Origin of the sequence: Lederbergia citri (genome assembly GCF_018343625.1) — a bacterium.
In the GTDB taxonomy this organism is placed as follows: Bacteria; Bacillota; Bacilli; order Bacillales; family Bacillaceae_C; genus Lederbergia; species Lederbergia citri.
This window is the reverse complement of sequence record NZ_JAGYPG010000001.1, coordinates 1,520,231-1,577,901: the sequence shown is the minus strand read 5'-3', so window position 1 is coordinate 1,577,901 and position 57,671 is coordinate 1,520,231. Positions and strand designations below refer to the sequence as shown.

Sequence of the window (57,671 nt, the reverse complement as noted above, 5' to 3'; positions counted from 1 at the left end):
TTATAAGCCGTGCTTCCTGTCGGTGTTGCAATCACCATTCCATCTCCCCTGAATGTTTCGAAATGTAAGCCGTCAATAAAAACATCCATGACTAATGTTTTAATGATTCCTGATCGAATTGTAAACTCATTTAAACAATAAAATGAACCTTCATTGTCAACATCTACCTTAATAACTGGATAGCGTCTTACTTCAATTTTTTCCGAAGTCATGGCGTCAATCATATCGTGTATGTTATCAATATGAAAATCGGTATACAGGCCTTGCATTCCATCGTCTTGAATTCCTGCATAAAGGCAATCTTGTCTAAAGCCTGTTTTTCGAACAGCCTGTAAAAATGTGCCGTCTCCGCCGATACTAGCTATTAGATTTGCTTCTTGCGAATTGTTTACAATTTTAAATCCGTACCTTTCCGCAAGTTCTTTAAGGACTGAAATTTTTTCAAAGCTGTCTGGACTATTTTTATGGAAAAAGAAAATTTTATTGCGTTGTTCCATTGTAAATATCCCCCTTGAAGTATTTGCCACTCATATGTAAAGAATTTTCGAGTTTAGTGCATCTTATGTATTTATTTTATCATTAGTTTGAAACTATTTAAAAGAAAGAGACGTATATAAATATGGGAACGCACTAAAAGGAGGAAAAACAGATGAATGGAAAACGTTGGGCGGCCCTAGGAATCGCTGCCGCAGTTCTTTTTGTATCTAGTATAGTCAACATGGCAAGCGCCTTTATTTTTTCGGATTTTTCTAAGGTGTTTGGAGAGAATTTTTCTGCAAATAAAGCATTTACAGAAGAGATTGTTGAAACAGGTAATCCTGCTAATAAAATTGCGGTGCTTGAAGTGGATGGTGTCATTCAAGATACGGGAGACTCTGCATCTATATTTTCAACAAATGGCTATTTACATAGGGAATTTATGAAGCAATTAAATACGGTAAAGGATGATAAAAGTATAAAAGCGATCGTTCTTCGTGTTAATTCACCAGGCGGTGGAACGAATGAGTCAGCCGAGATCCATCATAAGCTCGTTCAAATTAAGGAAGAAACAAAAAAGCCAATTTACGTTTCGATGGGATCGATGGCTGCATCCGGAGGCTATTATATTTCTGCACCAGCCGATAAAATTTTTGCAAGTCCCGAAACTTTGACAGGTTCCCTCGGGGTTATTATGCAAGGTGTTAATATTAGCGATCTCGCCGAAAAATATGGAGTCGACTTTATGACGATTAAGAGCGGTCCATACAAAGATATTATGAGCTCATATCGTCATATGACAAAGGAAGAGGAAGATATTTTGCAATCAATGTTAAAAAATTCCTATAATCAATTTGTAAAAATCATCGCCGATGGCCGTGGAATGACAGAAGATCAAGTTCGCAAACTTGCAGATGGAAGAATATATGACGGAAGACAAGCGAAAGAAGTTGGGTTGATTGATGATTTCGGTTACCAAGAAGATGTGATTGAGCAAATGAAAAAAGATCATAAATTAGCCGGCGCTCAAGTGGTCCGCTATACATCTAATGCAGGGCTTGGCTCGCTATTTAGTATGGCCGCTCAAAAAGTTGGTGGAAAACAGGCTGAAATGACAGGGATTGTCAATCTTTTATCTAAACCAAATTCACCTAGACTAATGTACTTATACTCTGAATAGTAAGGGGGAAAAACAAAATGGAAAATCAAATAGTTGAAGAAGTTAAACCTCCATTTGTGTCCTATCACTATGCAGGATTTTGGGTGAGGTTTTGGGCTTATTTGCTTGATAGTGTTATTATTTTCAGCATAAATGGAATACTCGTAAAACCCATTTTTCGGGGTATTGGTATTTCCCTTTCTGATTCAGGCATCATCTCCCCCTACGGGATAACAGCGGGAGTCATCTTCTATTTGTATTTTATTTTAATGACAAAGTTTTTCAGTCAAACTCTCGGAAAAATGGTTTTTGGACTAAAAGTGATACCACTTAAAGAGGAAAAATTAACATGGGGAACCGTGATTTTTAGAGAAGGGATTGGACGCTATATTTCTGCTACTTTTAATTTTTTATATGCAGTAGTAGCATTCACTCCGAAAAAACAAGGTTTACATGACATTTTTGCTGATACTACAGTCATACATGAAAGAACGAAAATTATAGAACCCGCTTATTCATAAGCGGGTTTATTTTATTTTCAGATGGAAATAATGATGGCCGGAGGGATGATATGACTCTTCCTGTTACTTACGGCCTTTTACTGCTTTTGTTGCTTTTAACTTTAGTGATAATTTTTATGAAAATCAAAATTGAATTGTTTATTTTATTCAGCAAGTCGGAAAGGTACACGACTATTACTATTACGACTTTTTTTGGACTTGTCCGCATAAAAAAGAAGTTTTCTATGGATGAATTATGGTCAAAGGAAGCAAAAGAGGAAATAAATGATCATATCGATGACCTTACATCTATGAAATCAATGTTAAAAGATGCTAAACCTTTTTTACACATACTTTATTCTTTTTTGCAAAAAATGAGAATTCGGAAGTTTGAATGGCACACGAAAATTGGTACGGGGGATGCTGCATTTTCCGGCACAGTAGCTGGTGCGATTTGGGGAATTAAAGGGGCAATATTGTCATTAATAAGAAGTGTTTTTTTATTTAAAACTAGACCCATCATATCAGTTGTGCCAGAGTTTCAAGGATTTGCAGCTGAGACGAATATGCGATGTATGGTAGATATAAAAACAGGAAAAGCTATGGTAGCTGGATATAAATTGTATAAAGAATGGAAAAAACACCAAAAATCCTCTTTTCTCGAGAGGCAAAATCAAAGATTGAACAGGAGGTCCATTAATGGATGAGCATCCAATTCAAGGGGTCATGTCAACAGCAATGGAAAATCTGAAAGAAATGATTGATGTCAATACAATTATTGGCGATCCAGTAGAAACACCTGATGGAGGAGTCATTTTAACAGTTTCAAAAGTAGGTTTTGGTTTTGCTATGGGTGGAAGTGAGTTTAAATCAGGTGGAAGCTCAGATGGCGGCGGCTCTTCTAGTGAAGATGAAGGAGGGCAAAGCTCATACTTACCGTTTGGTGGAGGAAGTGGTGGCGGTGTATCAATTACGCCAATTGCATTCTTAATCGTAAATAAACACGGTGTAAATATGCTTCATTTAGAACAAAACACACACTTATTAGAAAAAATGATTGATTTAGCTCCAACAGCTTTTGAAAAAATACAGAAAATGACGAGTAACTTTTCAAATAAAAAACACCAACAGCAAGGACATTCAGAAAATAAGGAAAGCTTAGATTTTGATTTGTAAAAAGTATAACTCGCTTTGCAATAGCGAGTTATTTTATTTTTGTTTGGCTGAACTTATTCCTTGCAGTAGTGGAAATTTTAAGCAATGATATAAGTACATAATTTTAAGGAGGAATGAAATATGGCAGCAGTAACGTTTAAAGGGAATCCAATAACACTTGTTGGAAACGAGGTAAAAGTAGGCGATAAAGCACCAGATTTCACTGTGTTAGCGAATGATTTATCTGAAGTTAAACTTAGTGATTACAAAGGTTCCATTCGTTTAATCAGCGTAGTTCCTTCAGTTGATACTGGAGTTTGTGCAGCACAAACTAAACGTTTTAATGAAGAAATAGCAAACTTAGGCAATGTTCAAGTACTGACGATTTCGGCCGATTTACCATTTGCACAAGCACGTTGGGCAAATGAAAATGGTCTAAATGACGCGAAAATCTTCTCTGACTATCGCGATCTTTCCTTTGGTGAAGCGTATGGTGTTGTAATGAAAGAACTCCGACTTTTAGCTCGCAGTGTGTTTGTGATTGATAGTGAAGATAATGTGGTTTATGTAGAATATGTGAGCGAAGGGACGAACCATCCTGATTATGATTCCGCTTTGGCAGCAGCGAAACAAGCAAAATAATAACTAACTAGTAATAAGAGAGATTGGATAATTTTCCAATCTCTCTCAATTTGATGTGGATGAAATCGTGATAAGTAACAAAGCTATAAAAAGCTGTCCATTATTTTTTGTAGTCTATTTGCTACCCATTCAATGTCATATCCGACTTCGTTTAGAATAACAGTGTTATAGATTTCGTCTAGACCAATCCGAAGTATATAACAATAAATTTTTTCCTTTGTTTCAGGAGAATCAATATATTTACTTGTTATTTGTTGGATAAGTGGTCGAAGCTTATCTTCATTCCAAAATAAAATATTTGCTTTGTCATATAAGTGATCTCCGTACAGCGAAAGGCTCCAATCGATTATACCTGAAATTTGTCCACCCTTAGCCAATAGATTATACGATCCTAAATCACCGTGAATGATATATTTTTTGTTTAAAGTAACACTGCTAATATGAGATTTCAATTCTTGTAAAGCATTAGTCACTACACTTGAATCTAAGCCATTTCGTTCGAGGGCCGACCAATTATATATATTCTCGTTGAAGACTGCTTTAATAAAATCTTCCCATGTTGGATAAGCACCCTGTCCGTTATTGTCATATCTGCCATAACCATTTTGTTCCGTTACTTCTATTGACTCCAATACTTTTAGGGTTTTCATTATTGATGGGCAAGTATCAAGTAATTCCTGACTATTTAAATCGAACAGTTTACTTCCTTCAATATAATTTGATATGGAATAAGTAACACCATCGTCCACCCCCACCTTTAATACGTTTCTCACGGGAAGTAGGTTATTAAAATTGTTGTAAACCCATCTTTCTTTTTCATACACTTCAGTACGATTTCCCGCTTGAAAAACATATTTACCTTCATCTGCAATAAATTTGTATGTTTGTGAAACAAGTCCACCACCAAGTTCCTTAAAATCAGTTGCATTAGAATAATGTTTCTTTATTAGACGCTCAATCTCGATTTCTGTTAACTTTTTTGCCATAGGAAACGCTCCTTTAAAATATATTTTACCTAATAACAATTCGTCTAAGGAGAGTTGATATATACGGCTTAATTCAATAATGGAGTCTATGTCTGGATAATACTTGCCGACTTCCCAATTGGACAGTGTTTGTCTGGTGATATTCATTTTTTCAGCAACTTGTTCTTGAGTATATCCTGCTTTTTTTCTCCTTAACTTAAGTTTTTCACCAATATGCATATCCTTCCCTCCTTTACTTAAATTTTCCAATAATAATTAGAAAGGCCAGCAAGTCTTTGGATTTCACCAATATGCATATTTTTCTCTCCTTGTTTTAAATTTTCCCACAATAATTGGAAAAAGCTAGCAAGCCTTCCTTGCTTTTATCTTTTATATGCAAAAAATGGAGCGTAATTATAGAGTTTTATACTTATTTCTTGTTTGTAGAGTTAACGAAAGATAAACTATAAGTATAAAGGGTGACGGGGGGAAGAAATTTGAAATTGACTCCAGTAGAAAGGCTGTTTAAGTTGTTTGATGAAACAGCTCTCATTTTACAAGAAGAATTGGATTGTACATATATAGAGGCTCTCGCTGAGACGGGCGAAAACCTTTTTCATGATGATATTTTGCAAGAATCGCTTAGCGAAGTAACAAGAAAACGGCTTAAGCGAAAATATTCTGATATTATTATAGCGTCAATTGGAGCAGAAGATATACGTAAAGCGTTTCAATTGGCAATTTTAAAAGGCATGAAAGGTCATATTCAACCAAACCATCAAATGACCCCAGATACGATTGGATTTATCATTAGCTATTTAACTGAAAAATTCATAGGAGCCAAAACAGATTTATCAATCCTGGATCCTGCAGTCGGTACTGGGAATTTACTCTCAACCATTTTGAACAGGCAAGGAAATATCAGCCAAATCCGTTCATATGGGGTGGAAGTAGATGAACTTTTAATTAAGCTTGCGTATGTAGGAGCGAATCTTCAAAAGCAGCAAACTGAATTTTTTCATCAAGATGCGTTAGAACCGCTCTTCATAGACCCGGTTGATTTAGTTGTTTGCGATTTGCCGGTCGGTTATTATCCAAATGATATTCAAGCTGGACAATATGAACTAAACGCTTCAAAAGGTCATGCTTATGCCCATCATTTATTTATAGAACAAAGTGTAAATCATACAAGACCTGGTGGCTATTTGTTTTTTCTGATACCTAATGGATTATTTGAATCAGCTGAGGCTTCCAAGCTCCATAACTATTTAAAAAGAACCGTATATATACAAGGTGTATTACAGCTTCCCATGTCATTGTTTAAAGATAAAAATGCAGGGAAAAGCATTCTAATTCTTCAAAAGAAAAAGCCTGGAATCGAAGCACCAAAAGAAGTATTGCTTGCTACGCTGCCAAAGCTATCTAATAAAGAAGCACTTGATAAAATGATGCTAGGCGTGGAAAAATGGTTCAAAGAAAATAAATAAGGATTGCTACACATTTTAATTACTACAAAGAAAGGTGATTCTTTTGCCAAAAATTTTTGCAGTAAATGCAGGAAGCTCATCATTGAAATTTCAACTTTTTAACATGCCTGAGGAAAAGGTCATCACAAAAGGAATGATTGAACGAATAGGGTTAAAAGATTCTGTTTTTACGATGAGTGTGGAAGGTAAGAGTATTAAAGAAACAATTGACATACCAAATCACAAAACGGCAGTTGAATTATTATTGGATCGTATTATTAAAAATGAAGTCATTTCTTCTCTTGGTGAAATTGAAGGAGTCGGTCATCGCGTCGTACATGGAGGCGAGGTATTCAACGATTCAGCATTGATTACACCGGAAGTTTTGCAAAAAATTGAAGACCTTTCGGAATTAGCCCCACTACATAATCCAGCGAATATTACAGGGATAAAGGAATTTCAGAAAGCATTGCCAGGGGTTCCTGCAGTAGCGGTTTTTGATACGGCTTTTCATCAAACTATGCCGGAAAGCTCGTACTTGTACAGTCTTCCATACGATTATTATACAAACTATGGTATAAGAAAATATGGCTTTCATGGAACATCGCATAAATATGTATCGCAAAGAGCTGCACAATTATTAGAGCGACCCTTATCACAGTTACGGCTTATTTCCTGCCATCTAGGGAATGGTGCCAGTATAGCCGCTATTAAAGGTGGAAAGTCGATAGATACTTCCATGGGCTTTACACCGCTTGCAGGAGTGACGATGGGTACTAGATCAGGAAATATTGATCCGGCTCTTATTCCATTTTTAATGGAGAAGACAGGGAAGACAGCTGAAGAAGTACTTGATATATTAAATAAGAAATCCGGTATGTTAGGAGTATCCGGCTTTTCAAGCGATTTACGGGACATAGAAATTGAAGCTACTGGTGGAAATCATCGAGCTGAATTGGCTCTCGATATATTTGCAGATAGAATTCATAAATATTTAGGATCTTATGCTGCTAGGATGTCTGGAGTGGATGCCATTATCTTTACGGCCGGAATTGGTGAAAATAGCAGTACAATCCGTGCTAAGGTATTGAATGGACTACAATTTATGGGTGTATACTGGGATGAGGATTTAAATAAGATTAGAGGCCAAGAGATTTTTCTCAATTATCCTCATTCGCCTGTGAAAGTGATTGTCATTCCGACAAATGAGGAAATTATGATTGCTAGAGATGTTGTCAAACTTACAAAAACTAGTAGTAATTTAATTTAGCCTTAAATAAAGGAGTGGTATCAATGAACTTAACTCATCGAGAAGAAGTACTGTTGGAGGAACTGCACACATGGCGCCAATCCTTTTTGGAGTACGAAGCTACCGATTTGGAAAATTCCTATGATAAATGGGTAGATCAAGCATTTTCACTTCTCCCAGAGTCGTTGCAGAAACAATTTTTTGAGAGGCTGGATGATTGGCTTTTTCAACTTAATTCCCTTTTACGGGGAACAAAGCTTCAAAATGAAGCAAGCGAAAGAATATTAAATGCAGCTAGATCAATGAATGAAGAAGTAGAATCTTTTTCAGACATGAGGAGCAAGATGTCGGTTGCACAATTAACTTTTATAGCCGAACAACAGGCCTCACGACATAGAATATATTCATTAGTTCAGGGAGGAATGGTTGGATCAGGACAACCTTTATTTATTACAAGTGATTTTATCGCCATGCTTGTTATAAATTTACGTGCAGTCCAACTTACAGCCATGTCATTTGGATACGATGTCCAGTCTCCAGCAGGCTTGCTTGAAACGCTAAAAGTATTTAATGTTGCGACAATGCCTGAACGAATGAAAATGTTTGGCTGGGAAGATTTAATGGAAGATTTGCAAAAGGACGATGAGCAATTTTATTTTGATATTCATGAACGGATCACAGACTATTCATGGGTTGACGAACCGTTAAAGGAACTTTTAAAAATAAGCCTTATAATGTTATTTTCTAGAAAAACGATTTCTGGTATTCCCCTTATATCAGTAGCAATTGGTGCGGGAATGAACTATCGTACGACTAGAAAGGTCACTCATTTTGCGGTGAAATATTATCAATATAAGTATTTGCTCGAAAAAAGCGGAGAGCTGAAATGAGCGTATTAGTGCATAAAAGCGAATCGCCTCATTCGGTGAATTGTGCCGTAATTACAGTTAGCGATTCTAGAACGGTTGATACTGATAAAAGCGGTAATCTTATTACAAAGCTTTTAAAGGAAGATCGACATCATGTTACCTTTTATAAAATTGTAAAAGATGATAAAACTTCAATCGAAGCGATGGTTGAAAAGGCAGCCGGTATGGATGAGGTACAAGTGATATTGTTGACAGGCGGAACGGGAATTGCCAAACGCGATGTTACAATCGAGACGGTTTCAGCATTATTTGAAAAAGAAATTGTCGGGTTTGGAGAAATTTTTCGGATGTTAAGTTACACGGAAGACATCGGATCCGCTGCGATTATGTCCAGAGCATGCGCTGGAACTTTTCGTAATAAAGCCATTTTTGTCATGCCAGGTTCTTCAGGAGCCGTTAAGTTGGCGATGGAGAAATTGATTTTAATAGAAATCGGACATGTTGTAAGAGAATTGAATAAATAAACCATTGTGAAGGCAGACCATAAACTCCAATTTTGGATTTTTAGGTCGCCTTCTTTTTTGGTGGTGAAATATTTAATACTTTGATTCGTCTAATCTATAAATAATGATTTCTGAAAAGGGGATGAAGATGGAGAATCATACGATGGTGGAAGAGTGGTTTCGACAATATGGGGATGAAGTATATAACTTTCTCGTTTACTACACTCGTTCATATGATGTCGAGGATATTGTCCAAGAGGTTTTTCTTAGAGCTCTTAAATCAGTGGAATATTTCGAGGGTCGTTCGAATCCCAAAACGTGGTTGCTTTCAATTGCCAGGAGGCTCGTAATCGATCGATACCGGAAAGAAAAACGATATAAATTACTTCCATTTGATCTTATAAGAAACAATGCTAAATCAAAAGAATCAATAGAAGATCTTGTCATCGTCGATGAAACACTTAGCGAGATTTATAGATATATAAATAGGATGAAGGAATCATATCGAAATGTTATCATTTGCCGTTTAATTTTAGAATACACAGTTGAAGAAACATCTGAAATTCTTGGATGGCCAAAATCAAAGGTCAGTTTGACATATCATCGTGCCTTAACTCATTTAAAACAAAATATGGTACATGTTCGCGAAGGAGGGATAGTTAATGAGTAACCAACTATTAAACGGTAAGAAATTTCCCCGTTTTGAACTAAACAGCGATCAACGAAATAGAATACTGCAGCAATTGAATACTTTTTCATCGCCAAGAAAACATCGTTTTGCTCGAAACCGTTTCATGCCAGTCATAAGTGGCCTCGCTTTATTCATTATGTTCAGCGTGATTAGTGTTTATTCATATTCCATTATAACAGGAGAGAATCTATTTGGATTTGGTTCAGCTAATGACCCATTTGAAAATTTTACGATCAACCTTCCTTCAAATGTTAAGATGGAGAAGCAAGAGGATGGAACAATATGGTTTATACGAGATGGAGAATATGTGGGCGGTATAAAAGTAGTTACTGATAAAGAGATTAACATGAATCTAGATTCTGTATTTGAAACTATGGAGATGAAGGGGATGCACCACCCAACTATACGAAAATTAAATCATGTGAAAACGGAAAACATAATACAAATTAATCATTTTTATGTAACGATAGATGGGAAAGACGAAAGATATGATGTATATTTTCACTGGCCAGCATTTGAATTGAAGGACGCCATATTGATTATGAGAACGTTTGAAATTCATCAATAAACTCTCTAATCTTTGTTCACTTTCTTTATGTATATACATTTTTTTGAATAAGTATTGATAATAGTAATCTATTATGTTAATATCCTATATATTGAATGATTAAAAATAAAACTTTATGTATAAGTATACATTTGACGTTCAGGAGGAATTAACATGAAAAAGAAAGTTGTTCTTGCCTATTCTGGAGGTTTGGACACATCAGTTGCGATAAAATGGTTTATTGATCAAGGCTATGAGGTTGTAGCTTGCTGCCTAGATGTAGGTGAAGGCAAAGACCTAGCATTTATACAATCAAAAGCATTGGATATGGGAGCATCAAAGAGTTATGTGATTGATGCGAAAGAGGAATTCGCGAATGAATATGCATTAATCGCCCTTCAAGCCCACACAATGTATGAAGATAAATATCCACTCGTTTCTGCCTTATCGAGACCACTTATTTCAAAAAAATTAGTTGAAGTCGCTGAAAAAGAAAAAGCAGATGCCGTGGCACACGGTTGTACTGGAAAAGGAAATGACCAAGTTCGTTTTGAAGTATCAATTAAAGCATTGAATCCAGATCTAGAAGTACTGGCACCTGTACGTGAATGGAGCTGGTCACGTGAAGAAGAGATTGCTTATGCAAAAGAAAAAGGAATTCCGATTCCGATCGATTTAGATAGTCCTTTCTCAGTTGATCAAAACTTATGGGGTAGAGCAAATGAATGTGGGATTTTAGAAGATCCTTGGGCTGCTCCTCCTGAAAATGCATATGAATTAACGGCTGCATTGGAAGATACGCCTAATACTCCTGATGTGATTGAAATTGAATTTGTTAAAGGCGTTCCCGTATCTATCGATGGAAAAAAATATCCTTTAAGTGAATTGATTCTAAAATTAAATGCACTTGCCGGTAAACATGGAGTTGGAAGAATCGATCATGTTGAAAACAGATTAGTTGGTATTAAATCTCGTGAAGTATACGAGTGTCCGGGAGCTATGACTCTTTTAACTGCGCATAAAGAATTAGAGGATTTGACTCTTGTTAAAGAATTAGCTCATTTTAAACCAGTTATATCAAAAAAATTAACAGAACTAATTTATGATGGGTTATGGTTTTCAGCTTTAAAGCCAGCGCTTATCGCGTTTTTAAAAGAATCACAACAGTACGTAAATGGCACAGTTAGAGTGAAGCTATTTAAAGGTCATGCGATTGTTGAAGGAAGAAAATCACCGAATTCTTTATACAATGAAAAACTTGCAACTTATACAGCGGATGATGAATTCGATCAATCAGCATCAGTTGGCTTTATTAAACTATGGGGTCTCCCAACTGAAGTTCACAGCATGATTCACAAAAAGGATGGGGTTAAAGCATGAAAAAAGCATGGGGAGGGCGCTTTTCAAAGTCATCCGAACAATGGATTGAAGAATTCGGCGCCTCCATCTCCTTTGATCAGGAGCTAGTACTGGAAGATATTGAAGGCAGCATTGCCCATGTTAAAATGCTCGGGAAATCAAATATTATTCCACTTGATGAGAGTGAGCAAATCGCAGCAGGCTTACATAAGCTGAAGCAAAAAGCCGAAGCCGGAGAATTGCAATACTCGATTTCAGAGGAAGATATTCATTTAAACCTCGAAAAAATGCTAATTAATGAAATCGGTCCTGTTGGAGGGAAGCTTCATACAGGAAGAAGTAGAAATGACCAAGTTGCAACTGATATGCATTTGTATTTAAAAAAGCAAGTTTTAGTCATTATGGAACACATTAAAGAATTGCAATCAGCTCTTCTTAATCAGGCAGAGAAAAACGTCGAAACGGTGTTTCCGGGCTATACCCATTTGCAACGTGCACAGCCGGTTTCATTTGCTCATCATATGCTCGCGTATTTTTGGATGTTGGAGCGCGACTATGGACGCTTTGAAGATAGCATGAAACGAATTGATATTTCTCCTCTCGGAGCAAGCGCCCTGGCAGGAACAACTTTCCCCATCGATCGTTTTTATACTGCAGAGCAATTAGGTTTTTCTAGTGTATATGAAAATAGTATGGATGCTGTAAGTGATCGTGATTTTGTTGTCGAGTTTCTTAGCAATTCTGCTTTGACGATTACACATCTTTCCAGACTTGCAGAAGAAATTATTCTTTGGACAAGCAAAGAATTCAGCTTTATTGAATTGGATGATGCATATGCAACCGGAAGCAGTATTATGCCTCAAAAGAAAAATCCGGATATGGCTGAGTTAATTAGAGGGAAGAGTGGTCGCGTCATAGGGAATCTCGTTGGTATGCTGACAGTGCTGAAAGGACTGCCGCTTACTTATAATAAAGACATGCAAGAAGATAAAGAGGGCATGTTTGATACGGTTCATACGATGATTGGATCTTTAAAAATTTTCACTGGTATGATTAAAACAATGACCGTGAAAAATAAAGAAATGGAATCTGCAGTAAACCAAGATTTTTCTAATGCGACGGAACTTGCCGATTATTTGGCTGCAAAAGGAATCCCATTCCGTGAAGCGCATGAAATAGTTGGGAAGCTCGTATTAACTTGCATACAGCAAAATTGCTACTTACTTGACTTACCACTAGATCAACTTCAAGAAGCCTGTTCAAAAATTGAAGAAGACGTGTTCGTCATTCTATCTCCAAGAGAAGCGGTTAAACGAAGAAATTCATACGGCGGAACAGGTTTTGACCAAGTGAAGATTCAATTGGAAAAAGCGAAACAATTGATATAGACAGATGCATGGGACTTTGCTGGTATTGTTAAGTGTTTGCCAGTTAATTCGTGGTAGTAAAATCGTGAATGCGGCTAGTAAACTCATCAGAATTGCTAGTAAAGTGGTGACACTTGGCCACAAACTCAAAAAGATTGTTAGGAAAAATGAGGACATTTGAAAATTCATAACGAAAACCATTAAAAAAGAGCATATCCCTGGTAAAACAGGAATAATGCTCTTTATTTTTATAGTTTTTCTTCTTCTGTTCTGACAATTAAAACATCGCATTCTGCTGAACGCATAATATGTTCGGATACGCTTCCTATCAAAAGTCGTTCAACAGCGTTAAGACCTGTTGCTCCGCATATGATTAAATCAGCTTTTATTTTTTTGGCGATTTGTTTTGGAATTACCGTTTTTGGAGAGCCATATTCGACTAATCCTTCAAAATTAGTAAATTGCTGTGCTTCAGCTTCTTGTGTGTATTGTTCCAGTAATTCTTTTGCATACGTTTTGGCTCTTTCCGACATCGTTCCATTGTAGGCGTCAATGGTTGCAAAGGATCTCGTGTCAATGACATGAATAAGAGTTAGCTTGGCGTTATTGCGTTTGGCAATTTGGACGGCTTTTTTGAAGGCACATTCTGCAGACTTAGAACCGTCGACTGCGACTAAAATGTTATGATACATAAGTGTCATTTTTTCCAGCCTCCTAATACTCTTTCCAATATTTTAACATAATTAGGAAGGATTTTCTGTTTTTAAATATCGAATAATAGGTAAAACAGAAAAGGAGATGTCTTATGAAGAAGAAGGACGTTCAACAACAATATCAATATAATGAGGAAAATAATGAAGAAACGATAGAACAAATACGAGATGTTTATAGAAGTGGGGCCATTGATCAAAACGATATAAATGATGAAATACTGGAAGAAAGAATTAATGAATAATTAGGAAGGCTTTTCTAGATGAAAAGCCTTTCCTTTAGCATAAAATCTTTTGAATTTTTACACTAAAAAAGAAAAAAGTGCTGTCATGGTTCTGCCATAATGTTATGATGGAATGTGTAGAATCATCGAACAGGAGGACATGGTAATGCGAATTGGAATTCCAAAAGAGATAATTAATAATGAAAATCGAGTCGCGATGACCCCTGCGGGAGTTGTAACACTAACTACGGCTGGGCACGAAGTTTATATTGAAACAGGTGCCGGTCTCGGTTCGGGATTCACGGACGAAGATTACATACAATCAGGAGCTAAAATTGTTAACACCGCTGAAGAAGCCTGGGCTCAAGAAATGGTTATGAAGGTAAAGGAACCGCTTGAAGAAGAATTTCGATTTTTGCGTGAAGAATTAATTCTATTCACATATTTACATTTGGCAAATGAGCAACAACTTGTGGATGCCATGATCGAAAATAAAGTAACTGGAATTGCATATGAAACAGTTCAGCTTCCGAATAAAACCTTGCCGCTTTTAACACCAATGAGTGAGGTTGCTGGCCGAATGTCTGTCCAAATAGGTGCACAATTCCTTCAGAAAAAAAATGGAGGGCAAGGGATTCTTCTTTCTGGAGTACCCGGAGTACCTAGAGGAAAAGTGACAATAATCGGAGGCGGTGTTGCAGGTACGAATGCTGCAAAAATCGCAGTTGGTATGGGTGCAGATGTAACGATTATCGATTTAGTCCCAGATCGTTTACGTCAGCTTGATGATTTATTCGGGCACGATGTTACGACACTAATATCAAACCCATTCAATATAGCACAAGCTGTTAAAGATTCCGACCTTGTCATCGGTGCGGTATTAATTCCTGGCGCGAAAGCGCCGAAGCTCGTCACGGCTGATATGATCAAGACGATGAAGCAAGGCTCTGTGGTCGTTGATATCGCTATTGATCAAGGAGGAATTTTTGAAACGAGCGATCGTATTACGACTCACGATAATCCAACATATGAGAAATTCGGAGTTGTTCACTATGCGGTAGCTAATATGCCGGGAGCAGTTCCACGTACTTCTACAATAGCGTTAACTAATGTGACCGTGCCATATGCTCTGCAAATTGCAAATAAAGGGTATAAACAAGCATGTCTTGAAAATGAGACATTGCTTCAAGGTGTCAATACCCTCAAGGGTCATATTACGTATAAAGCAGTGGCAGAAGCGTTCCAATATCCTTATCAGGATACGAGAGAGTTATTAGAATAAATATGGAAATAGAAAGGGGCTTGGATATCCAAGCCTCTCTTCAATTAACTCTGAGGTGATCCAATGGAAGTTCTATATAAAACTAATAGATTAATAGTAAAAGTTTTTGAAGCAGATGATTTGAATGCTGCTAAGGATTTTTGGGGGAATGCCGAGGTTATGGCGTATTGTGGAGGATCGATTCCTTATGAAAAGCTAGGGAAAGTAATAGATGCCTATATTCGCTGTCATAAGGAAAAAGGTCTTTCTGTCTATGCTGTTGTTGAAAAAGAAACGGAAAAAGTAATTGGTGCTGCTGGTTTTAATATAAGAGGTTCTTTAGAAAACATTGAACTTCTCTACCACTTTTCCAAGGACTCTTGGGGTAAAGGTTATGCAACTGAAGCTGCTGATGCTTGTGTGAAAATTGCAAAGAAAAATGCCAAAGTAAGAAGTATTTATGCTTCAGCAGACCAAGGTAATGCGAAATCTTTAAAAATATTAGAGAAAATTGGCTTTGAATATAAAGGAATGAAGTGGTTCGAAGATACTCAACAGGAAGAACCTTATTATGAAATGTTAATTTAGCTAAAGTAAAAGACCAAATCTAATGGACTTGGTCTTCTAAAAATAATTATATGACAAGCGTTTTTGGAAACTTTGTCAACACTTCTACACCATTTTCAGTTACTAACACATCGTCTTCGATTCTTACACCAGCCACTCCTGGCACATAAATTCCTGGTTCAATAGTGAAAACCATTCCCGACTTTAGTTCTAGCTCATTCGTTGCAGTCATGGAAGGATATTCATGGACACTGATTCCAAGTCCGTGACCAAGTCGATGTGGAAAATAATCTCCATATCCACCTTGATCGATTATTTCCCGTGCAATAGAATCAAGGTCTTTCGCAAGTACTCCTGGCCTTGTGGCATTCACTGCAGCCTCTTCGGCTTGCAATACAGTACGATAAATTTTTTCTTGCTCTGCATTAATCTCACCATAAGCAACCGTTCTCGTTATATCAGAACAATAACCTTTATAAATAACTCCTAAATCGAATAATACGAAATCACCTTTTTGAATTTTCGTGTTGCCGGGCGTTCCGTGAGGAGAAGCTGCGTTAGCTCCTGTAAGCACCATCGTGTCGAAAGACATACCGGAAACACCTTTTTTCTTCACTTCATATTCGATAGCTGCTATAATATCGAGTTCAGTCTTACCTTCCTTAATCTCATTCACTCCGACTTGGACAGCAAAGTCGGCAAGCTCACATGCTTTTCGAAGTAGTGAAATTTCATTGTCATCTTTTATCATTCGTAATTGATGAAGGATGGCTTCAGCGTTGTGAAAGGTTGCTCCTTTAAAACGAGATAATAGTTCTTCATATCTTTCCACATTTAAATGTTCTTTTTCTATTGCCCATCTTTGCACATTATGTACTCGTGCTTTTACCCTTTCCTCAACAAAATCCCATGGTCTTTCTGTGTCGTCATATCCTATGACTTCAAAGCTCCACCCTGAATTTTTAGCATCATTCACTTCCATTTTTGGACAGATTAAAAAAGGTTCCTGCTCTGGAAATACGGCAAGCCCAAGCAAACGCTCATGAGGGTCACTTGAAAAACCGGATAAGTAAAAAACATTATCGGGTGAAGTTATAAACGCAGCATCGATTTGTTCATTCTTAAGCCAATTTGTCAGATTTGTCAGCCTTTCATTCAAAAGAATTCAGCTCCTTATCAGTAAGAAAATTATCCAGTTCCAGCGCCTATCGACTAGCTAACTTCTCGTACCTTTCTTTTGCGTAAGTCAAAGGCCGAGGAAGGAACGTCGACTAAAAACTGCCACATCCTGTGGGCCAGTACGTCGATGATCAAGCACTTTCGCTTTTCTCCTTATGATAAAAGAGTATCAGTTTTTTTAGATTAAGAAAAGGAATTGAAGGGAAATGACAATAAAGACTCGAAGACATACTAAGAAGAATCTGTGAAGGAGTGTTTTACTATGAAAGTTTCTTATCATGGTCATTCAGTTGTAAAAATTCAAACAGAAAGAAAAACAATTTTGTTTGATCCCTTTATAACTGGTAACGCACTTACCGATTTACATGCGGAGAAAGAGGAAGCGGATGTCATTATTTTAACTCACGGTCATGGGGATCATGTGGGGGATACCGAAGCAATTGCAAAGCGCTCCGATTCTCTTGTCATTGCTCCGAACGAGCTTGCGGTCTATTTGGGTTGGAAAGGGTTAAATACACATGGGATGAATATTGGAGGGGCCTATGAATTTTATTTTGGAAAAGTAAAATATACACAGGCTTTTCATAGTTCAGCAGTTGTAACAGAGGATAAGCAAATTATTTATATGGGAATGCCGACAGGGGTTCTTCTCACAGTTGAAGGAAAAACAATTTACCATGCAGGGGATACCGCTCTATTTTCTGATATGAAATTAATTGGAGAACGGCATCCCATTGATCTCGCTTTCTTGCCTATTGGTGATAATTTTACGATGGGTCCCGAGGATGCAGCTGAAGCAGCGAAGCTTACTGGTGCAAAATTAGTTATACCGGTTCATTACAATACATTTCCTTCTATTAGACAGAACCCACAAAGATTTATTGATTTGCTGGAAGATCCTTCAAAAGGAAAAATCATGGAAGTAGGAGAGACTATAGAACTTTAATATCGATATTGGTTTTTTACTACTGTCTCCTTGCATACAATAACAAAAAGTATGCAAGGAGGCTTTACCATGAAAAATCGCTATTTGCTTTGTTTACTTCTATGCGCAGCATTATTATATTTTGCTGTACCTCGTCTAACAATAAGTGCATCAGGATTAGAAGGGATGTTTGCCATTTCGTGGCTCATTTTTGCTTTTATTGTTATCGCAGGCAATTTATCGGCACTTCTGTTTTTACCAAAAAGAAAAGATTCAGTAGGAAAAAAACAAGTCTCACCTTCTGAAGTTAAGCGTTTACGAGCACGATAAGTTCCCGCAAATTGCTGATAGTGCCTTTTCTCGATATAATAATGGTAATTGAATGGTAGGAGAAAAGGGTGAAAAGTTTGTCGACAAAGCATGAACAAATCATTCGCCATATTGATAGTCTCCCAGTAGGAGAAAAAATATCAGTACGGCAAATTGCCAAAGCGTTAAAAGTAAGTGAAGGAACAGCATATAGAGCAATTAAAGACGCTGAAAATAAAGGATATGTCAGTACAATCGAACGAGTTGGTACAATCCGAATAGAGCGGAAGAAAAAAGATAATATTGAAAAACTGACATTCGCTGAAATTGTAAATATCATCGATGGACAAGTGCTTGGAGGAAAAGCTGGTCTTCACAAGACACTTACGAAATTTGTCATTGGCGCAATGAAAATCGATGCGATAATGAGATATACTGGTGCCGGTAATTTGTTAATAGTAGGGAATCGAACAGAAGTACATGAACACGCATTACGAGCGGGAGCCGCTGTTCTAATTACAGGAGGCTTTGATACGAGCGATGTTGTTAAAAGATTAGCTGATGAGTTAGAACTCCCTATTTTATCGACGAGCTATGATACGTTTACAGTAGCAACGATGATTAACAGAGCTATCTATGATCAATTAATCAAAAAAGAAATCATTTTAGTTGAAGATATTTTAACTCCTCCTTCTGAAGCTGCATGTATGAACGTTAAAGAAACAGTTAGAGATTGGTATAACAAAAAGAAAGAAACGAATCATAGCCGTTTTCCAGTCATTGATTCCAATCAGAAAGTACTTGGAATGGTTACAGGAAAAGATGTTATAGGTCAGGATGAGTCGTTGTCGTTAGAAAAAGTGATGACTAAAAATCCTTTAACCGTTGGATTAAAGACAAGCGTTGCTTCAGTTGCTCATATGATGATTTGGGAAGGAATTGAAGTATTGCCTGTAATAAATGAACAGCAACGGTTTGAAGGAATCATTAGTAGGCAGGATGTTTTAAAAGCCCTACAAATGATTCAACGTCAGCCACATGTAGGGGAGACGATTGATGATACTGTTTCAAAACAACTTTCGTCTTGGGAAAATACAGGGGATACATCATTTTTGTTTGAAGTCACACCGCAAATGACCAACCAGCTTGGGACGATTTCCTATGGAGTTTTTACGTCCATCGTGGTAGAAGCAGCAAGTAGGATTTTTAGGCAACAGAAAAAAGGAGAACTAGCAGTCGAAAATATGACGATCTATTTTCTCAAACCAGCCCAAATGGAAAGTGTACTTTCCGTTCAGCCTAAAATTCTCGAAGCTGGTAGAAAATTCGGTAAGGTAGATGTGGAAGTACTTAATGGTACAGAGATAATTGGAAAAGCCCTTTTAATGTGTAAATTGATCGATAAATAATAAGGAACATGGTAAGCAAGTACGAGACAGAATGATATTTTACAGTTGAATTTGAAGGTGTCGTTCTATTTGCTTGGTAAAACTAGATACTATTTAAAGTAGAGGGCACCAATAAATGTGAAAACTACTGTGATTATGTAGGTCCATAATATGGAAAAAAGAGAGGCTTCTCTATTTAAGAAGCCTCTCCATAAATTATGATTTTGTCATTTCTTCTGCTTCCCTAATAGCATATGGCATATGGTGACGATACACCTTAAAACCAATCCAAGCGCTGAATCCACCCAATACAATAAAAACAGCTGCAATGATATATGTGAGAGTAGTGTCATATAGGAAAAGCTGGTTTATACCAAATAATCCAACAAAAAGACCAAGTGCAACGCTAGATTTTCCATTTAGCATTTTTTTCTCTATCGGTCTCCTACTGCGTACATATTTTATTTTGTAAAAGATATAAAAAGAAAATGATAATATAATAAAGAAAACCAAAATTGGCATTGAATAAATAGCCTCCATTTCATCTAAACGTTTATTCTTTAATTGTAACGATAATGGGACTAAAATTCTACTTAAGAGAAATGAATATTGAATGACATTATGTCTAATTACAAAAACTGAAGCACTGCGATAGATGTCTACTTATGATAACAAGAACGAGCATTTTTGTTCGTCAATAGACTCTGGGACATGTTACACAATATATAAACTTATAAAAACCTAACTTTCTTTTACTTTTTAGAAAAGGGGCACGTTATGAAGAAGAAAATATTAGAAGTAATCAAACAGTATGACACTATTATTATTCACCGGCATGTAAGGCCAGATCCTGATGCATATGGATCTCAAGGTGGACTAGCTGAAATATTAAAAGCTTCTTTTCCGAAAAAGAAAATACATGTTGTTGGCAAGCGGGATCATACTCTTGATTATTTATTCGTCCCTGATATTATCCCTGATGGTTGCTATGAAGGAGCTCTTGTGATTGTTTGCGATACAGCAAATCAAGAACGAGTCTGTGATGAGCGCTATGCTTTAGGGGACATGCTAATTAAAATTGACCATCACCCGAATGAAGATCAATATGGAGATTTACTATGGGTGGACACTTCCGCATCTTCTACGAGCGAAATGATTTATGATTTTTATCTAGATGGTAAAAACGAAGGATTAAAAATGACGGATGAAGCGGCAAGATTAATTTTCTCTGGAATTGTCGGGGATACAGGTCGATTTATATATCCTAGTACGACAAAAAAGACGTTTAAGTACGCAGGTGAATTAATTGAATACCAGTTTGATCGAACTTCATTGTTTAATGAAATGTACGAGATGGAGCCTAAATTAATTAATCTACAAGGATATGTATATGAAAATTTTAAAATGAATGAAGATGGGGCAGCTACCATTGTGCTGACAAAAGATACACTTAATTCATTTGATGTAACTGCATCTGAAGCTTCGATCCTCGTCAGCTCGCTAAGTAGTATAAAAGGAATTAAAGCATGGTGCTTTTTCATTGAAGAAGAAAATGAAATTCGTGTTAGATTGCGTTCGAAAGGACCTATTGTGAATACAATTGCGATGCAATACCATGGCGGTGGACACCCACTTGCTGCTGGTGCGTCAGTGTATACTTGGGAAGAAGCAGAAAGAGTAAAGAGAGCGATTGCAGAGGTATGTAAATAGTAGATTGGCCGGGCGTTATCCGGCCAATCTCAGCTCAACTGTAATATTAATTGTCGTATAAAAGTACATTTCCTTGACGATAAATTTATATTTTTTTCCGTTTATATTCTCATTCTTGTTTTCAATTGTTTTTTTTACTATATCTTTATTTTTATAAACCGTACTAAGATCTTTTGCCAGTAAAGACTTTAAATCTTCTTTAATCGATTCTTCAACGTTAAATATACTTTGCCTATCTTTAATATTATATTTTTCATAACCAATTAAACGCACATCAATTTTTTGAATCGTTAGCATTTCTTCATTTTTCTTATTAAGTTCCCGGTAGTCTTCTTGCCAAATTATGATTTGGTTTTGTAACGTTTTTATCTCTTTAGCCTGTTTCTCTATTAAATAGCCATTTCTTTCTTGCATGACACCAAACATATATAAAAATATCATCCAACTAATGCAGCCTCCGATGGCAGCCCCAGCAAAAAAACGCTGCCATACAGGGTTTCTGTAAAGTGGAGGAATTCTCATGATATGTATTCCTGCGTTAACCAACTAATAATGAGGGCAGCAGATTTTGCACCGCCCATTGCGGATAAAATCAATAAAAATTGTTTGAAAATATCTTTTGTTCCTCCATCTAGAAATCCTCTTTCAAAGCTATAAACAGTGTCAAATGTACCGCCAATTGCTGCGATAATAGCCCAAATCCTAACTCTGCCACCTATTCTAGATATTTCTGTCAAAAGTGGTTCGCCAGTAATAAATGCAGCTAATCCCCCAATTAATGAACCTCCAAGCATAACACCGAAGGCGATAAAATAGCAGTTGAAAAACGTTGGAAAGAAAGCCTCATCCATAACACCATCTCCGATTTTCTAAAATTACCTTTTATACAATATATGGGACAAAGGGTAATTGTATGAAAAAAGAGAAAGCGAACATATTTTCTTTTTTTACTGGCTGGTCCATAATAGAAGAAGGTTTAAAGATTTTTATTATAATAAAAAAGTTTCAATATATAGATTTTGCAACTTTATTGATTGTAGCCGCAGGCGCGAGACACCTGTGAGAATAACGTATACGGAATGCCAGCAGTAGCGTTAAGCGTAGAGGAGGCTTCCCGTACCTTGTCTAGCTGCAGGGTCTAGGGGCTCGAGGTCAAATAACCTCTACCCCAAGAAGTTAATGAACAACTTCTCGGGTTGGAGAACATTTGCTTGTCGACCCTAATCAAGCGCCAACGGTTTTTCGGTGTCCGCAAAAAAATTAGCGCCTGGAGCGGAAAACAAAAATTAACATATATTTAAGAACTAGGGAAAGGGTGTAGATAATGATTTTTTCCCATTTACAAATATCAACAGCATACAGTCTGTTATCAAGTACAATTTCTATTCAATCGCTTGTAGAAAAGGCAAAGGAATATAATTATTCGGCACTTGCCATGACTGATCATCATGCTTTATATGGTGTGTTGCCATTTTATAAAGCATGTGTAAAAGCGAATATTAAGCCAATCATTGGAATGATAGCTGAAGTAAAAACAGATGGAAGCAACGAAACGCATTCACTTGTATTGTTAGCGAAAACGAATCGAGGTTATCAAAACTTATTAAAAATATCAAGCTATATTAAAACGTCCCATGAAGAGTTTATTTCCTTGAATAAACTTCAATCTTTGACAGGCGGCTTAATTGGTTTGACCTCCGGGCGCAATGGGAAAATTGGACAACTTATTTCAGAGGGGCAAATAAGTGGAGCAGCAGAAATTATTAAATTTTTTGAAGATTTATTTGAAAAAGATTCCTTTTATATCACTCTACAACATTTTGGAATGGCTGAAGATGAATCACTGAATATATCCATTCGTTCAATTGCCGAAAAAATAAACATACCTATTGTGGCAACGAATAATGTTAGATTTTTAGAGAAACAAGATGCATTTGCCTATACATGTTTGAAAGCGATTCGCGATGGAGAAAAACTGTCCAATTATGAAGAACCAACTGGGGAAGTAAGCGAGTATTACTTTAAAAGTCAACAAGAAATGGCGGAGTTATTTTCTAATATGCCTGAAGCATTGGAAAATACGCTGAAAATTGTAGAGCAATGTAACGTTATGATCGAGACAAATCAAGAGCTTCTTCCGAAATATCCGATTTCAGAAGGTGAGAGCGCGGAAGAGCTTCTAAAAAGATTATGCTTCTCCGGTTTGAAAGCAAGAATAGTTCATTCAGATCAACGATATATCGATCGATTAAATTACGAATTAAAAATAATTGGGAAAATGGGATTCAATGATTATTTCTTAATTGTTTGGGATTTTATGAAGTTTTCTAGAGAACAATCCATATTAACGGGACCGGGTCGTGGTTCGGCAGCAGGATCATTAGTCGCATATGTCCTCGGGATAACAGATGTCGATCCGATTGAACATGGGTTGTTATTTGAAAGGTTTCTCAATCCAGAACGTGTAAGTATGCCGGATATCGATATTGATTTTCCTGATCATAGACGCGATGAAGTGATCGAATATGTCATGAATAAATATGGAAAATTGCATGTAGCTCAGATCATTACATTCGGAACTTTCGCGACAAGAGCGGCTATTCGTGATACTGCGAGAGTTTTTGGGATGAACACGAGGGAAATGGATCAGCTATCTAGGCTCATTCCTTCAAGATTCGGATCAAACCTTGAACAAGCTTTTAAAGAGTCTGAAGGATTAAAAGCATTCGTAAATGAATCAGATTTAAATCGAAAACTATACGAGACTGCCTTGAAAATTGAAGGTCTACCGCGTCATACTTCGACTCATGCGGCTGGCATAATTATTTCTGAAAAACCTCTAATTGACATTATTCCGATTCAAGGAGGGGAGACCGGGACCTATTTAACCCAGTTTCCCATGGAGGACTTAGAAGAAATTGGCCTGCTTAAAATGGATTTTTTGGGTCTTCGCAACTTGTCCTTGCTGGAAAGAGTCATAAAAAGTATTGATAGACAGATAGGAAAAAAAATAAATCCTAAAGAGATACCGTTTCATGACGAGAAAACATTTAACATGCTGAAAAAAGGTGATACAACAGGAATATTCCAGTTAGAATCAGAAGGGATGAGAAAGGTTCTCCGTGAACTAGGACCAACTGAATTTGAGGATATCGTGGCAGTCAATGCGCTCTACAGGCCAGGACCAATGGAAAATATTCCTGAATATATTGCCCGCAAACACGGAAAAAAACATGTTCAGTATCTTCACCAGGATTTAAAACCTATTTTGGAACTAACATATGGGGTCATCGTATACCAAGAGCAAATTATGCAGATTGCTTCCGTAATGGCAGGCTTTACACTAGGTGAAGCTGATTTGCTGCGCAGGGCGGTAAGTAAGAAAAAGAAAGAAGTTTTGGACAGGGAACGAAAACATTTTGTAGAAGGAGCTTTAAAGAAAGGCTACGATGAGAAATTGGCAAACGCTACATACGATTTAATTGTTCGCTTTGCCAATTATGGATTTAATAGGAGTCACGCTGTCGCTTATAGTGTCATTTCATGGCAGCTAAGCTATTTAAAAGCAAACTTTCCAAAGGATTTTATGGCGGCATTACTCACTTCTGTCATTGGAAATGAGGATAAGATTGCTGAGTACATTTCTGAAGTAAAGCATATGGGCATTAAGGTGCTCCCACCTTCCGTTAATCAAAGTCATTATCCTTTTATTGCTGAAAAAGGAGGAATAAGATTTAGCCTTGCAGCGATAAAAGGGATAGGTGTCTCTACATTAAAGGAAATTATTAAAGCCCGTAATGTCAAGCCTTTCAAAGATCTTTTTGATTTTTGTCTAAGAGTGCCACAACGAGCGGTAAATCGAAAAAATTTGGAGGCGCTCGTTCATTCTGGTGCATTTGATGAATTTGGCTATGATCGTGCAGTTTTATTGGCTACTTTAGATGTAGCGATGGAGCATGCTGAATTAATGAGACCATCAGAAGATAGTATGGATTTATTTGAAGAAGACGAGATGTTTCATATTAAGCCTAAGTACATTGAGGTTGAACCAATTAGTTCCACAGATAAGCTATTATTAGAAAAACACGCGCTGGGACTATATATTTCTGATCATCCCGTTACGATGTATTCGTCTCGTTTTCTTTCAGCAGGAACTATTCCGCTCATTGAATTAAAACCGAATCAAAGGAAAATAGCAGTGGGAGTTTATATTACAAACGTCAAAACAATTAGAACAAAAAAAGGGGACTTAATGGCTTTTTTAAAGATAAGTGATCCAACGGGGGATATCGAGGCGGTCGTATTTCCTGAAACATATAAACGCTTTACCTTAATTTGCAAAGAAGGAGAAATAGTTCTCGTTTCAGGGAATATAGAAAGTAGGGATGGAAGTCTTCAATTCATCATCCAACAAATGCAGCTTGCAAAAGATTTGAAGGAACCTGCTACACTATATCTTAAAATTAGTGCCGAAATGCACACGAAGGAGACCCTTCATTCTTTGCATGAAATTATCCATAGGCATAAAGGTGAAACGGCCATTGTCCTTTATTATGAAACGACTAGAAAAACAATCAAATTGTCAATGGACGATTGGATTGAGCCAACAACTACTGCATTAAGTGAGATTAAAAATCTGCTTGGAAAAGATTGTGTCATTCTAAAATAATTTTTTCAAATAGACAAAAATATGTTATATTGTTTTAGAAGCTTTTTGTGGTCAGACCACTTTCGACCTATAATTGTTATACAGCTGTTTAATTTAAGACTAGCTCCAACCTAAGTTATCTTGCCCTTAGGGGTGTGCGTTGTAAAGATTGTTGTGATTTCTATGGACAAGTTACTTTCAGTGGATTCAGTAAAAGAAGGAGTGAAACTCTTTGACTTTGCGTGAAGAAGCACTGCACATGCATAAGATTCACAAAGGGAAGCTGGAATCAAAATCAAAGGTTGAAGTCAGAAATGCTAAGGACTTGAGTCTTGCCTATTCTCCAGGTGTAGCGGAGCCTTGCAAGGAAATTTATGAAAAACCTGAAACAGTGTACGAATATACAATGAAAGGTAATATGGTAGCGGTGGTTTCTGACGGTACCGCCGTTCTTGGACTTGGAAATATTGGTCCTGAAGCAGCTCTTCCTGTAATGGAAGGGAAGGCAGTACTTTTTAAAAGCTTTGCAGGTGTGGATGCTTTTCCTATTTGTGTTAATACTCATAATATCGAAGAAATCATCCAAACTGTTAAAATTCTTGAGCCGAATTTTGGGGGCGTGAATCTAGAAGATATAGCTGCTCCTAATTGTTTCGTGATTGAGGAAAGATTGAAGAAAGAGACGAACATTCCTGTTTTTCATGACGACCAGCATGGAACAGCGATAGTAACAGTAGCAGGACTTGTGAATGCACTCAAAATTACCGGGCGAAGTATGTCCAGTATTAGGGTTGTTGCCAATGGCGCAGGTGCTGCAGGTATCGCCATTATTAAACTTTTATATAGTTATGGAGTTAGAGATATCATCATGTGTGATTCAAAGGGTGCAATTTATGAAGGGCGTCCAGAGGGCATGAATGATGTAAAAGCAGCAGTTGCAAAATATACGAATCGGGATAAAGCGAGTGGAAGCTTAAAAGATGTTATTCAAGGTGCAGATGTGTTTATTGGCGTTTCTGTTGCCGGAGCATTGACAAAGGAAATGATCCAAACGATGAATCCGGATCCTATTATTTTTGCTATGGCGAATCCTGTTCCGGAAATTATGCCTGACGAAGCAATGAAAGCAGGCGCAAAAGTAATTGGGACTGGACGTTCAGATTTTCCTAATCAAGTGAATAACGTTCTTGCGTTCCCTGGAATTTTTAGAGGTGCTCTCGATGTCAGAGCCACCCATATTAATGAAAAAATGAAACAGGCAGCCGTTTCAGCGATAGCAGATCTAATTCCTGAAGAAGAATTGACTGCCGATTATGTTATCCCGGGACCATTTGACGCTCGCGTTGCTCCTCATGTGGCGGCAGCGGTAGCAAAAGCTGCAATGGAAACAGGAGTTGCTCGAATAAAAGTGGATCCGGAAGAAGTAAAGAAAAGGACGATGCGGCTCGCAGTGATAGGAAAAGGCGAGTGAGAGAATTGAGCCAATCCAAAGTATATCTAAGTATTGTGAAAGATATAAAGGAAATGATATCAAGCGATGGTTTAAAGCAAGGAGATAAAATTCCATCTGAGCGTGAATTATCTGAGCGACTAAAAGTAGGTCGCTCTTCAGTTCGTGAAGCCCTTAGGTCGTTGGAACTTTTAGGTTTGATTGAGACACGGCGAGGTGAAGGAACTTTTTTAGGAGATTTTAGAAATAATCAACTGATTAAGTTGCTCGGCATGTTTATTTTGGAAGATCCAAATGTAAAAAGTGATATTACGAAGACAAAAGAAATACTAGAGAAAGATATCATTCGAAATATTTGTTTATTAGAGGATAAAGAAGAACTTCAAAATTTACGAAAAAATGTAATTCATGAAAGTGAAACACTTTTTGATAAGATTATGGCGTTAGAAAGAAATTACCTTCTATATAGAATTTGGGAAGTATTGAAAAGTTATTCGGCAGAAATAATGGACAATAAAGTCCAACTAGGGCAAAATGATATAATGTCGTTATTAGATGCTCTCATTGAAGGTAATTCAGACAAAGCTATTGCTATTTATGAGAAAAAGGACTCTAGCCATTCTCTTATCTAGCAGATTAAAATACTAATTAGTTGATAAAGTCGTTTTTAGGGGGACTCAGATTGCTTAAGGACCTTTTTTCTAAACCTAAAAAGAAAAAATATGCAGCTATACCTTCGGAAGCAGCAAAACAAGATGTTCCAGAAGGGATTATGACAAAATGTCCAGAATGTAGAAAAATAATGTATACAAAGGACTTACAAAAAAACTTAAAGGTATGCCTCCAATGTGACCACCATATGAGGATGACAGCATATGAACGTGTCGAGAGTCTTCTTGATGAAGGGTCATTCGTTGAATTTGAAGAACAGATCGCTTCTTCAAACCCACTTGGATTCCCGGGGTATTTAGAGAAGCTTGAAAAAGACAAGAAAAGTACGAATTTGGATGAGGCCGTATTAACGGGCACTGGTAAAATAAATGGGTTAAGCGTCGTTATTGCCATTATGGATTCGCATTTCCGAATGGGAAGTATGGGTTCTGTAGTTGGTGAAAAAATCGCCAGAGCTATTGAAGAAGCAGCTAAGCTAGGGGTTCCATTCTTAATCTTTACAGCATCTGGTGGGGCAAGAATGCAGGAAGGTGTATTGTCACTCATGCAAATGGCTAAGACAAGCGCAGCATTGAAAATGTTTAGCGACAAGGGTGGGTTGATTATCTCATTTATGACACATCCTACTACTGGTGGAGTATCCGCAAGCTTTGCTTCATTGGGAGATTATAATTTTGCCGAGCCAAAAGCTTTGATTGGATTCGCTGGCAGAAGAGTCATTGAGCAAACAATACGTGAAGAGCTTCCAGAAGATTTTCAAACTGCTGAGTTTCTTCTTGAGCATGGTCAGCTTGATGCCGTTATCCATCGTAAGGATATAAAAGACAAATTAACGATCGTACTTGAAACTCATCAGCAAGAAGGTGAACTCACATGGTAAATGGATTGGAATTTGAAAAGCCTGTTCTGGAACTTCGTAATAAAATTGCGGAGCTAAGAGAATTCACGAAAAACTCCGAAGTTGATTTGTCTGAAGAAATTGACAAGCTAGAAGCACGATTAGAAAAACTTGAAAAAGATATATATGAAAATATGGCCCCTTGGGATCGTGTTCAAGTAGCTAGGCACGCTAATAGGCCAACAACATTAGACTATATAGATTTAATTTTTACCGATTTTCTTGAACTTCATGGGGATAGGGTGTTTGGAGATGATTCTGCCCTCGTTGGTGGAATTGCAAAATATAAAGGGATTCCTGTGACGGTTGTCGGACACCAGCGCGGAAGAGATACGAAGGAAAATATCCGCCGTAATTTTGGGATGCCTCACCCTGAAGGATATCGGAAAGCTTTACGACTCATGAAACAAGCAGAAAAATTTAATCGTCCTGTGATTTGTTTTATTGATACAAAAGGTGCTTTTCCTGGAAAAGCTGCTGAAGAACGAGGACAAAGTGAAGCAATCGCGAGAAATCTTTTTGAAATGGCTGGACTCACTGTTCCTATTATTTGCATAGTAATTGGTGAGGGGGGAAGCGGGGGAGCTCTAGGACTAGGTGTAGGTGATCGCATCTTCATGCTTGAGAATTCCACTTACTCTGTTATTTCACCAGAAGGAGCCGCTTCTATATTATGGAAAGATGCTTCTTTAGCTAAAAAGGCTGCGGAAGCAATGAGAATTACAGCTCCCGATTTAAAAGAACTCGGTATTATCGATGAAATCATTCCGGAAATAAAAGGCGGAGCCCATAAAGACGTAGAAGGGCAAGCGAAAGAAATTGATAAAGTTATATTAAAAGCACTTCAGCAACTTCAATCGGTTCCTGTTGATAAGCTCATAGAAGACCGCTATCAAAAGTTTAAACATATGGGTAAATATTCAGAAACAAACCAATTAGAAAATATTCACTCTTAAAGGTATTGCCTATTTAGCGCAATGCCTTCTTTAATGATTTACTAGGAAATTCCAATTAAAAGAGTTATGATATCTTTGATGAAATTATAAATAATAAAACTTCTTGACCTCCCACCAGCTGAGAGACTAAAGGAAGTTGTCTAAAAAACTACTACTTCCTTTTATCTTAGCCAGCGGACCCACAACTATGTGGGCATCCACACTGGCCATTGAAAATCAAGCTGATTCAGCTATTCTTATAGCTTTTAGTATTTCTATGTAATATTTGAGAAACTCCTCGTAAAATGGTATTTTTAAAGTAATAATATCTATTTTATACATAGTAGAAATAATTTTAATTGAACATCGAGGTGGCAAAAGTGAAGAAAATAGGAATTTTAACAAGTGGCGGAGATGCACCAGGTATGAACGCAGCCATCAGAGCCGTAGTAAGAAAGTCTATTTATAATGGTCTTGAAGCATACGGTATCTATCAAGGCTATAGCGGTTTGATTAATGGGAATATTAAACAATTGGAGCTTGGTTCAGTAGGGGACATTATCCATCGTGGTGGAACGATGCTTCGCTCTGCACGCTGTGAGGAGTTTAAGACGAAAGAAGGGCAGCAAAAAGGGATTGAACAACTAAAAAAGTTTGGTATAGATGCGCTTGTAGTCATTGGCGGTGATGGTTCATTTATGGGTGCTAAAGCTTTGACTGAACAAGGATTTCCTTGCATCGGTGTGCCTGCAACTATCGACAATGATATTTCTGGAACTCAATTTACGATTGGGTTTGATACAGCATTGAATACGGTATTAAATGCTATCGATAGAATTCGTGACACAGCATCTTCTCATGAACGAACTTTTATTATAGAAGTAATGGGACGAGATGCAGGAGATATTGCATTATGGTCTGGCCTTGCGGGTGGAGCTGAAACAATACTCGTTCCAGAAGAAAAATATGATATGGAAAATATTGCTGAACGCTTGCATAGTGGACAAAAACGTGGCAAAAAGCATAGTATTATCATTGTTGCCGAAGGAGTAATGAGTGCAACAGAATTTGCAGAAGAACTTAAAAAATCAATCAATATCGAAACGAGAGTATCAGTTTTAGGTCATATTCAAAGGGGAGGAACACCTACTGGATTTGATCGTGTATTGGCAAGTCGACTTGGGGCAAGAGCAGTTGAGTTGCTTATGGAGGGTAAAGGTGGACGAACAGTTGGAATCGAAAAAGACCAAATCGTTGATAATGATATTTTAAGTGTACTTGGACAACCAAGAAAATTCTCAAGTGATATGTATGATTTGTCACAAGTATTATCCATTTAACTTCTTACATAAATAGTAAGCGTCTGAGATTTTAGGAGGAAAAAAACATGAAGAAGACAAAAATTGTTTGTACCATCGGACCGGCAAGTGAAAATCCAGAAACGTTGCTAAAACTAATGAATGCTGGAATGAATGTAGCACGATTAAACTTTTCACATGGTGATCATCAAGAACATTTAAATAGGATCGTAAACATACGAGAAACTGCAAAAAAAGCAGGAAAAAATATTGGGATATTATTAGATACAAAAGGTCCTGAAATAAGAACACATGATATGAAAAATGGAGCCATTGAACTTAAAGAAGGAAATACCATCATTGTTTCTATGGAAGAGGTTGAGGGGACAGAGGAGAAATTTTCTATTTCTTATTCTGGACTAATAAATGACGTTCATAAAGGTTCCAATATATTATTGGATGACGGTTTAATTGCTCTTGAAGTTGTAGAGATAAAGAGAGAGTCAAGTGAAATAGTAACGAAAGTTTTGAATAGCGGGACTCTAAAAAATAAAAAAGGCGTCAATGTTCCTGGTGTATCAGTCAATCTTCCAGGTATGACAGAAAAAGATGCAAAAGATATATTATTTGGAATTGAGCAAGGTGTTGATTTCATTGCGGCTTCATTTGTAAGAAGAGCAACGGACGTGTTAGAAATCAGACAGCTACTAGAAGAAAACGGCGGTTCCTATATCAATATTATTCCTAAGATTGAAAATCAAGAAGGCGTAGACAATATAGATGAAATTTTAGCTGTTTCCGATGGATTAATGGTTGCACGTGGGGATTTAGGAGTTGAAATTCCTACAGAGGCAGTCCCACTCGTTCAAAAGCAGTTAATTAGAAAATGCAACGAAGTTGGTAAACCAGTTATAACCGCAACACAAATGCTAGATTCTATGCAACGCAACCCTAGACCGACTAGAGCAGAAGCGAGTGACGTTGCAAATGCTATTTTCGATGGAACTGATGCTGTCATGTTGTCTGGAGAAACAGCAGCTGGATTATATCCAGTCGAAGCTGTACAAACGATGCATAATATTGCAGTTTCAACAGAAAAAGCACTTAACTATCAAGAAATCCTGACTTATTTAAGAAAAAATAGCGATCCTAATATGACAGATGCGATTTGTCAATCTGTTGCACATACAGCTATTAATTTAGAAGTTAATGCGATAGTTGCACCGACTGAGAGCGGTCATACCGCACGAATGATTTCAAAATATCGCCCTAAAGCTCCAATTATTGCCGTTACGTATAACGAAGCAATTGTACGCCGACTTTCCTTAAAATGGGGAGTGTATCCACGAATGGGACAAAAAGTCTCCTCCACTGACGAAATGCTTGAGCGTGCAGTAGAGGAAAGTTTAAGTACAGGATTGGTTCAGCATGGAGATCTTATTATTATTACTGGTGGTGTCCCTGTTGGTGAAAAAGGGACAACTAATTTAATGAAGGTCCATGTTGTCGGTGATGTATTAGCGAAAGGACAAGGAATAGGACGGAAATCGGCATTCGGAAAGGCGGTAATTGTGAAAGACGCTGCGGAAGCAAAAGAAAAAATTGTCCCAGGGTCTGTCATGGTCGCAATCGGAACGGATAGAGAAATGGTATCTCTATTAGAAAATTGTTCTGCATTAATTACTGAAGAAGGCGGATTAACGAGCCACGCTGCTGTAGTAGGCATCAACTTAGGAATCCCTGTTATCGTTGGTGTTGAAGATGCGACGAAGATCTTTAAAGACGGTCAAGACATTACCGTCGATGCCACACGCGGAATTATATACAGTGGACATGCTAGTGTACTTTAAAGAAAATAAAGATGCCGAACTTTTATAAAGTTCGGCATCTTTTATTTTTATATTAGAGTCAATTTAGTAATTGCTCCTTCGACGCACTAGAGGTTATGCGTAATTGCATGTAATCTCAACTATTTATACTAAAATCACCATATCTTTGACGATAAAGTCTGACCCACATTCCGTGGACCAATACATCGAGGGGCAGGGGCATGCGATTTACTAATTCATGACGAAAAATGTTATAATGATTAAAAATCAACAAGAGATGTGAATTCGTTTGAAATATATTATTTTGGTTTTCATAGTTATTCCAGCCATAGAAATTGGGTTGTTTATTCTTTCAGGAAAGACGATAGGAGTACTTCCAACAGTTGGGGTAATTATCGCAACAGGTATATTAGGTGCATATCTAGCTAAAAAGCAAGGATTGGAAGCGTTGAGAAAAGTTCAGAACGACTTGCGTTCCGGAATTCCCCCGGGAATCGCTATGCTTGATGGGGTATGCATTTTAGTAGGTGCAATCTTATTAGTAACCCCGGGATTTTTGAGTGACGTTATGGGATTATTCCTTCTTCTTCCAGTTACTAGAAAGATTATTAGACCCTTTTTATTAATAATGATAAAAAAATGGATTAGTAGAAAGCATATTTATATCCATAGATGACAAAAGAGCCACTTCATAATCAGTGGCTCTTTATTACTTTATAATTGGAGGCGTTCCGATAATATAATTCCAAATATCCTTAAAGACATTTGCTTTATGGAGAGTTGTGATTAAAACGAGTGTTACTGGACCCAAAATAAGTCCCAAAAATCCAATTAGCTTAAACCCTACAAATAAGGCAACAAGGGTAGCCAATGGGTTCATTCCAATGTTAGAGGAAAGAATTTTTGGTTCCATCACTTGTCTTTGAACGACGACTACTGTGTAAAGGATGCCAAGTCCGAGTGCCAATCCATAGTTTCCTGTGAAAATTTCATAGATGATCCAAGGGATAAAAACAGTTCCTGTTCCTAAATAAGGGAGTAGGTCTACAATTCCTGTTATAAGGGCAATGGTGATAGCATAATCCACACGTAAAATTAATAGACCAATCAATACAATAACAAGAGTTATCGAAATTAATGTCAATTGTGCCTTTACAAATCCGGCTAATGCTTTTTTTAAGTCTGTAAAAACTGTTTTACCGCTTGATTTTGCTTTTTCTGGAATAAAACGACTAGACCAATTCGTAAGTTTTTCCCAATCCTTACTAATAAAAAAGGTTGCTAATAGAGAAAATACAAGTACAGTCGCTGCATTTGGAATCCAAGATACGAGTGCAGGAAGCTTTAAAAAGAAATTTTGCAAAAACACCGTTGCACTTTCCGTAATTTTATTCCCTGTATTTTTTATACTGTCCATTATCGTTTCTTGCTGTCCGCTATCCAGTCCTTTAAACATACTGGCAATATTATTGTAAAAAGGAATGATTTGACCGGCAAAAAAATCTTCAAAGTAATTTATCAGAGTCTTTACATGTTCTGGTACGACTGTAGAAAAATAAGTAGCCCCCGACACGATTTCAGCAATTAATAATGTAATGAGACCAGTAAATATCGCAATTAATAGGAATAATGAAGTTAGAACAGCCAACACTCTTGGAAATTTCCATCTTTTCTCTAAAAAATGAACGGCGGGATTAATCATCATAGCAATTACAATCGCTATGATAAAGGGATAAGTCACTTTTGAAATATAATAAAGTAAGATCAGGGAAATAGTTATAATCCCTACAACAAATAAAAAACGTATTATTTTATCGAAAGTTTCACGCTTCACACAGCCACCTCACATCATATGGTCTTGTAAAACTATTAATTATTATATCATTTTTCTTAGTCGAATGACTAAAGGTAAGAAGCGTTTTCATTTCCAAACGATATAGATTTGGTTATAATGACTAGGGAAGAAGAATACATAAAATGAATTTATAGACAAGATACATGAATTGTCTATAATAGAATATGTATGCATCCACACGATCTTTTTATTAAGATTTTATGAACAGGATTCATTTTGTTAGTAAAGTAAGATAAAGGAGAGATTATTTTTATGACGGCAACACGCGGTTTAGAAGGTATAGTGGCAACGACGTCTTCTATTAGTTCTATCATAGACGACACACTTACATATGTTGGCTATAATATCGATGATTTAGCTGAAAAAGCAAGTTTTGAAGAAATCATTTACTTACTATGGCATTTAGAATTGCCAAATAGTGAACAACTTCAGGAACTTAAGCAACAATTAGCGGATAATATGGAGCTTCCTCAAGAAATTATTGATAGTTTCAATACGTATCCAATTAATAAGGTTCATCCAATGGCTGCCCTTCGAACAGCTGTTTCCGCACTTGGCCTTTACGATGAAGAAGCAGATGTTATGGATAAAGAAGCAAATTTCAGAAAAGCTGTTCGTCTACAAGCAAAAATGCCTACGATCGTAGCAGCGTTTTCGAGAGTTAGAAAAGGGCTGACTCCGATTGCTCCACGTAAAGACCTCAGCTTTGCAGAAAACTTCCTGTATATGCTAAAAGGAAAAGAGCCGGAACCAATCGAAGTAGAGGCTTTCAATAAAGCATTAGTTTTACATGCTGATCATGAATTAAATGCATCAACATTTACTGCGCGCGTATGTGTGGCTACTCTTTCAGATATGTATTCAGGCGTAACAGCTGCTATTGGTGCTTTAAAAGGTCCTCTTCATGGCGGCGCAAATGAGCAAGTTATGAAAATGTTGACTGAAATTGGCAGCCCAGAAAACGCAGAAAAATACGTTCTTGACAAGCTAAGTAAAAAAGAAAAAATTATGGGCTTCGGCCATCGTGTATACCGTAAAGGTGATCCACGTGCGAAACATTTGCAAGAAATGTCAAAGAAACTTACAGAAATTACAGGTGAGCCAGAATGGTACGAAATTTCTGCTAAGGTCCATGAAGTGTTTACATCGCAAAAGCCATTGCCGCCTAATGTAGATTTCTATTCTGCTTCTGTCTATCATAGCTTAGGGATTGACCATGATTTATTTACACCAATCTTTGCTGTATCACGTGTATCCGGATGGATCGCACATATTCTTGAACAATACGAGAATAACCGCTTAATCCGCCCTCGTGCTGAATATACAGGCCCAGGCTTAAGAAAATATGTACCAGTCGATGAGAGAAATTGACTTATATAGAAAATAGTCAGTTTTTCTGATAATATTAGTAGTTGAGATTGTAACTGGAGGGAAAATTTATGTCACAAGGTGAAAAAATTACTGTAGAAAATGGTGTTTTACATACACCTAATAACCCAATCATCCCTTTTATTGAAGGAGATGGGATCGGTCCTGACATTTGGGCTGCAGCTCAAAGAGTAATGGATGCAGCAGTTGAAAAAGCTTATGCAGGCGAAAAGAAAATCGAATGGAAAGAAGTGTATGCAGGAGAGAAAGCCTTCAATAAATTTGGCGAATGGCTTCCTGAAGAAACACTTAATACAATCCGTGAATATTTTATTGCGATTAAAGGACCTCTTACAACACCAATCGGCGGTGGAATCCGTTCGTTGAACGTAGCCCTTCGTCAAGAGCTTGATTTATTTGTATGCTTACGTCCAGTTCGTTACTTCCAAGGTGTTCCTTCACCTATTAAGCGTCCTGAAGATACAGACATGGTTATCTTCCGTGAAAATACAGAAGATATCTATGCAGGTATTGAGTATAAAGAAGGCTCTGAAGAAGTTAAAAAAGTAATCAAATTCCTTCAAGAAGAAATGGGAGTTAACAAAATTCGTTTCCCTGAAACTTCAGGTATCGGTATTAAGCCAGTATCTAAAGAAGGTACAGAGCGTTTAGTACGTGCTGCTATTAATTATGCTATTAAAGAAGGCCGCAAATCCGTAACTCTTGTTCATAAAGGAAACATTATGAAATTTACGGAAGGTGCTTTTAAGAACTGGGGATATGAACTTGCCGAGAAAGAATTCGGCGATAAAGTATTCACTTGGGATCAATATGACAGAATTAAAGAAGAGCAAGGAACAGATGCTGCTAATAAAGCACAAGCTGATGCAGAAGCTGCAGGAAAAATTATCATTAAAGACTCTATCGCTGATATTTTCTTACAACAAATTTTAACTCGTCCGAAAGAGTTTGATGTAGTAGCTACAATGAACTTGAACGGCGACTATATTTCCGACGCACTTGCTGCTCAAGTCGGCGGAATCGGTATTGCTCCAGGAGCAAATATCAACTATGAAACAGGACATGCTATTTTTGAAGCAACTCATGGTACAGCTCCAAAATACGCAGGACTTGATAAAGTAAATCCATCTTCAGTACTTCTTTCCGGTGTACTTATGCTTGAGCACCTTGGATGGAATGAAGCGGCTAACTTAATTATTAAATCAGTTGAAAAAACAATCGAATCAAAAGTTGTTACTTACGACTTTGCACGCCTAATGGAAGGTGCAACAGAGGTTAAAACTTCTGAGTTCGCTACAGCATTGATCGAAAATATGGGCTGATTGGCAAAAGCGACCTTCTAATCAAAGTTCGAACTATAAGGCTAAGACTTGCAATAGAGAAGACACGATGACCAGTAGGTGAATCGACGTTAACTTATCGCAGGAGAGTCTTATTGTTCACCGATCTAAAGGCGCTGGAGCTAGACGAAAAACAGGAAACGAGCGCATACCGTAATATCGGTTGCGCTCGCTTTTCTACATTATCATATTTTTAGAAAGAAGGGACTTTCTCATGACAATGAAACGTAAAAAGATTTCGGTAATTGGCGGCGGTTTTACTGGAGCGACCACTGCATTTTTACTTGCACAAAAGGAACTTGGCGACGTTGTTTTAGTAGATATCCCACAAATGGAAAATCCGACTAAAGGAAAAGCGCTTGACATGCTTGAGGCCGGACCAGTCCAAGGTTTTGATGCTAACATTACAGGTACTTCTAATTATGAAGATACGAAAGATTCCGATGTTGTTGTCATCACAGCTGGAATAGCCCGTAAACCTGGTATGAGCCGTGACGATTTGGTGCAAACAAATCAAAAAGTGATGAAAAGTGTTACGAAAGATATCGTGAAGCATTCACCGAACTGCTATATCATCGTTCTTACAAATCCTGTAGATGCTATGACATATACGGTATTCAAAGAATCTGGTTTTCCTAAAAATCGTGTAATTGGTCAATCCGGAGTTCTTGATACTGCACGTTTCCGTACGTTCGTTGCTCAGGAACTAAATCTATCTGTAAAAGATATAACAGGATTTGTTTTAGGAGGACATGGAGACGACATGGTTCCTCTTGTCCGTTATTCTTACGCTGGTGGAATACCACTAGAAAAACTAATCCCGAAGGAACGCCTTGAGATAATCGTGGAAAGAACTAGAAAAGGCGGCGGAGAAATTGTCAATCTATTGGGTAACGGCAGTGCGTATTATGCTCCAGCTGCTTCTTTAGTAGAAATGGTGGAAGCGATTGTAAAAGATCAACGCCGTGTCCTTCCATCCATTGCTTATCTTGAAGGTGAATATGGTTTTGACGGTATCTATCTAGGAGTGCCAACAATCCTTGGAAAAGATGGCATCGAAAAAATCATCGAACTTGATCTGACGGAAGTTGAAAAAGTAGCTTTAGAAAAATCGGCAAATTCGGTTCGTGAAGTGATGAAAGTACTTGCATAGTTATTTTGATAGCTGTTTCCGAAATGATCGTTATTTTGGACAGCTTTTTTACTTCAATTGAGGTGAATTTCATGATATTATAATGCCAAACCAATTGAAAACGGTTAACTAAATGCAGGAATTTAATAAATGTTGAGAGAGTAAAAAATCTTTACATATAAGGAATCTTAACTTTGGCTGTATTTAGTTAAGCCTCCGGCGGATGCTTCAGATTTTTATCGAGCGAGCACGATAAAAATCTAGGCTCGAATTCAGCCAAGGCGTCATTTATTAAGGATGAGGTGATGTGTTGTTATTGGGTAAAAAACGTAAGCTTGGCAGAAGGCTTGAAGAAATATCGACCGGGGAGAAATTAACGCTGACTGAGAAAATTGAGGATAAGGACTTGTTGCTTTTTTTAGGTTTGACAAATGATGCGAACCCACTGTACATTCAACACGATTATGCTTCGCAGACACAATACAAAAAGCCAATTGTACCATCCATTATGTTAACGGGCATTATTACTTCCGCAATATCAAAATACATGCCTGGGCCAGGCTCACATATTTTAAAACAGGAAATTGAATTTGTAAAACCTGTTTACCACTATGACACTATCCAATTTTTATTTGAAGTCGTAAAAATCAATCGTGATCGACGTTTTGTCACCATTCAAGTTCAAGTAACGGATGATCAGGAAGAAACGGTCATTAATGGCACTCTTGATGTTTGCCCTCCACAGCATATTGAATCAGTTGAAGAGGATTAGAAAATTACAATAAGGATAATGATCATGATCTAGGTTCAATTGAATCTAGATCTATTTTATTGAATTTATAATGAAATTTTTTGGTGAATCATTTGAAGGCGAATCGAGTGACAGTTGTTTTTTTGGAGCATTCCCTCTCTTAATGTGGGATCAGGAGAGAACGGCTGTCCTTTTTTGATTTATTTCTCGATTAATTATGAATCGGGACAGAATGCTAGTCATATTTCGAATTGAGTCTCAATTGGACGTGAATCGGGACAGAATGCATGTCATATTTCGAATTGAGTCTCGAATGGTCGTGAATTGGGACAGAATGCATGTCATATTTCGAATTGAGTCTCGATTGATCGCGAATTGGGACAGAATGCATGTCATATTTCGAATTGAGTCTCGATTGATCGCGAATCGGGACAGAATGCATGTCATTTTTCAAATTGAGTCTCGATTGGACGTGAATCGGGTCAGAATGCTAGTCATACTTCGAATTGAGTCTCGATTGGTCGTGAATCGAGACAGAATGCTAGTCATATTACGAATAGAGTCTCGATTGGTCGCGAATTGGGACAGAATGCTAGTCATAATTCAAATTGAGTCTGCGATTGGACGTGAATCTGGACAGAATGCTAGTCATATTTCGAATTGAGTCTCGATTGATCGCGAATTAGTACATAACGCATTTCCTTATTCGAATTAAGTCTCCATTTATAGTGAATGTAGAAGATTCTTTAGTGTTCAAACTGGTTCCATTGAAAACCTATTACTTTTTTGAATTCAAGTTAGCCTTATGCAAATGGAACATCATTGGAAATGTACTATATCCAGTGAGAGCTTGAGAAGCATCTAGGAACCTGATAACGATATTGAGTCAAGACGGGACACCAGTTTTTTCGCTCAAATTACATATCCCGTTTAAATTATCCTCTAACTTGGAAATCACCTTTACCGTATTGTTACAATTATTATTTTTTTATGAAACTAATTATCTTCTTAGACGTATACATTACTGAGTGAATAGTAGAAAGGATAGTGAAACATGAGTTTAAAGAGAGTATATACAGTTACAGGGCTTGTCATCGCAGTTATTGTACTTTCTATCGTTGTATTTACATCTTGGTATACGGTTGATGAATCCGATCAGGCTGTAATTATGACTTTTGGAAGAGCGGATGAGACGGTTACTGAATCAGGCCTTCATTTTAAATTACCATGGCCTATACAAAACGTGAAAAAATTAGCACGTGAAACGCTGAAGCTGGACTTTGGATTTAAGGATGAAAATGGTAAGTCGAATGAAACCAAAATGATTACTGGTGACGAAAACATTGTTTTAGCAGATTTAGTAGTACAATGGAAAATCACCGATCCGAAAAAATACTTATTTAATTCTGAAAAGCCACAGGAAATTTTATATGACGCGACTTCGGCTTCTCTAAGAAGCATAATCGGAAGTTCTAAGATTGATGATGCACTAACATCAGGAAAAGCGGAAATTGAGGCAGAAGTTCGAGATTTGTTATCCACTTTACTTGAAAAATATGATATTGGTATTTCCATCCTAGCCGTGAACTTAAAAGACGTTGAACTTCCAAACCAAGAAGTTCGCAGTGCTTTTACAGCGGTTACGGATGCGCGCGAAACGATGAATACGAAGATGAACGAAGCTAAGAAATATGAAAATAAGCGTATGAATGAAGCAGAGGGTGAGAAAGCAGCCATCATGTCCAAAGCTGAGGGAGAGAAGGCAGCAAGAATTGAATTAGCCCGCGGGGATGTAGCTATTTTTAATAAGTTGTATGAACAATACAAGACAAACCCTGAAATTACTCGTGAACGTCTGACACTTGAAACGCTTGAACAAGTTTTACCTGGTGCAGAAATTTATATTATGAACGATGATGGAAATACATTAAAATACTTCCCAATTCGACCATTGGAAAAGGAACAGGCAAAAACATCCGATGAAGAGGGAGGGAAAAAAGAGTAATGGATAAAAAAGTAGTTGACTTAGAATCTAGAAAAAGTGCAGATATTCAGTGGAGGAAACATGTAAAAACAGGAATGTTTTTCTTAATACTGATTGTTCTATTTATGTTACTCATGGCAAGTACTTTTATTGTAAAAGAAGGCGAGTACAAGGTCATACGTCAGTTTGGAGAGGTAGTGTCAATCAAAAGTGAGCCAGGGCTTGCGTTTAAAGTACCATTTATCCAAAGTGTCTCCTCATTACCAAAATATCAAATGACGTATAATGTATCTCAAGCTGAAATTAATACAAAAGATAAGAAGCGTATGATCATTGACAATTATGCTATTTGGAAGATTGATAATCCGAGACAAATGATTTCTAATGCTAGAACAGTTGCAAACGCAGAATCTCGGATGGAAGAGTTTATCTACTCTGTTGTTCGTGCGGAGCTTGGTCAATTAAACTACGATGAAATTATTAATGATGAAAAATCCTCTCGAGGCAGCTTAAATGATAGAGTAACAGAAAAAGTGAATGAATTATTAACAAGGGATCAATATGGAATTACTGTTACCGATGTTCGTACGAAGCGTACAGACCTTCCTGAGGAAAATGAAAACTCCGTTTATACAAGAATGATTTCAGAACGTGAATCGAAAGCACAGGAATATTTATCAACGGGTGACGCAAAGAAAAACGAGATTACTGCAGAAACGGATAGAAAAGTTCGTGAAATGCTTTCGAAAGCCCAAGCAGATGCCGATGTCATTCGTTCCGAAGGTGAAGGAGAAGCAGCTAAAATATACAATAATTCTTTTTCGAAAGATAAGGAATTTTATAACCTGTACCGTACCCTAGAAACGTACAAGAAAACTATTGGCGAGGAAACGGTTATTGTCATTCCTTCTGATTCACCATATGCTCGTATATTAATGGGTTACACAAAATAATTAGGATACTGCATAGTTAAGCTATGCAGTATTTTTTTTTTATGCAGGTAGGGTGTCAGCCATTAAAGCTTGGTGCAGGCTAGTAAATCGAACAAGCTGGCAAGTATATAAACAAAAACTGCAAAAATTAAATGTTAGGTAGTAATTAAAAATTCGGCTTAATGGAGCTCTTAATATAAATAAATTTGCTGGAAAATTAAAGAACATCTGTTTGTTTTCACATTCCCATCCCTACATGCTAAAATAAATATAGAATAATTATGGACGAGTCCGCTCCCAAGGAGGCTTTTTATGAAGAAAAAATTAATGCTAATCGACGGGAACAGTATTGCATATCGAGCTTTTTTTGCGTTACCGCTTCTCAATAATGACAAAGGGATCCATACGAACGCTGTCTATGGATTTACTACGATGCTGATGAAAGTGCTTGAAGAAGAAAAACCAACTCATATTCTTGTTGCGTTTGACGCAGGGAAAACTACTTTCCGCCATTCCACGTTTAAAGAATACAAAGGCGGACGTCAAAAAACACCGCCTGAACTATCAGAACAGTTCCCATTTTTAAGAGATCTATTGGACGCATATGGTATAAAGCGATATGAGCTTGAAAACTATGAGGCTGATGATATTATTGGAACACTTGCGACCCAAGCGGAGAAAGAAGGCTTTGAGGTTCAAGTTATTTCGGGTGATAAAGACTTAACACAATTAAGTACGGATAGAATTACGGTCAGCATAACTAGAAAAGGTATAACTGATATTGAGAACTATACCCCTGAACATATAAAAGAAAAATATAGTCTTACTGCTGATCAAATTATTGATATGAAAGGCTTAATGGGCGATCAATCTGATAATATTCCTGGCGTTCCGGGTGTTGGTGAGAAAACAGCGATAAAGTTGCTCGTTCAGTTCGACACGCTAGAGAACCTTCTTAATAATATCGATAAAGTGAGTGGCAACAAATTAAAGGAAAAACTTGAAGAATTCAAAGATCAGGCTATCATGAGCAAAGAACTTGCCACTATTACGAAGGAAGCTCCAGTAGAAGTAAAGGTCGATGAGCTTTTATATGAAGGCTATGATCCTTCAAAGCTCACTACAATCTTTAAAGAATTAGGTTTTAATTCGTTGCTTGATAAAATTGATGGTGCAGATGATCATGAAGCCAATGAAGTGAAAGAAATTACGTACGAAACAGTAGAAGAGATTACAGATGATTTATTTGCAAAAGAAAATTCCTTTTACGTTGAGATTTTAGATGATAATTATTTTACAGGTGAAATTATTGGATTTGCGCTTTCTAATGAAAAAGGCAATTTTTATTTACCCGTAGAAAAAGCATTGTCTTCAGATGCATTTAAAAATTGGGCAGAAGATATAGAAAAGAAAAAGCGCGTGTATGATGCAAAACTTTCCATTGTGGCTTTAAGAAGAAAAGGGATTGATTTAAAAGGAATTGATTTTGATTTATTGCTTGCGTCTTACCTACTTAATCCTACTGAATCAACCGAAGATTTTGCAGGTGTTGCAAAGCGCCATCATTTTACGGATGTAAAAACAGATGAAGCCGTCTATGGCAAAGGTGCAAAGAAAAAAGCTGCAGAAGGGGATGTGCTTGCTGAACACCTAGTACGTAAGGCAATTGGCATTGAAGCTTTAACAGAGCCATGTTTAAAAGAACTAGATAAAAATGAACAAACAGACTTATTTTATGATTTGGAACTTCCACTTTCACTTGTGCTTGCAGATATGGAATTTACAGGAGTTAAGGTCGATGTAAGCAGGCTGGAAAATATGAAAATGGAGCTTGCGATAAGATTAGTAGATATTGAGTCGAAAATTTACGAACTTGCAGGCGAAAAATTTAATATAAATTCTCCTAAGCAGTTAGGGGTCATATTATTTGAAAAATTAGGCCTTCCAGTTATTAAGAAAACAAAAACGGGGTTCTCAACCTCTGCTGATGTATTGGAAAAATTAGAGAACGATCACGAAATCATTAGAGAAATTTTAACTTATCGGCAGCTAGGAAAATTACAGTCCACTTATATTGAAGGATTGTTAAAAGTGGTACACAAGGATACAAATAAAGTGCATACACGCTTCAATCAAGTTCTTGCTGCGACTGGAAGATTGAGCTCGATTGATCCTAATTTACAAAATATCCCGATCCGTCTTGAAGAGGGAAGGAAAATTAGACAAGCATTTATTCCTTCTGAGGAAGATTGGGTCATATTTGCGGCAGATTACTCCCAAATTGAACTTAGAGTACTAGCTGAAATAGCCCAAGATGAAAATTTAAAGGCAGCCTTCACGCATAATATGGATATCCATACTAAAACAGCCATGGATGTTTTCCATGTTACAGAAGAAGAAGTGGATAGCAATATGCGCAGACAAGCTAAAGCGGTCAATTTCGGAATTGTATACGGAATTAGTGACTATGGTTTATCGCAAAATCTAGGGATAACAAGAAAAGATGCCGGTAAGTTTATCGAACGTTACTTAGAAAGCTTTCCGGGCGTAAAAAACTATATGGATGACATTATTGTGGAAGCAAGGGAAAAAGGGTATGTATCTACGCTTCTGCATAGAAGAAGATATATCCCTGAAATTACGAGCCGTAATTTTAATTTGCGTAGTTTTGCTGAAAGAACAGCCATGAATACGCCAATCCAAGGAAGCGCCGCTGATATTATTAAAAAAGCGATGATCGATATGGCTGAAAGATTAAAAGCAGAGGGTTTAAAAACTCGTTTATTGCTTCAAGTTCATGACGAATTAATTTTTGAAGCTCCAAAAGATGAAATCGAAACATTAAAACAAATTGTTCCTGATGTTATGGAGAATGCTCTCCCATTATCCGTTCCGCTTAAAGTTGAATATTCTTATGGTTCGACATGGTTTGATGCTAAGTAACAACTAGAATTGTGCTAGAAAAGAGATGATAGAATGCCTGAATTACCTGAAGTAGAAAGAGTAAGAAGATCACTTGTGGAGCTTGTGGCTGGTCAAAAAATTATGGAAGTTGAGGTTGGTTGGCCTAAAATAATAAAAAATCCTGAACAACATGAACAGTTTCAAGATGCATTAAAAGGTCAAACAATCTTGGATGTTGATCGAAAAGGAAAGTTTTTAGTCTTTTTATTAGATGACTATTCACTCATATCCCATTTAAGAATGGAAGGGAATTATAGCCTTCGTAAAACGGAAGATCCAGTTGAAAAACATACCCATGTGATCTTCCGCTTTTCGGGTGGAAAGGAATTAAGGTATCGCGACGTTCGTAAATTCGGAACGATGCATTTATTCCGCAAAGGGTCTGAATGGACTGTTCCTCCATTGTCGAAGTTAGGGCCAGAGCCTTTTTCAGATGAATTTACAATAGAATATTTTAAAGGGAAACTAAAGAATACAGACCGGGTCATCAAAGCTGTCTTATTAGATCAATCGGTCGTTTCTGGATTAGGAAATATTTATGTAGACGAAGTGTTGTTTAGATCCGGTATTCATCCTTTGAGAAAAGCAAAATCTTTAACTGATCGTGAAATATTGTCCCTAAGGGAACAATCCGCAGCCACATTACAGGAATCTATAAATGCAGGTGGAAGCTCTGTCAACACATATATGAATTCTCATGGGCAAAGCGGAACATATCAAAATGAATTGAAAGTGTACGGCAAGAAAGATCAAGAATGTTTCAACTGTGGTACTGCTATACACAAAATAAAAGTAGCGGGAAGAGGTACTCATTTTTGTCCAATTTGCCAATCGCAAAACTGAATGAATAGCTTTTTAACATTCAACTAGCCTTCCTCATATACTGGGTTATCGACTTATGGCGAGGAAGGGGTTTGAAGATGGGCTTTTCGTTTTCACTTATATTACTGGCAATGGCTATTAGTCTTGACAGCTTTAGTACTGGTCTTGCATACGGACTAAGAAAAATGAAGATTCCTCTAAAATCGATCTTGATTATTGCATCATGTACGGCAGTTTCTTTAGGGCTTGCAATGTTTGGCGGCCAGTTGATATTAAATATGCTATCGCCCACGATAGCGAGCCGAATTGGAGGAGCGATATTAATCCTGATCGGTGCTTGGGTCGTGTACCAATTTTTTAAAACAGAAAAAGAATCAGTATTAACACATGAACAAATTGTCCTAAATTGGGAAATAAAATCATTAGGTATTGTCATCAATATTTTAAAAAAACCGACAAGAGCGGATTTTGATGGATCGGGAACAATAACAGGTCTTGAAGCGCTAATACTTGGAACGGCTTTATCATTGGATGCGTTTGGAGCAGGTATCGGTGCTGCAATGATTGGATTTTCTCCTTTACTATTGGCAGGTCTAGCGGCTTTAATGAGTAGCATATTTATTTTAGGAGGATTACAGCTTGGGCGAATTTTTTCCCACTTGAATTGGATGCAGAAATTTGCTTTTATCCCTGGGATTCTGTTAATACTAATAGGAATATTAAAGTTATGAAAGAGGTTGCTTATGACAAAAATGATCGGTCTCACTGGCGGCATTGCGAGTGGAAAAAGCACTGTTTCTAAGATGTTAAAAGAACGAGGCTTTACGATTTTAGATGCTGACATCGCCGCTCGTGTTGTCGTTGAACCCGGCCAAAAAGCATATAAACAGATCATCGAATCATTTGGTAGGGATATTTTAAACAAAGATAAATCTATCAATCGCTCAAAGTTGGGATCGATTATCTTTAATGATGTAGAAAAACGGAAAACTTTAAATAGCATCGTCCATCCAGCTGTAAGAGAATGTTTGAACCTTTGGAAAAACGAAGCAATTGAAAAAGGAAAAAAGACGATTATTTATGACATCCCGCTTTTATATGAGAGCAACCTTACTTATTTAGTAGAAAAAGTGATAGTCGTCTTTGTCGATCCTGACATCCAGCTAAAAAGATTACTTAATCGAAATAATTTATCGAAAGAAGAAGCTTTAGCAAGAATCAGCTCTCAACTTCCTCTTAAAGAAAAAGTGGAGCGCGCAGACGTTGCCGTTGATAATAATGGGACCATGGATGAAACGGAAAGACAAATAAATGAATTGATTAATAACTGGAATCTTGAGCCATAACTAAAATCCTAAAAGGAAACTCTTTTTGGGATTTGATGACATTATAGGTTTTTGGAGTGTAACAAATACACTCCTTTTTAATTATGACAAAAAACGTTATAATATACGAAAAGCATAACCGCCTTAGAGAGGAAGGAAAGCTAGGGCCCAACGTCCTGCTGCTTGCTCAGGCAGCGTTGTCCTGTCGCTTCTCCTGCACTAGTACATCAATGTACGTAAGCCTCATCCTCCCGGCCTTGAGTGGCTAGGCGATGCAGCTAGACAATTTAAAAGCACATTGATCGGAGCTGATATCATGAAATGCCCGTCTTGCCAACATAATGGTACACGAGTAGTCGATTCGAGACCTGCCGATGAAGTGCGGTCAATACGAAGAAGACGAGAGTGTGAGAAATGCTCATATCGCTTTACAACGTTTGAGAGAGTTGAGGAAACACCTCTTATTGTAGTTAAAAAAGAAGGAATTCGTGAGGAATTTAATAGGGATAAGATACTCCGTGGATTAATACGCGCTTGTGAAAAACGTCCTGTTGCGTTAGAACAGCTTGAGAAAATTACTCACGATATTGAAAGAGATTTGAGAAATCTTGGCCAACCTGAAGTGAAATCGGAAATAGTCGGTGAAATGGTTATGGACAAATTGGCTAAAATTGATGAAGTTGCATATGTACGATTTGCCTCTGTGTACCGTCAATTTAAGGATCTCAATGTATTTTTAGATGAATTGAAAGATTTAATTAAAAAAGATTAATGAAAGTGTGTTTACAATGAAGCAGTATTGGAACGAGGTTCAGCCAATAGATGCATTTACTGTTGTCATGAATGGTATTTTACATCACCACGATAAAAAAATTATTGCTTTACTTTATCAGCCTCTTATTGGCCCTATTTGTACTGCATTGTACTATAGCTTAACGTATATGGTCGAAGAGGATAGTAATATATTTGAAGAATGGAATCATTATCATTTAATGAATGCATTAGATCTTAATTTGGAAGAGATTTATCATGCAAGAATGAAGCTTGAAGGAATCGGTTTGTTGAAAACATATACAAAAGCGAAAAATGATAGCCGTTCTTTTATATATGAACTCCAGCCTCCGCTTTCAGCTCAACAATTTTTTTCAGATGGAATGTTAAATATATATTTATTTCAAAAACTGGGACAAACTCATTTCATGAAATTAAAGAAATCTTTCACTAATAAAAGATCGGATATGTCTGATTTTACTGAAGTGACCCGAAGTTTCCAAGATGTATTTACTTCTTTGGGTGCGAATGCTTTAGCAAATAGTGAAGGGCATAAAGCGAGTATTCCAAATAACGGAGAAGAATATTTTCATAGACAAAAACCACAGCCGATTTCAATTGATGGAAGTCATTTTGATTTTGAATTGTTGTTCGTCGGTTTGTCGGAAGTTATGGTACCGAGAAAATTATTCACAACTACCATTAAGGAGGCAATCGCAAAGCTTTCATTTTTATACTCCATCAATGCAGTGGACATGAAAAATATCGTCCTGCAAAGCCTTACTCCTGAACAAAAGATAAGTGTAGATGATCTTCGGAAAAATGCTCGGGATTGGTATCAGATGGAAAATGATGCTCGTTTGCCTCAATTAGTTGATCGAATACAACCAGTTATCCAACGAGAAAATGCGACCAAACTGGACACTAAAGAAGATAAACTTATTTCCTATTTGGAAACTGTTTCCCCGAGACAGCTATTAATAGATCTTTCTGACGGCGGAGAACCTGCAAAATCTGATCTCCAAGCTATTGAAGATATAATGTTTCAGCAAAAGCTTCAGCCTGGTGTTACAAATGTTCTTATTCATTATGTCATGTTAAGAACGGATATGAAGCTTTCAAAAAATTATTTGGAGAAAATTGCTTCTCATTGGTCACGTAAAAAAATAAAAACCGTGAAATCTGCTATGGACTTAGCGAAAAGTGAACATAGGCAATATCAAGAATGGGCGAGCTCTAAGAAAGTTTCCACACAGAAAAGAAACAAACCGATACGAACGGAAATGCTTCCCGACTGGTTTGTTTCCCAAGAAGATTCAGCGCCTAATAAAGTACAAGCCCAGTCTGAAGAAATGGAAGAAAAACGTAGAAGGTTAGAAGCCATTCAAAGAAAATATCAAAAAACTGGAGGTGAAAAAGGTGGAGAGAATTGATGATACAATAAAAAAACTATCGCAATCATCTAGTTTTAGACAACGTTATGATGATATGAAAATAGAAGTTTTACAAAATCCTGAGGTTCTTGCATTTATAGAAGAAAATAGAGATCATCTTACAGATGAGATTATCGAAAATAATATGATGAAGCTCTATGAGTATGCTTCTCAAACGAAAAAATGCATAAATTGCCCCGGTCTAGAAAAGTGCTGCAATCTTATGCCTGGATATGAACCAGAAATCGCAATAGAACGTGGGACAATCGGGTTATACTACCGACCGTGTCCAACTAAAGTGATTCATGATGAACGTAGAAAATCAGAAAGACTGATAAGCAGCATTTATGTTCCAAAAGAAATTCTTCAAGCATCATTTGCCGAATTCTCTTTAAATAGCCCCGGACGAATTGATGCCTTTGAATTCGCCGAGAAATTCGCATCTTCCTATGAACCCGGTAAAGGAATGATGAAAGGATTATATTTACATGGAAGCTTTGGTGTAGGTAAATCTTATTTATTGGGAGCCATTGCCAATCAATTGGCTGAAAAAGAAATTTCAACATTGATAGTGTATGTTCCCGAATTTTTGCGTGAGATGAAGCAATCATTGAGCGACCAGTCCTTAAGTGAAAAGCTGGATGCAGTGAAAAATGCTAAGGTCCTAATGCTTGATGACTTAGGAGCAGAAGCGATGTCCAGCTGGACAAGAGATGAAGTCCTTGGGTCTATTTTGCAATTTAGAATGCACGAGCAGCTCCCTACCTTTTTCTCTTCTAATTTTGATTTTGCTGGTCTTGAGCATCACCTTACTTACTCACAAAGAGGAGAAGAGGAAAAGATGAAAGCCGCTAGAATTATGGAGAGAATCAAATACCTTTCAATCCCAGTTCGAGTGGATGGACCAAATAGAAGACATTTTTAAGCACCTGTATTTATTGCAGGTGTTTTTTTCTTGCTTGGTCATATTATCAGGTCTAGTCCAAGCGCTCTCTCATATATATGTAACAATGCAGGAAAAAAGGGGGAGCAGGCTTGGAATTAATGTTTAAATCCATTCAGGATGCCATACGTTTTAAAGCTTTTTTAACTGCCAATGGCTTGCAGGACTCCTTTACGGAAAGGCAAAGCCAATATATATATTCCTTTCAGTATCTTTTGATAAAAAAAGAGCAGTATATTCATGCTATCCTTCAATTTATTCAAGACGTAAAAAGGAATGAGTGGGTGGACAAAGTATTACGGGAAAAGTATAAATATGACAATGAAGATGAACGTATTGAAATCATAAGTATATTAAATCAAATGTTTTCTGGGGAACGGGTTGAATTAATTTCATTGGTCGGACAAATGGATGAAGAAGAATTTATTCAGGAAGCGGTTATAGATTTACTTGATTATAAGGGTGCCGTTTTATTTGAATCCTTTATGCGATTTCGTTTGAAAAAATATTTTGACCATGTAAGAGAATATTTAAATATCGCAATAGACGAATATAAAATGGAACAAGATTACCAGATGTTTGTAAATATGTTACGGGATTATTTAAAGAAACGCAGCACAAAGCAAAATGTTGTTCATGTATTACTTGATAAACCCATCTTGTTTTTTAACGAAAAACTAAATGAAATGGGAAAGGATGAAATCAAGGACATCATGGATCGCCGTTTACTTTCAAACCACCCGGTATATGTAGATTCTTCTGTAATTGCACCGCTTTTATCAATGGCTCCAATCAAAATCTTTTTATACACGGACGAAGAAGATCAGCCATTAATTAGAACGTTAAAAAATATTTTTGAAGAACGTTTATCCATTTTACCGACTACCCATTTAAATACTTTAATAAAAGCTTTTACAGATACTTGATTTTCATTTTCAAAACGACTATAATAGCGTACATAATCTTACATTTATAAGTTTTGATAAGGACATGGGTATTTTGTTACGGTTTTCAGAGAGGAAAGAATAGCTGCGAACTTTCCAACACGAACTAAATGCTTACCACCTTTGAACTCCAATCATGAATCCGCATAAGCGTGTAGTATTGATTGGCGGAAGATCTCCGTTATGAATAATCCAAAGTTATTATGCTTATTTTGCATGATAAAAATTAGGGTGGAACCACGTGTATAAAACTCGTCCCTTTCCAGGGACGAGTTTTTTATATTGCTTAAATTTATTTGTTAATTTTCGCTCGAGTCTACGAGGAACCAAAATCAACAATAAGTTTTTGCAAATCAATCAAAAAAATGAAAAAGGAGTGTAGTGTCATGTCAGAACAAGTAAAAATTACTTTCCCAGACGGAACAATAAAGGAGTTTTCAAATACTACGACAACCGAAGACATTGCAGCTTCCATTAGTCCGGGCTTACGAAAAAAAGCATTGGCTGGAAAAATAAATGATCAATTCATAGATTTGAAAACACCTATCGGGAAAGATGGTTCGATTGAAATTATCACACCTGAAAGTGATGGAGCCCTAGAAATATTGCGCCATAGTACAGCCCATTTAATGGCCCAAGCGGTCAAAAGATTGTTTCCAGATGTAAAACTAGGAGTAGGTCCTGTTATCGAGAATGGTTTTTATTATGATATGGATCTGGAACATTCCATTACTCCTGAAGATCTTCCTCTCATTGAAAAAGAAATGAAAAAAATCATTAATGAGAACATTGAAGTTGTCCGGAAAGAAGTATCACGCAACGAAGCGAAGCAAATGTTTGCCCATGATGAATATAAGCAGGAATTAATTGATGCGATTCCAGCAGATGAAAAAGTAACAATTTATGAACAAGGTGATTTCGCAGATTTATGTCGTGGTGTTCATGTTCCTTCAACAGGAAAAATCAAAGAGTTTAAACTGTTAAGCATTGCTGGAGCATATTGGCGTGGCGACAGTAATAATAAGATGTTGCAACGTATTTATGGAACAGCGTTTTTCAAAAAAGAAGATCTTGAGCACCATTTAAAAATGTTGGAAGAAGCAAAAGAACGAGATCATCGTAAGCTAGGTAAAGAATTAAGTTTATTTACAAACTCTCAAAAGGTTGGGCAAGGACTGCCGCTTTGGCTTCCTAAAGGTGCAACAATTCGTAGAATTATCGAACGCTATATAGTCGATAAAGAGGTAGCTTTGGGCTATGATCATGTATATACTCCAATAATGGGAAGCGTAGAGCTTTATAAGACAAGTGGCCATTGGGATCATTATCGTGAAGATATGTTCCCAGTCATGGAAATGGATAATGAACAGCTCGTATTGCGTCCAATGAACTGCCCACATCATATGATGGTGTACAAAAATGACATTCATAGTTATCGTGAACTGCCAATCCGAATTGCTGAGTTAGGTACTATGCATCGTTATGAAATGTCAGGTGCTTTATCGGGTCTCCAGCGTGTTCGTGGAATGACATTGAATGATGCTCATATTTTTGTTCGTCCGGACCAAATTAAGGATGAGTTCATCCGTGTCGTTCAGCTTATAAATGAAGTATACAAAGACTTTGAGATTGACGATTATTCATTCCGTCTTTCTTACCGCGATCCAGAGGACAAAGAGAAATATTTTGATGATGATGAAATGTGGAACAAAGCACAAGCGATGCTAAAAGAAGCAATGGATGACCTTGGTGTTGAATATTTTGAAGCAGAAGGAGAAGCTGCTTTCTATGGTCCGAAGCTGGATGTCCAAGTTAAAACAGCTTTAGGCAAGGAGGAGACTCTCTCAACTGTTCAACTTGATTTCCTGCTTCCTGAAAAATTTGACTTAACTTATGTTGGAGAAGACGGGAAACAACATCGACCTGTTGTCATTCACCGCGGGGTTGTCTCCACAATGGAACGTTTCGTAGCCTTTTTAATTGAAGAATATAAAGGTGCGTTTCCAACTTGGCTAGCTCCAGTTCAAGTACAGGTGATTCCAGTTTCTCCAGATGTGCATTTTGACTATGCAAAACAAGTAATGGATCAATTAAAAGCTTCAGGCTTCCGTGTTGAACTTGATAAGCGTGATGAAAAAATTGGCTACAAAATCAGGGAAGCGCAAATGCAAAAGATTCCTTATATGCTTGTTGTCGGGGACAATGAAATTGAAAGCAAGTCTGTAAATGTTAGAAAATACGGAGAGCAAAAATCTGAAACAATTCCTTTTGAGGATTTTATCGAAAAAATAAAAGAAGAAGTAAAGATAAACTAAAGAATTGCTTGTAGAGAAAGATCATTTCTCTACAAGCTTTTTTCGAAAGTATGTAACAATCTTAAGCTTTTTGTAAAAGTACATTAGAAATGGACAATCTTTCGTTATAATTTTTTGAAAAAAAAGTTGTTGGAATTATAATTAATTCCGATCTGGTTGAAGCACTCTTAAATGTAAAAGCCCCTTCTTTATAGAAGGGGGCTTTTACCTATTATTTATTATCTTTTATCTCGATTTTCGATCCATCTTTTAATATATATTCTAAATCGAAAGATTTATAATTGTCGCTAAGATTCAATCGTTGCAGGATATTTTGAATAACGTCTTCTTTTGGAGTATTTGTATTAATGTCTAAGTCTTTTAATTGTGTATATATCAAACTGAATGCTTCCATTCCTTTTAGCTCTCTATCATTAATCCGATCCTTCATCTCAGCTTTATATTCACCATTATCACTTCTTTGTTCATATTCGAAATCAAAGTCTAGGTCATTGTCATATTGAACTTCCAGGTCAAAATTAGTGAAGTTAAGTTCTTTCATTTTTTCTGCAGCATTTTGATCATTGGCTACATTTCCAACAGATTTATTTCCGCTATTGTCTATACTCTTATCATCTGGAGTATTAGCATTTTTTGATGATTCAGTTGGAACTACTTGTTCCTTAGGGTGATTGTCTACAGAAGGATCGTTTGAACAAGCGGCTATACCAAAAACAAGAGTAGCTCCTAGTAAGGTTGTATATACAATTTTCATTCTAATGCCTCCATATAAACGTATTATAAAAAGTTTTTCCTGTTTGGGCCTTTTTAAAACATTTTCTAAAAAATCATTGCTTTATGAAGTTGCTTTTGTTATGATGAAAGACGTTGATTAAATTGATTCATCATTGACTTAAGCATATGTTTGTGTTAAAGTAACTAAGGTGAACTGAATACTCGTTTGTAGAAGAAGGAGCTGCCCGCTTCTCGCCTGATTGACGCTTAAATTTGCTGTTGACAGGTTAATGGTATAATTGTTATTCAATTGTCTATTTGTGCGTGAATACAGTGCGGGTTGCTTATGCCCGCACTTTTTTAATGCTCATTTTGGGCAGCATTTTAGAAACAAACATCGTATTCTTTGAAAATACCTTGGAGGTGGCTAATTATTAGCAAAGATATGTTGGTAAATGAAGGCATTCGTGCCCGTGAACTTCGTCTCGTCGACCATAACGGTGAACAGCTAGGAGTAAAATCCCGCAATGAAGCACTTGAAATCGCTGCCCGTGTAAATCTTGATCTTGTTCTTGTTGCTCCTAATGCAAAACCTCCTGTTGCCCGCATTATGGACTATGGGAAATTCCGTTTCGAACAACAGAAGAAAGATAAAGAAGCACGTAAAAATCAAAAAGTGATCAACGTGAAGGAAGTTCGTTTGAGTCCTACAATTGATGAACATGATTTTAATACGAAGCTTCGTAATGGCCGTAAATTCTTGGAAAAAGGCGATAAAGTAAAAGCATCTATTCGTTTTAGAGGACGTGCGATTACACATAAAGAAATCGGACAACGTGTTTTAAATCGATTTGCTGAAGAATGTAACGATTTAGCGACTGTTGAATCGGTTCCGAAAATGGACGGTAGAAGCATGTTCTTAGTTTTAGCACCAAAAAATGAAAAGTAATGTTTTGAGGAGGAAGACTCTATGCCAAAAATGAAGACACACCGTGGCTCAGCAAAACGCTTCAAAAGAACAGGTTCCGGTAAATTGAAACGTTCACACGCTTATACAAGCCACATGTTCGCAAATAAAACAACAAAACAAAAACGCAAACTACGTAAAGCAGCATTGGTTTCTAAAGGTGATTTCCGCCGTATTCGCCACATGCTAGACAACCTGAAATAAGACTCAATTAGGAGGGAATTATTATGCCACGTGTAAAAGGCGGTACAGTTACCCGCAGACGTCGTAAAAAAGTTTTAAAATTAGCTAAAGGTTATTTTGGTTCAAAACATAGATTATTTAGAGTAGCAAACCAGCAAGTAATGAAATCTTATATGTACGCTTATCGCGATCGCCGCAACAAAAAGCGTGACTTCCGTAAATTATGGATTACACGTATTAACGCTGCAGCTCGCATGAACGGATTATCTTACAGCCGTTTAATGCACGGCTTAAAAGTAGCTGGTATCGAAGTAAATCGCAAAATGCTTGCAGACCTTGCAATTTCTGACCAACAAGCATTTGCAGAATTAGCAAACAAAGCTAAAGCTGCTCTTTAATGCATAAAAAACCATTCTCCATTTGGAGGATGGTTTTTTTGCTTTATGGAAATTATTTAAGGAAGAAAGGTTCGACTTTTAAAATCTGTTGGAATTATTTAAATTACTGAACAATTTTTTTACAAAGTCTAATCGTGGCAAACCTCAAGCATATACACAAATGTGCGGCATATCGGTCTCAATCGCCTCAGAAAGTAAGCATATGTAACAATTATGCAGCGTATCGGTTTCAATCACTGAAGACCTCAAGCAAATGTCACAAACGTGCGGAGTATCGCCTTAATCGCAGAAAATTTCGGCATATATCAAAATTGTGCGGTGTATCAATTTCAATCACTGCAGAACTTAAATCCTTGTCATAATTCTTCCGAGATTTGGTTCCTCTTGTGAATAAAAATTCAAAAAGACACACAATAGCGATATCGTAATCTCTCCCTCATCAAAAAACTGGATGTTCTCTCAAATCACCTGTAAATTAGAGATAGTATAGTTAAAGGGGATTATAGAGATGAGATTTTTATTAATTTGGTATTTTATAATTATCAATGTTTTCGGAATCCAAATCATGAAATCCGATAAAAAAAGATCTATACATAAACAAAGAAGAATTAGTGAAAAAAATCTTTGGTTAGTGGCACTTATTGGAGGAGCACCGGGGACTTATATCGGGATGAAGATGTACCGTCATAAAACAAAACATTTTCAGTTTAAATATGGTTTTCCTATTCTGGCGCTCATAGACTTATTGCTTTATTTTTATCTATTTACCCTTGTGTCATAACAGACGAGCCGGAAAAATAAAATAGAGGTAGGAAAGCAGGTGAGCGTGATGGATAAACAATTACTGATCATGCTAGCATTTATGGAAGGGACAGGAATTCTAGCTCCTTTCATTTTTATCTTTTTTCACGTTCTCAGGCAATTTTTATTCATTCCAGTTGTTCTCCTCTGTATGGCGGGAGGAATCCTCTTTGGGAGTTTCCTCGGGACCGTGTATTCCATGGCAGGATTACTCCTTCTTTCCGCATTATTCTATATTTGTATAAGAAAAATGCCTAAAACGTATGAAAAATTAATGAATATTAAATATAAATGGTTTGGACGCTATAATAAAATGACTGTCGGACAAATTGCTGTCTTGAGACTTATTCCTTTTTTCCATTATCATTTACTTAATTTGTGTTTACTTGAAAGAAGACCAGATTTCCGAGGCTTTATGAAAGGTGCATTCGCGACAAACCTCCCACTTGCCTTTTTTTACACTGTATTTGGTGAATTTATTACACATTTTTCTCCTACAATGGCTGTAATAGTCATAGGTTCTCTTCTTCTACTGTTTTATATTCTTCGAGAAAAAATCGCAATCGTTACTTGGGAAGAATTTTTTAAGCATACAAATCAAGGTAAAAACCCCTGCTAATGAACTGCCCCGTAAATGTTAGACACTAAACTAACATTTACGGGGTGTTTTTATGTCAAAGTATACAATGGAAATAAAATTAGACGCAGTGAAACGTTATTTAAGTGGAGCTGATAGTTATAAAGATATTGCAGAAA

The 57,671-nt window shown here is 37.0% G+C and carries 58 protein-coding genes and 2 other annotated features (1 of these 60 cut by a window edge); of the genes, 49 read left to right on the top strand and 9 right to left on the bottom strand.

The annotated features are described in order from the left end of the window. A protein-coding gene (locus KHA97_RS07945) for an NAD kinase (protein WP_213124147.1) crosses the window boundary here: on the bottom strand, positions 1 to 497 show its 5' portion. It extends 304 nt beyond the left edge of the window; 497 of the gene's 801 nt are visible here — the first part of the coding sequence; its start codon is at positions 495 to 497; its stop codon lies beyond the left edge, outside the window. A 152-nt stretch (positions 498 to 649) separates the two neighbouring features. Here KHA97_RS07945 and sppA point away from each other — a divergent pair, with 152 nt between their 5' ends. From sppA to tpx, 5 genes are all read left to right on the top strand, one after another. Further along, complete coding sequence (gene sppA, locus KHA97_RS07940) at positions 650 to 1,657, top strand: signal peptide peptidase SppA (RefSeq protein WP_213124146.1); 1,008 nt, start codon at positions 650 to 652, stop codon at positions 1,655 to 1,657. Positions 1,658 to 1,674: 17 nt separating this feature from the next. Next, on the top strand, positions 1,675 to 2,157 hold the full coding sequence (locus KHA97_RS07935) for an RDD family protein (protein WP_213124145.1): 483 nt from the start codon (positions 1,675 to 1,677) through the stop codon (positions 2,155 to 2,157). Positions 2,158 to 2,207: 50 nt separating this feature from the next. After that, positions 2,208 to 2,843: a DUF2953 domain-containing protein gene (locus tag KHA97_RS07930; RefSeq protein WP_213124144.1), complete on the top strand. Its 636-nt coding sequence runs from the start codon at positions 2,208 to 2,210 to the stop codon at positions 2,841 to 2,843. Next, positions 2,836 to 3,312, top strand: a complete 477-nt coding sequence (ytfJ, locus tag KHA97_RS07925; protein WP_213124143.1) for a GerW family sporulation protein — start codon at positions 2,836 to 2,838, stop codon at positions 3,310 to 3,312. Before KHA97_RS07930 ends, ytfJ begins: the two co-directional genes overlap by 8 nt. Before the next feature lie 120 nt (positions 3,313 to 3,432). Further along, positions 3,433 to 3,933 carry a thiol peroxidase gene (gene tpx, locus KHA97_RS07920; protein WP_213124142.1) on the top strand — a complete coding sequence of 167 codons (501 nt, stop codon included), beginning with the start codon at positions 3,433 to 3,435 and terminating at the stop codon, positions 3,931 to 3,933. 83 nt (positions 3,934 to 4,016) lie between these two features. Here the strand turns inward: tpx and KHA97_RS07915 are convergent, their stop codons facing one another. Beyond that, positions 4,017 to 5,138 (bottom strand): helix-turn-helix domain-containing protein, encoded by a 1,122-nt coding sequence (locus KHA97_RS07915; protein WP_213124141.1) that lies wholly within the window; start codon positions 5,136 to 5,138, stop codon positions 4,017 to 4,019. Positions 5,139 to 5,395: 257 nt separating this feature from the next. Between KHA97_RS07915 and KHA97_RS07910 the strand changes: the two genes are divergently transcribed. From KHA97_RS07910 to argH, 8 genes are all read left to right on the top strand, one after another. Beyond that, positions 5,396 to 6,385, top strand: coding sequence for a class I SAM-dependent methyltransferase (locus KHA97_RS07910; protein ID WP_213124140.1), 990 nt, complete (start codon positions 5,396 to 5,398; stop codon positions 6,383 to 6,385). 43 nt (positions 6,386 to 6,428) lie between these two features. Next, on the top strand, positions 6,429 to 7,634 hold the full coding sequence (locus tag KHA97_RS07905) for an acetate kinase (RefSeq protein WP_213124139.1): 1,206 nt from the start codon (positions 6,429 to 6,431) through the stop codon (positions 7,632 to 7,634). A gap of 23 nt (positions 7,635 to 7,657) precedes the next feature. Next, positions 7,658 to 8,503, top strand: coding sequence for an EcsC family protein (locus KHA97_RS07900; RefSeq protein WP_233713333.1), 846 nt, complete (start codon positions 7,658 to 7,660; stop codon positions 8,501 to 8,503). Further along, positions 8,500 to 9,006, top strand: a complete 507-nt coding sequence (locus KHA97_RS07895) for a MogA/MoaB family molybdenum cofactor biosynthesis protein (protein WP_213124138.1) — start codon at positions 8,500 to 8,502, stop codon at positions 9,004 to 9,006. Before KHA97_RS07900 ends, KHA97_RS07895 begins: the two co-directional genes overlap by 4 nt. 127 nt (positions 9,007 to 9,133) lie before the next feature. Beyond that, complete coding sequence (locus KHA97_RS07890) at positions 9,134 to 9,655, top strand: RNA polymerase sigma factor (RefSeq protein ID WP_213124137.1); 522 nt, start codon at positions 9,134 to 9,136, stop codon at positions 9,653 to 9,655. Continuing rightward, on the top strand, positions 9,648 to 10,244 hold the full coding sequence (locus KHA97_RS07885) for a hypothetical protein (RefSeq protein WP_213124136.1): 597 nt from the start codon (positions 9,648 to 9,650) through the stop codon (positions 10,242 to 10,244). The genes KHA97_RS07890 and KHA97_RS07885 overlap by 8 nt, the downstream gene beginning before the upstream one ends. A gap of 147 nt (positions 10,245 to 10,391) precedes the next feature. Further along, the gene (locus KHA97_RS07880; protein ID WP_213124353.1) at positions 10,392 to 11,603 is read left to right on the top strand and encodes an argininosuccinate synthase; all 1,212 of its coding nucleotides are present in this window, start codon (positions 10,392 to 10,394) and stop codon (positions 11,601 to 11,603) included. Continuing rightward, positions 11,600 to 12,970: an argininosuccinate lyase gene (argH, locus tag KHA97_RS07875; RefSeq protein ID WP_213124135.1), complete on the top strand. Its 1,371-nt coding sequence runs from the start codon at positions 11,600 to 11,602 to the stop codon at positions 12,968 to 12,970. Before KHA97_RS07880 ends, argH begins: the two co-directional genes overlap by 4 nt. Positions 12,971 to 13,197: 227 nt before the next feature. Here argH and KHA97_RS07870 read toward each other — a convergent pair whose 3' ends face one another. Continuing rightward, positions 13,198 to 13,650, bottom strand: a complete 453-nt coding sequence (locus tag KHA97_RS07870; protein WP_213124134.1) for a universal stress protein — start codon at positions 13,648 to 13,650, stop codon at positions 13,198 to 13,200. Positions 13,651 to 13,754: 104 nt separating this feature from the next. Here KHA97_RS07870 and KHA97_RS07865 point away from each other — a divergent pair, with 104 nt between their 5' ends. The 3 genes from KHA97_RS07865 to KHA97_RS07855 all read left to right on the top strand — a co-directional run bounded on the left by KHA97_RS07865 (position 13,755) and on the right by KHA97_RS07855 (position 15,732). Further along, a complete protein-coding gene (locus tag KHA97_RS07865; protein WP_213124133.1) occupies positions 13,755 to 13,904 on the top strand; it encodes a hypothetical protein in 150 nt (49 codons plus the stop codon). Between the two features lie 145 nt (positions 13,905 to 14,049). Then, the gene (gene ald, locus KHA97_RS07860; protein ID WP_213124132.1) at positions 14,050 to 15,165 is read left to right on the top strand and encodes an alanine dehydrogenase; all 1,116 of its coding nucleotides are present in this window, start codon (positions 14,050 to 14,052) and stop codon (positions 15,163 to 15,165) included. 63 nt (positions 15,166 to 15,228) lie between these two features. Next, on the top strand, positions 15,229 to 15,732 hold the full coding sequence (locus tag KHA97_RS07855; protein ID WP_213124131.1) for a GNAT family N-acetyltransferase: 504 nt from the start codon (positions 15,229 to 15,231) through the stop codon (positions 15,730 to 15,732). A gap of 46 nt (positions 15,733 to 15,778) precedes the next feature. On the opposite strand, the gene KHA97_RS07850 is transcribed toward KHA97_RS07855, so the two are convergent. Further along, positions 15,779 to 16,870, bottom strand: coding sequence for a M24 family metallopeptidase (locus tag KHA97_RS07850; RefSeq protein WP_213124130.1), 1,092 nt, complete (start codon positions 16,868 to 16,870; stop codon positions 15,779 to 15,781). Positions 16,871 to 17,152: 282 nt separating this feature from the next. On the opposite strand from KHA97_RS07850, the gene KHA97_RS07845 reads away from it, so the two are divergent. The 3 genes from KHA97_RS07845 (at position 17,153) to KHA97_RS07835 (ending at position 19,533) form a co-directional block, all read left to right on the top strand. Further along, complete coding sequence (locus KHA97_RS07845; RefSeq protein WP_213124129.1) at positions 17,153 to 17,836, top strand: metal-dependent hydrolase; 684 nt, start codon at positions 17,153 to 17,155, stop codon at positions 17,834 to 17,836. A gap of 69 nt (positions 17,837 to 17,905) precedes the next feature. Then, on the top strand, positions 17,906 to 18,145 hold the full coding sequence (locus KHA97_RS07840) for a hypothetical protein (RefSeq protein WP_213124128.1): 240 nt from the start codon (positions 17,906 to 17,908) through the stop codon (positions 18,143 to 18,145). Between the two features lie 77 nt (positions 18,146 to 18,222). Then, entirely contained in the window at positions 18,223 to 19,533 is a 1,311-nt protein-coding gene (locus tag KHA97_RS07835; protein ID WP_213124352.1) for a CBS domain-containing protein, read from the top strand. A 195-nt stretch (positions 19,534 to 19,728) separates the two neighbouring features. On the opposite strand, the gene KHA97_RS07830 is transcribed toward KHA97_RS07835, so the two are convergent. Further along, a complete protein-coding gene (locus KHA97_RS07830) occupies positions 19,729 to 20,034 on the bottom strand; it encodes a YtpI family protein (protein WP_213124127.1) in 306 nt (101 codons plus the stop codon). Between the two features lie 255 nt (positions 20,035 to 20,289). Between KHA97_RS07830 and KHA97_RS07825 the strand changes: the two genes are divergently transcribed. Beyond that, entirely contained in the window at positions 20,290 to 21,222 is a 933-nt protein-coding gene (locus KHA97_RS07825) for a DHH family phosphoesterase (protein WP_213124126.1), read from the top strand. Between the two features lie 15 nt (positions 21,223 to 21,237). Here KHA97_RS07825 and ytrI read toward each other — a convergent pair whose 3' ends face one another. Together ytrI and KHA97_RS07815 are read right to left on the bottom strand one after the other, a co-directional pair. Beyond that, positions 21,238 to 21,744, bottom strand: a complete 507-nt coding sequence (gene ytrI / locus KHA97_RS07820) for a sporulation membrane protein YtrI (RefSeq protein ID WP_213124125.1) — start codon at positions 21,742 to 21,744, stop codon at positions 21,238 to 21,240. Continuing rightward, the gene (locus tag KHA97_RS07815) at positions 21,741 to 22,073 is read right to left on the bottom strand and encodes a YtrH family sporulation protein (RefSeq protein WP_213124124.1); all 333 of its coding nucleotides are present in this window, start codon (positions 22,071 to 22,073) and stop codon (positions 21,741 to 21,743) included. Before KHA97_RS07815 ends, ytrI begins: the two co-directional genes overlap by 4 nt. Before the next feature lie 473 nt (positions 22,074 to 22,546). On the opposite strand from KHA97_RS07815, the gene dnaE reads away from it, so the two are divergent. The 8 genes from dnaE (at position 22,547) to KHA97_RS07775 (ending at position 33,628) form a co-directional block, all read left to right on the top strand. Further along, positions 22,547 to 25,891: a DNA polymerase III subunit alpha gene (dnaE, locus tag KHA97_RS07810; RefSeq protein ID WP_213124123.1), complete on the top strand. Its 3,345-nt coding sequence runs from the start codon at positions 22,547 to 22,549 to the stop codon at positions 25,889 to 25,891. A gap of 211 nt (positions 25,892 to 26,102) precedes the next feature. Next, on the top strand, positions 26,103 to 27,341 hold the full coding sequence (locus KHA97_RS07805) for an NAD(P)-dependent malic enzyme (RefSeq protein WP_213124122.1): 1,239 nt from the start codon (positions 26,103 to 26,105) through the stop codon (positions 27,339 to 27,341). Then, positions 27,338 to 27,952 (top strand): FadR/GntR family transcriptional regulator, encoded by a 615-nt coding sequence (locus KHA97_RS07800; protein ID WP_325167421.1) that lies wholly within the window; start codon positions 27,338 to 27,340, stop codon positions 27,950 to 27,952. The genes KHA97_RS07805 and KHA97_RS07800 overlap by 4 nt, the downstream gene beginning before the upstream one ends. Positions 27,953 to 28,002: 50 nt before the next feature. Continuing rightward, complete coding sequence (gene accD / locus KHA97_RS07795) at positions 28,003 to 28,872, top strand: acetyl-CoA carboxylase, carboxyltransferase subunit beta (RefSeq protein ID WP_213124121.1); 870 nt, start codon at positions 28,003 to 28,005, stop codon at positions 28,870 to 28,872. Continuing rightward, on the top strand, positions 28,866 to 29,846 hold the full coding sequence (accA, locus tag KHA97_RS07790) for an acetyl-CoA carboxylase carboxyl transferase subunit alpha (RefSeq protein ID WP_213124120.1): 981 nt from the start codon (positions 28,866 to 28,868) through the stop codon (positions 29,844 to 29,846). Before accD ends, accA begins: the two co-directional genes overlap by 7 nt. 359 nt (positions 29,847 to 30,205) lie before the next feature. Further along, positions 30,206 to 31,165 carry a 6-phosphofructokinase gene (pfkA, locus tag KHA97_RS07785; protein WP_213124119.1) on the top strand — a complete coding sequence of 320 codons (960 nt, stop codon included), beginning with the start codon at positions 30,206 to 30,208 and terminating at the stop codon, positions 31,163 to 31,165. A 47-nt stretch (positions 31,166 to 31,212) separates the two neighbouring features. Then, the gene (gene pyk / locus KHA97_RS07780; RefSeq protein ID WP_213124118.1) at positions 31,213 to 32,973 is read left to right on the top strand and encodes a pyruvate kinase; all 1,761 of its coding nucleotides are present in this window, start codon (positions 31,213 to 31,215) and stop codon (positions 32,971 to 32,973) included. A 268-nt stretch (positions 32,974 to 33,241) separates the two neighbouring features. Then, entirely contained in the window at positions 33,242 to 33,628 is a 387-nt protein-coding gene (locus tag KHA97_RS07775; RefSeq protein ID WP_213124117.1) for an FxsA family protein, read from the top strand. A gap of 33 nt (positions 33,629 to 33,661) precedes the next feature. Here the strand turns inward: KHA97_RS07775 and ytvI are convergent, their stop codons facing one another. Further along, entirely contained in the window at positions 33,662 to 34,786 is a 1,125-nt protein-coding gene (ytvI, locus tag KHA97_RS07770; protein WP_213124116.1) for a sporulation integral membrane protein YtvI, read from the bottom strand. Between the two features lie 273 nt (positions 34,787 to 35,059). Here ytvI and citZ point away from each other — a divergent pair, with 273 nt between their 5' ends. From citZ to thrS, 16 genes are all read left to right on the top strand, one after another. Further along, complete coding sequence (gene citZ, locus KHA97_RS07765; protein ID WP_213124115.1) at positions 35,060 to 36,178, top strand: citrate synthase; 1,119 nt, start codon at positions 35,060 to 35,062, stop codon at positions 36,176 to 36,178. 68 nt (positions 36,179 to 36,246) lie between these two features. Beyond that, positions 36,247 to 37,518: an NADP-dependent isocitrate dehydrogenase gene (icd, locus tag KHA97_RS07760; RefSeq protein ID WP_213124114.1), complete on the top strand. Its 1,272-nt coding sequence runs from the start codon at positions 36,247 to 36,249 to the stop codon at positions 37,516 to 37,518. 232 nt (positions 37,519 to 37,750) lie between these two features. After that, entirely contained in the window at positions 37,751 to 38,689 is a 939-nt protein-coding gene (gene mdh, locus KHA97_RS07755) for a malate dehydrogenase (protein WP_213124113.1), read from the top strand. A 289-nt stretch (positions 38,690 to 38,978) separates the two neighbouring features. Then, positions 38,979 to 39,440 (top strand): MaoC/PaaZ C-terminal domain-containing protein, encoded by a 462-nt coding sequence (locus KHA97_RS07750; protein ID WP_213124112.1) that lies wholly within the window; start codon positions 38,979 to 38,981, stop codon positions 39,438 to 39,440. Positions 39,441 to 39,651: 211 nt separating this feature from the next. Next, positions 39,652 to 40,083: a hypothetical protein gene (locus KHA97_RS07745; RefSeq protein ID WP_213124111.1), complete on the top strand. Its 432-nt coding sequence runs from the start codon at positions 39,652 to 39,654 to the stop codon at positions 40,081 to 40,083. 390 nt (positions 40,084 to 40,473) lie between these two features. Further along, positions 40,474 to 41,424 (top strand): FtsH protease activity modulator HflK, encoded by a 951-nt coding sequence (gene hflK, locus KHA97_RS07740; protein WP_213124110.1) that lies wholly within the window; start codon positions 40,474 to 40,476, stop codon positions 41,422 to 41,424. Beyond that, positions 41,424 to 42,356 carry a protease modulator HflC gene (hflC, locus tag KHA97_RS07735; RefSeq protein ID WP_213124109.1) on the top strand — a complete coding sequence of 311 codons (933 nt, stop codon included), beginning with the start codon at positions 41,424 to 41,426 and terminating at the stop codon, positions 42,354 to 42,356. The genes hflK and hflC overlap by 1 nt, the downstream gene beginning before the upstream one ends. Before the next feature lie 291 nt (positions 42,357 to 42,647). Further along, entirely contained in the window at positions 42,648 to 45,278 is a 2,631-nt protein-coding gene (polA, locus tag KHA97_RS07730) for a DNA polymerase I (RefSeq protein ID WP_213124108.1), read from the top strand. Between the two features lie 33 nt (positions 45,279 to 45,311). Next, complete coding sequence (gene mutM, locus KHA97_RS07725) at positions 45,312 to 46,142, top strand: DNA-formamidopyrimidine glycosylase (protein ID WP_213124107.1); 831 nt, start codon at positions 45,312 to 45,314, stop codon at positions 46,140 to 46,142. A 77-nt stretch (positions 46,143 to 46,219) separates the two neighbouring features. After that, positions 46,220 to 46,852 carry a sporulation membrane protein YtaF gene (ytaF, locus tag KHA97_RS07720; protein WP_213124106.1) on the top strand — a complete coding sequence of 211 codons (633 nt, stop codon included), beginning with the start codon at positions 46,220 to 46,222 and terminating at the stop codon, positions 46,850 to 46,852. 12 nt (positions 46,853 to 46,864) lie between these two features. Continuing rightward, entirely contained in the window at positions 46,865 to 47,467 is a 603-nt protein-coding gene (gene coaE / locus KHA97_RS07715) for a dephospho-CoA kinase (protein WP_213124105.1), read from the top strand. Positions 47,468 to 47,762: 295 nt separating this feature from the next. Next, complete coding sequence (nrdR, locus tag KHA97_RS07710; protein WP_213124104.1) at positions 47,763 to 48,218, top strand: transcriptional regulator NrdR; 456 nt, start codon at positions 47,763 to 47,765, stop codon at positions 48,216 to 48,218. A gap of 16 nt (positions 48,219 to 48,234) precedes the next feature. Beyond that, positions 48,235 to 49,650: a replication initiation and membrane attachment family protein gene (locus tag KHA97_RS07705; RefSeq protein ID WP_213124103.1), complete on the top strand. Its 1,416-nt coding sequence runs from the start codon at positions 48,235 to 48,237 to the stop codon at positions 49,648 to 49,650. Further along, positions 49,637 to 50,575, top strand: a complete 939-nt coding sequence (gene dnaI / locus KHA97_RS07700; protein ID WP_213124102.1) for a primosomal protein DnaI — start codon at positions 49,637 to 49,639, stop codon at positions 50,573 to 50,575. Before KHA97_RS07705 ends, dnaI begins: the two co-directional genes overlap by 14 nt. 119 nt (positions 50,576 to 50,694) lie before the next feature. Beyond that, positions 50,695 to 51,519, top strand: a complete 825-nt coding sequence (locus tag KHA97_RS07695) for a putative sporulation protein YtxC (protein ID WP_233713417.1) — start codon at positions 50,695 to 50,697, stop codon at positions 51,517 to 51,519. A gap of 44 nt (positions 51,520 to 51,563) precedes the next feature. Further along, positions 51,564 to 51,800: a binding site (T-box leader), on the top strand. 123 nt (positions 51,801 to 51,923) lie between these two features. Continuing rightward, positions 51,924 to 53,852 (top strand): threonine--tRNA ligase, encoded by a 1,929-nt coding sequence (gene thrS, locus KHA97_RS07690; RefSeq protein WP_213124100.1) that lies wholly within the window; start codon positions 51,924 to 51,926, stop codon positions 53,850 to 53,852. Between the two features lie 211 nt (positions 53,853 to 54,063). Here thrS and KHA97_RS07685 read toward each other — a convergent pair whose 3' ends face one another. Further along, positions 54,064 to 54,606, bottom strand: coding sequence for a YusW family protein (locus KHA97_RS07685; RefSeq protein WP_213124099.1), 543 nt, complete (start codon positions 54,604 to 54,606; stop codon positions 54,064 to 54,066). A gap of 186 nt (positions 54,607 to 54,792) precedes the next feature. After that, positions 54,793 to 54,934: a sequence feature (ribosomal protein L20 leader region), on the top strand. 77 nt (positions 54,935 to 55,011) lie between these two features. Between KHA97_RS07685 and infC the strand changes: the two genes are divergently transcribed. The 5 genes from infC (at position 55,012) to KHA97_RS07660 (ending at position 57,534) form a co-directional block, all read left to right on the top strand. Next, complete coding sequence (gene infC, locus KHA97_RS07680) at positions 55,012 to 55,515, top strand: translation initiation factor IF-3 (RefSeq protein ID WP_233713331.1); 504 nt, start codon at positions 55,012 to 55,014, stop codon at positions 55,513 to 55,515. A 21-nt stretch (positions 55,516 to 55,536) separates the two neighbouring features. Then, positions 55,537 to 55,737: a 50S ribosomal protein L35 gene (gene rpmI, locus KHA97_RS07675; protein WP_213124098.1), complete on the top strand. Its 201-nt coding sequence runs from the start codon at positions 55,537 to 55,539 to the stop codon at positions 55,735 to 55,737. Positions 55,738 to 55,760: 23 nt separating this feature from the next. Continuing rightward, a complete protein-coding gene (gene rplT / locus KHA97_RS07670) occupies positions 55,761 to 56,114 on the top strand; it encodes a 50S ribosomal protein L20 (RefSeq protein ID WP_213124097.1) in 354 nt (117 codons plus the stop codon). A gap of 508 nt (positions 56,115 to 56,622) precedes the next feature. Then, the gene (locus tag KHA97_RS07665) at positions 56,623 to 56,895 is read left to right on the top strand and encodes a DUF1294 domain-containing protein (protein ID WP_213124096.1); all 273 of its coding nucleotides are present in this window, start codon (positions 56,623 to 56,625) and stop codon (positions 56,893 to 56,895) included. Between the two features lie 48 nt (positions 56,896 to 56,943). Next, positions 56,944 to 57,534: a TVP38/TMEM64 family protein gene (locus KHA97_RS07660; protein WP_213124095.1), complete on the top strand. Its 591-nt coding sequence runs from the start codon at positions 56,944 to 56,946 to the stop codon at positions 57,532 to 57,534. Positions 57,535 to 57,671: the final 137 nt, after the last annotated feature.

What these genes read in the sequence shown, in the direction of transcription:
- KHA97_RS07885 (WP_213124136.1), top strand. Translation starts at nt 9,648, where the DNA reads ATGAGTAACCAACTATTAAACGGTAAGAAATTTCCCCGTTTTGAACTA.
- rpmI (WP_213124098.1), top strand. Translation starts at nt 55,537, where the DNA reads ATGCCAAAAATGAAGACACACCGTGGCTCAGCAAAACGCTTCAAAAGA.
- KHA97_RS07930 (WP_213124144.1), top strand. Translation starts at nt 2,208, where the DNA reads ATGACTCTTCCTGTTACTTACGGCCTTTTACTGCTTTTGTTGCTTTTA.
- thrS (WP_213124100.1), top strand. Translation starts at nt 51,924, where the DNA reads ATGTCAGAACAAGTAAAAATTACTTTCCCAGACGGAACAATAAAGGAG.
- dnaE (WP_213124123.1), top strand. Translation starts at nt 22,547, where the DNA reads ATGATTTTTTCCCATTTACAAATATCAACAGCATACAGTCTGTTATCA.
- citZ (WP_213124115.1), top strand. Translation starts at nt 35,060, where the DNA reads ATGACGGCAACACGCGGTTTAGAAGGTATAGTGGCAACGACGTCTTCT.
- polA (WP_213124108.1), top strand. Translation starts at nt 42,648, where the DNA reads ATGAAGAAAAAATTAATGCTAATCGACGGGAACAGTATTGCATATCGA.
- KHA97_RS07890 (WP_213124137.1), top strand. Translation starts at nt 9,134, where the DNA reads ATGGAGAATCATACGATGGTGGAAGAGTGGTTTCGACAATATGGGGAT.
- ytrI (WP_213124125.1), bottom strand. Translation starts at nt 21,744, where the DNA reads ATGAGAATTCCTCCACTTTACAGAAACCCTGTATGGCAGCGTTTTTTT.
- KHA97_RS07665 (WP_213124096.1), top strand. Translation starts at nt 56,623, where the DNA reads ATGAGATTTTTATTAATTTGGTATTTTATAATTATCAATGTTTTCGGA.
- KHA97_RS07685 (WP_213124099.1), bottom strand. Translation starts at nt 54,606, where the DNA reads ATGAAAATTGTATATACAACCTTACTAGGAGCTACTCTTGTTTTTGGT.
- pyk (WP_213124118.1), top strand. Translation starts at nt 31,213, where the DNA reads ATGAAGAAGACAAAAATTGTTTGTACCATCGGACCGGCAAGTGAAAAT.
- hflK (WP_213124110.1), top strand. Translation starts at nt 40,474, where the DNA reads ATGAGTTTAAAGAGAGTATATACAGTTACAGGGCTTGTCATCGCAGTT.
- hflC (WP_213124109.1), top strand. Translation starts at nt 41,424, where the DNA reads ATGGATAAAAAAGTAGTTGACTTAGAATCTAGAAAAAGTGCAGATATT.
- KHA97_RS07745 (WP_213124111.1), top strand. Translation starts at nt 39,652, where the DNA reads ATGCTAGTCATATTTCGAATTGAGTCTCAATTGGACGTGAATCGGGAC.
- KHA97_RS07865 (WP_213124133.1), top strand. Translation starts at nt 13,755, where the DNA reads ATGAAGAAGAAGGACGTTCAACAACAATATCAATATAATGAGGAAAAT.
- nrdR (WP_213124104.1), top strand. Translation starts at nt 47,763, where the DNA reads ATGAAATGCCCGTCTTGCCAACATAATGGTACACGAGTAGTCGATTCG.
- KHA97_RS07900 (WP_233713333.1), top strand. Translation starts at nt 7,658, where the DNA reads ATGAACTTAACTCATCGAGAAGAAGTACTGTTGGAGGAACTGCACACA.
- KHA97_RS07840 (WP_213124128.1), top strand. Translation starts at nt 17,906, where the DNA reads ATGAAAAATCGCTATTTGCTTTGTTTACTTCTATGCGCAGCATTATTA.
- mutM (WP_213124107.1), top strand. Translation starts at nt 45,312, where the DNA reads ATGCCTGAATTACCTGAAGTAGAAAGAGTAAGAAGATCACTTGTGGAG.
- mdh (WP_213124113.1), top strand. Translation starts at nt 37,751, where the DNA reads ATGACAATGAAACGTAAAAAGATTTCGGTAATTGGCGGCGGTTTTACT.
- KHA97_RS07895 (WP_213124138.1), top strand. Translation starts at nt 8,500, where the DNA reads ATGAGCGTATTAGTGCATAAAAGCGAATCGCCTCATTCGGTGAATTGT.
- KHA97_RS07705 (WP_213124103.1), top strand. Translation starts at nt 48,235, where the DNA reads ATGAAGCAGTATTGGAACGAGGTTCAGCCAATAGATGCATTTACTGTT.
- accA (WP_213124120.1), top strand. Translation starts at nt 28,866, where the DNA reads ATGGTAAATGGATTGGAATTTGAAAAGCCTGTTCTGGAACTTCGTAAT.
- KHA97_RS07660 (WP_213124095.1), top strand. Translation starts at nt 56,944, where the DNA reads ATGGATAAACAATTACTGATCATGCTAGCATTTATGGAAGGGACAGGA.
- KHA97_RS07935 (WP_213124145.1), top strand. Translation starts at nt 1,675, where the DNA reads ATGGAAAATCAAATAGTTGAAGAAGTTAAACCTCCATTTGTGTCCTAT.
- KHA97_RS07815 (WP_213124124.1), bottom strand. Translation starts at nt 22,073, where the DNA reads ATGGATGAGGCTTTCTTTCCAACGTTTTTCAACTGCTATTTTATCGCC.
- ytfJ (WP_213124143.1), top strand. Translation starts at nt 2,836, where the DNA reads ATGGATGAGCATCCAATTCAAGGGGTCATGTCAACAGCAATGGAAAAT.
- sppA (WP_213124146.1), top strand. Translation starts at nt 650, where the DNA reads ATGAATGGAAAACGTTGGGCGGCCCTAGGAATCGCTGCCGCAGTTCTT.
- KHA97_RS07845 (WP_213124129.1), top strand. Translation starts at nt 17,153, where the DNA reads ATGAAAGTTTCTTATCATGGTCATTCAGTTGTAAAAATTCAAACAGAA.
- ald (WP_213124132.1), top strand. Translation starts at nt 14,050, where the DNA reads ATGCGAATTGGAATTCCAAAAGAGATAATTAATAATGAAAATCGAGTC.
- rplT (WP_213124097.1), top strand. Translation starts at nt 55,761, where the DNA reads ATGCCACGTGTAAAAGGCGGTACAGTTACCCGCAGACGTCGTAAAAAA.
- KHA97_RS07855 (WP_213124131.1), top strand. Translation starts at nt 15,229, where the DNA reads ATGGAAGTTCTATATAAAACTAATAGATTAATAGTAAAAGTTTTTGAA.
- ytaF (WP_213124106.1), top strand. Translation starts at nt 46,220, where the DNA reads ATGGGCTTTTCGTTTTCACTTATATTACTGGCAATGGCTATTAGTCTT.
- infC (WP_233713331.1), top strand. Translation starts at nt 55,012, where the DNA reads ATGTTGGTAAATGAAGGCATTCGTGCCCGTGAACTTCGTCTCGTCGAC.
- KHA97_RS07915 (WP_213124141.1), bottom strand. Translation starts at nt 5,138, where the DNA reads ATGCATATTGGTGAAAAACTTAAGTTAAGGAGAAAAAAAGCAGGATAT.
- icd (WP_213124114.1), top strand. Translation starts at nt 36,247, where the DNA reads ATGTCACAAGGTGAAAAAATTACTGTAGAAAATGGTGTTTTACATACA.
- argH (WP_213124135.1), top strand. Translation starts at nt 11,600, where the DNA reads ATGAAAAAAGCATGGGGAGGGCGCTTTTCAAAGTCATCCGAACAATGG.
- KHA97_RS07830 (WP_213124127.1), bottom strand. Translation starts at nt 20,034, where the DNA reads ATGCCAATTTTGGTTTTCTTTATTATATTATCATTTTCTTTTTATATC.
- KHA97_RS07825 (WP_213124126.1), top strand. Translation starts at nt 20,290, where the DNA reads ATGAAGAAGAAAATATTAGAAGTAATCAAACAGTATGACACTATTATT.
- coaE (WP_213124105.1), top strand. Translation starts at nt 46,865, where the DNA reads ATGACAAAAATGATCGGTCTCACTGGCGGCATTGCGAGTGGAAAAAGC.
- KHA97_RS07695 (WP_233713417.1), top strand. Translation starts at nt 50,695, where the DNA reads ATGTTTAAATCCATTCAGGATGCCATACGTTTTAAAGCTTTTTTAACT.
- tpx (WP_213124142.1), top strand. Translation starts at nt 3,433, where the DNA reads ATGGCAGCAGTAACGTTTAAAGGGAATCCAATAACACTTGTTGGAAAC.
- KHA97_RS07870 (WP_213124134.1), bottom strand. Translation starts at nt 13,650, where the DNA reads ATGACACTTATGTATCATAACATTTTAGTCGCAGTCGACGGTTCTAAG.